General features: G+C 56.8%; 53 protein-coding genes (1 of these 53 only partly in view). 14 read left to right on the plus strand and 39 right to left on the minus strand.

The genetic code is table 11. The annotated features are described in order from the left end of the window. The 13 genes from J122_RS24935 to J122_RS04970 all read right to left on the minus strand — a co-directional run. A partial coding sequence (locus J122_RS24935) for an acyltransferase (RefSeq protein ID WP_082780520.1) occupies window positions 1–526 on the minus strand: 526 nt, incomplete at its 3' end. Further along, window positions 523–930, minus strand: coding sequence for a sugar 3,4-ketoisomerase (locus tag J122_RS24940; protein WP_061331449.1), 408 nt, complete (start codon window positions 928–930; stop codon window positions 523–525). The genes J122_RS24935 and J122_RS24940, both read right to left, overlap by 4 nt. After that, window positions 927–1,493, minus strand: coding sequence for a dTDP-4-dehydrorhamnose 3,5-epimerase (gene rfbC, locus J122_RS04920; protein ID WP_061331450.1), 567 nt, complete (start codon window positions 1,491–1,493; stop codon window positions 927–929). The genes J122_RS24940 and rfbC overlap by 4 nt, the downstream gene beginning before the upstream one ends. A gap of 9 nt (window positions 1,494–1,502) precedes the next feature. Continuing rightward, window positions 1,503–2,372, minus strand: a complete 870-nt coding sequence (gene rfbA / locus J122_RS04925) for a glucose-1-phosphate thymidylyltransferase RfbA (RefSeq protein ID WP_061331451.1) — start codon at window positions 2,370–2,372, stop codon at window positions 1,503–1,505. Window positions 2,373–2,450: 78 nt separating this feature from the next. Further along, on the minus strand, window positions 2,451–3,062 hold the full coding sequence (locus tag J122_RS04930; RefSeq protein ID WP_227510103.1) for a DUF4276 family protein: 612 nt from the start codon (window positions 3,060–3,062) through the stop codon (window positions 2,451–2,453). Beyond that, the gene (locus J122_RS04935; RefSeq protein WP_061331453.1) at window positions 3,056–4,228 is read right to left on the minus strand and encodes an AAA family ATPase; all 1,173 of its coding nucleotides are present in this window, start codon (window positions 4,226–4,228) and stop codon (window positions 3,056–3,058) included. The genes J122_RS04930 and J122_RS04935 overlap by 7 nt, the downstream gene beginning before the upstream one ends. 47 nt (window positions 4,229–4,275) lie before the next feature. Continuing rightward, window positions 4,276–5,124, minus strand: a complete 849-nt coding sequence (rfbD, locus tag J122_RS04940; protein ID WP_061331454.1) for a dTDP-4-dehydrorhamnose reductase — start codon at window positions 5,122–5,124, stop codon at window positions 4,276–4,278. A 72-nt stretch (window positions 5,125–5,196) separates the two neighbouring features. Next, window positions 5,197–6,270 (minus strand): dTDP-glucose 4,6-dehydratase, encoded by a 1,074-nt coding sequence (gene rfbB / locus J122_RS04945; protein ID WP_061331455.1) that lies wholly within the window; start codon window positions 6,268–6,270, stop codon window positions 5,197–5,199. Between the two features lie 96 nt (window positions 6,271–6,366). Then, on the minus strand, window positions 6,367–7,278 hold the full coding sequence (locus tag J122_RS04950) for a Wzz/FepE/Etk N-terminal domain-containing protein (protein ID WP_061331456.1): 912 nt from the start codon (window positions 7,276–7,278) through the stop codon (window positions 6,367–6,369). 239 nt (window positions 7,279–7,517) lie between these two features. Then, a complete protein-coding gene (locus J122_RS04955; RefSeq protein ID WP_061331457.1) occupies window positions 7,518–10,439 on the minus strand; it encodes an SLBB domain-containing protein in 2,922 nt (973 codons plus the stop codon). A 41-nt stretch (window positions 10,440–10,480) separates the two neighbouring features. Next, entirely contained in the window at window positions 10,481–11,962 is a 1,482-nt protein-coding gene (locus J122_RS04960) for a capsule assembly Wzi family protein (protein WP_061331458.1), read from the minus strand. A 412-nt stretch (window positions 11,963–12,374) separates the two neighbouring features. Continuing rightward, entirely contained in the window at window positions 12,375–12,875 is a 501-nt protein-coding gene (locus J122_RS04965) for a hypothetical protein (RefSeq protein ID WP_197463811.1), read from the minus strand. Then, complete coding sequence (locus J122_RS04970; RefSeq protein WP_061331459.1) at window positions 12,868–14,088, minus strand: AAA family ATPase; 1,221 nt, start codon at window positions 14,086–14,088, stop codon at window positions 12,868–12,870. The genes J122_RS04965 and J122_RS04970 overlap by 8 nt, the downstream gene beginning before the upstream one ends. Window positions 14,089–14,550: 462 nt before the next feature. On the opposite strand from J122_RS04970, the gene J122_RS04975 reads away from it, so the two are divergent. From J122_RS04975 to J122_RS04985, 3 genes are all read left to right on the plus strand, one after another. After that, complete coding sequence (locus J122_RS04975; RefSeq protein ID WP_061331460.1) at window positions 14,551–15,438, plus strand: EAL domain-containing protein; 888 nt, start codon at window positions 14,551–14,553, stop codon at window positions 15,436–15,438. A gap of 90 nt (window positions 15,439–15,528) precedes the next feature. Then, window positions 15,529–16,614 carry a hypothetical protein gene (locus J122_RS04980; protein ID WP_061331461.1) on the plus strand — a complete coding sequence of 362 codons (1,086 nt, stop codon included), beginning with the start codon at window positions 15,529–15,531 and terminating at the stop codon, window positions 16,612–16,614. Window positions 16,615–16,663: 49 nt separating this feature from the next. Beyond that, window positions 16,664–17,671 carry a putative solute-binding protein gene (locus J122_RS04985; protein WP_061331462.1) on the plus strand — a complete coding sequence of 336 codons (1,008 nt, stop codon included), beginning with the start codon at window positions 16,664–16,666 and terminating at the stop codon, window positions 17,669–17,671. Between the two features lie 67 nt (window positions 17,672–17,738). Here the strand turns inward: J122_RS04985 and J122_RS04990 are convergent, their stop codons facing one another. From J122_RS04990 to J122_RS05065, 16 genes are all read right to left on the minus strand, one after another. After that, complete coding sequence (locus tag J122_RS04990; protein WP_061331463.1) at window positions 17,739–18,023, minus strand: hypothetical protein; 285 nt, start codon at window positions 18,021–18,023, stop codon at window positions 17,739–17,741. A gap of 91 nt (window positions 18,024–18,114) precedes the next feature. Then, window positions 18,115–18,513, minus strand: a complete 399-nt coding sequence (locus J122_RS04995; RefSeq protein WP_058089942.1) for a hypothetical protein — start codon at window positions 18,511–18,513, stop codon at window positions 18,115–18,117. A gap of 14 nt (window positions 18,514–18,527) precedes the next feature. Beyond that, window positions 18,528–18,896, minus strand: coding sequence for an STAS domain-containing protein (locus J122_RS05000; RefSeq protein ID WP_058089941.1), 369 nt, complete (start codon window positions 18,894–18,896; stop codon window positions 18,528–18,530). Then, window positions 18,887–19,312: an ATP-binding protein gene (locus tag J122_RS05005; RefSeq protein WP_082780521.1), complete on the minus strand. Its 426-nt coding sequence runs from the start codon at window positions 19,310–19,312 to the stop codon at window positions 18,887–18,889. Before J122_RS05005 ends, J122_RS05000 begins: the two co-directional genes overlap by 10 nt. After that, on the minus strand, window positions 19,254–21,665 hold the full coding sequence (locus J122_RS05010; RefSeq protein WP_061331465.1) for a GAF domain-containing SpoIIE family protein phosphatase: 2,412 nt from the start codon (window positions 21,663–21,665) through the stop codon (window positions 19,254–19,256). Before J122_RS05010 ends, J122_RS05005 begins: the two co-directional genes overlap by 59 nt. 26 nt (window positions 21,666–21,691) lie before the next feature. Further along, the gene (locus J122_RS05015) at window positions 21,692–23,557 is read right to left on the minus strand and encodes a pilus assembly protein TadG-related protein (RefSeq protein WP_061331466.1); all 1,866 of its coding nucleotides are present in this window, start codon (window positions 23,555–23,557) and stop codon (window positions 21,692–21,694) included. After that, window positions 23,550–24,422 carry a tetratricopeptide repeat protein gene (locus J122_RS05020; RefSeq protein ID WP_061331467.1) on the minus strand — a complete coding sequence of 291 codons (873 nt, stop codon included), beginning with the start codon at window positions 24,420–24,422 and terminating at the stop codon, window positions 23,550–23,552. The genes J122_RS05015 and J122_RS05020 overlap by 8 nt, the downstream gene beginning before the upstream one ends. 71 nt (window positions 24,423–24,493) lie before the next feature. Next, a complete protein-coding gene (locus J122_RS05025; protein ID WP_061331468.1) occupies window positions 24,494–25,366 on the minus strand; it encodes a type II secretion system F family protein in 873 nt (290 codons plus the stop codon). Then, window positions 25,359–26,273 carry a type II secretion system F family protein gene (locus tag J122_RS05030; protein WP_061331469.1) on the minus strand — a complete coding sequence of 305 codons (915 nt, stop codon included), beginning with the start codon at window positions 26,271–26,273 and terminating at the stop codon, window positions 25,359–25,361. Before J122_RS05030 ends, J122_RS05025 begins: the two co-directional genes overlap by 8 nt. After that, window positions 26,270–27,469 (minus strand): CpaF family protein, encoded by a 1,200-nt coding sequence (locus tag J122_RS05035; RefSeq protein WP_061331470.1) that lies wholly within the window; start codon window positions 27,467–27,469, stop codon window positions 26,270–26,272. The genes J122_RS05030 and J122_RS05035 overlap by 4 nt, the downstream gene beginning before the upstream one ends. A gap of 11 nt (window positions 27,470–27,480) precedes the next feature. Further along, a complete protein-coding gene (locus J122_RS05040; protein WP_061331471.1) occupies window positions 27,481–28,656 on the minus strand; it encodes a hypothetical protein in 1,176 nt (391 codons plus the stop codon). A gap of 13 nt (window positions 28,657–28,669) precedes the next feature. Next, window positions 28,670–29,866 carry a type II and III secretion system protein family protein gene (locus tag J122_RS05045; RefSeq protein WP_082780523.1) on the minus strand — a complete coding sequence of 399 codons (1,197 nt, stop codon included), beginning with the start codon at window positions 29,864–29,866 and terminating at the stop codon, window positions 28,670–28,672. Further along, the gene (cpaB, locus tag J122_RS05050; RefSeq protein WP_061331472.1) at window positions 29,856–30,752 is read right to left on the minus strand and encodes a Flp pilus assembly protein CpaB; all 897 of its coding nucleotides are present in this window, start codon (window positions 30,750–30,752) and stop codon (window positions 29,856–29,858) included. Before cpaB ends, J122_RS05045 begins: the two co-directional genes overlap by 11 nt. Window positions 30,753–30,810: 58 nt before the next feature. Beyond that, window positions 30,811–31,251 carry a TadE/TadG family type IV pilus assembly protein gene (locus tag J122_RS05055; protein WP_061331473.1) on the minus strand — a complete coding sequence of 147 codons (441 nt, stop codon included), beginning with the start codon at window positions 31,249–31,251 and terminating at the stop codon, window positions 30,811–30,813. Between the two features lie 70 nt (window positions 31,252–31,321). Then, window positions 31,322–31,540, minus strand: coding sequence for a hypothetical protein (locus tag J122_RS05060; protein ID WP_061331474.1), 219 nt, complete (start codon window positions 31,538–31,540; stop codon window positions 31,322–31,324). A gap of 203 nt (window positions 31,541–31,743) precedes the next feature. Continuing rightward, entirely contained in the window at window positions 31,744–33,111 is a 1,368-nt protein-coding gene (locus tag J122_RS05065) for a hypothetical protein (RefSeq protein WP_061331475.1), read from the minus strand. 220 nt (window positions 33,112–33,331) lie between these two features. On the opposite strand from J122_RS05065, the gene J122_RS05070 reads away from it, so the two are divergent. The 4 genes from J122_RS05070 to J122_RS05085 all read left to right on the plus strand — a co-directional run bounded on the left by J122_RS05070 (window position 33,332) and on the right by J122_RS05085 (window position 38,973). Further along, complete coding sequence (locus J122_RS05070) at window positions 33,332–33,928, plus strand: hypothetical protein (RefSeq protein WP_061331476.1); 597 nt, start codon at window positions 33,332–33,334, stop codon at window positions 33,926–33,928. Between the two features lie 174 nt (window positions 33,929–34,102). After that, the gene (locus tag J122_RS05075; protein WP_061331477.1) at window positions 34,103–35,194 is read left to right on the plus strand and encodes an OmpA family protein; all 1,092 of its coding nucleotides are present in this window, start codon (window positions 34,103–34,105) and stop codon (window positions 35,192–35,194) included. Window positions 35,195–35,209: 15 nt separating this feature from the next. Further along, window positions 35,210–37,204, plus strand: a complete 1,995-nt coding sequence (locus J122_RS05080) for an Ig-like domain-containing protein (protein WP_061331478.1) — start codon at window positions 35,210–35,212, stop codon at window positions 37,202–37,204. 212 nt (window positions 37,205–37,416) lie between these two features. Continuing rightward, entirely contained in the window at window positions 37,417–38,973 is a 1,557-nt protein-coding gene (locus J122_RS05085; RefSeq protein ID WP_061331479.1) for a methyl-accepting chemotaxis protein, read from the plus strand. Window positions 38,974–39,035: 62 nt separating this feature from the next. On the opposite strand, the gene J122_RS05090 is transcribed toward J122_RS05085, so the two are convergent. The 7 genes from J122_RS05090 to cysQ form a co-directional block, all read right to left on the minus strand. Further along, complete coding sequence (locus tag J122_RS05090; protein WP_197463812.1) at window positions 39,036–41,507, minus strand: membrane dipeptidase; 2,472 nt, start codon at window positions 41,505–41,507, stop codon at window positions 39,036–39,038. 215 nt (window positions 41,508–41,722) lie between these two features. Beyond that, window positions 41,723–43,087, minus strand: a complete 1,365-nt coding sequence (locus J122_RS05095) for a DUF1329 domain-containing protein (protein WP_061331480.1) — start codon at window positions 43,085–43,087, stop codon at window positions 41,723–41,725. A 26-nt stretch (window positions 43,088–43,113) separates the two neighbouring features. Beyond that, on the minus strand, window positions 43,114–45,021 hold the full coding sequence (locus J122_RS05100; RefSeq protein ID WP_061331481.1) for a DUF1302 domain-containing protein: 1,908 nt from the start codon (window positions 45,019–45,021) through the stop codon (window positions 43,114–43,116). A gap of 101 nt (window positions 45,022–45,122) precedes the next feature. Beyond that, window positions 45,123–48,245 carry a hypothetical protein gene (locus J122_RS05105; RefSeq protein WP_061331482.1) on the minus strand — a complete coding sequence of 1,041 codons (3,123 nt, stop codon included), beginning with the start codon at window positions 48,243–48,245 and terminating at the stop codon, window positions 45,123–45,125. Window positions 48,246–48,479: 234 nt separating this feature from the next. After that, entirely contained in the window at window positions 48,480–49,751 is a 1,272-nt protein-coding gene (locus J122_RS05110) for a GGDEF domain-containing protein (protein WP_061331483.1), read from the minus strand. 180 nt (window positions 49,752–49,931) lie between these two features. Then, a complete protein-coding gene (rfaH, locus tag J122_RS05115; RefSeq protein WP_061331484.1) occupies window positions 49,932–50,411 on the minus strand; it encodes a transcription/translation regulatory transformer protein RfaH in 480 nt (159 codons plus the stop codon). 72 nt (window positions 50,412–50,483) lie between these two features. Continuing rightward, window positions 50,484–51,251: a 3'(2'),5'-bisphosphate nucleotidase CysQ gene (cysQ, locus tag J122_RS05120; RefSeq protein WP_061331485.1), complete on the minus strand. Its 768-nt coding sequence runs from the start codon at window positions 51,249–51,251 to the stop codon at window positions 50,484–50,486. Window positions 51,252–51,416: 165 nt separating this feature from the next. Here cysQ and J122_RS05125 point away from each other — a divergent pair, with 165 nt between their 5' ends. Further along, window positions 51,417–52,067, plus strand: coding sequence for a transposase (locus tag J122_RS05125; RefSeq protein ID WP_227510104.1), 651 nt, complete (start codon window positions 51,417–51,419; stop codon window positions 52,065–52,067). Window positions 52,068–52,127: 60 nt separating this feature from the next. Here the strand turns inward: J122_RS05125 and J122_RS05130 are convergent, their stop codons facing one another. Both J122_RS05130 and rlmE read right to left on the minus strand, forming a co-directional pair. Continuing rightward, on the minus strand, window positions 52,128–53,489 hold the full coding sequence (locus J122_RS05130; protein ID WP_061331487.1) for an MBL fold metallo-hydrolase RNA specificity domain-containing protein: 1,362 nt from the start codon (window positions 53,487–53,489) through the stop codon (window positions 52,128–52,130). Window positions 53,490–53,542: 53 nt separating this feature from the next. After that, window positions 53,543–54,172, minus strand: coding sequence for a 23S rRNA (uridine(2552)-2'-O)-methyltransferase RlmE (rlmE, locus tag J122_RS05135; protein ID WP_061331488.1), 630 nt, complete (start codon window positions 54,170–54,172; stop codon window positions 53,543–53,545). A gap of 247 nt (window positions 54,173–54,419) precedes the next feature. Here rlmE and J122_RS05140 point away from each other — a divergent pair, with 247 nt between their 5' ends. The 6 genes from J122_RS05140 (at window position 54,420) to J122_RS05165 (ending at window position 57,349) form a co-directional block, all read left to right on the plus strand. Continuing rightward, entirely contained in the window at window positions 54,420–55,190 is a 771-nt protein-coding gene (locus tag J122_RS05140) for a TrmH family RNA methyltransferase (protein ID WP_061331489.1), read from the plus strand. After that, window positions 55,187–55,537, plus strand: a complete 351-nt coding sequence (locus J122_RS05145; protein ID WP_061331490.1) for a hypothetical protein — start codon at window positions 55,187–55,189, stop codon at window positions 55,535–55,537. The genes J122_RS05140 and J122_RS05145 overlap by 4 nt, the downstream gene beginning before the upstream one ends. 102 nt (window positions 55,538–55,639) lie before the next feature. Next, complete coding sequence (locus J122_RS05150; RefSeq protein WP_061331491.1) at window positions 55,640–56,068, plus strand: nucleotidyltransferase substrate binding protein; 429 nt, start codon at window positions 55,640–55,642, stop codon at window positions 56,066–56,068. Continuing rightward, complete coding sequence (locus tag J122_RS05155) at window positions 56,055–56,381, plus strand: nucleotidyltransferase domain-containing protein (RefSeq protein ID WP_061331492.1); 327 nt, start codon at window positions 56,055–56,057, stop codon at window positions 56,379–56,381. Before J122_RS05150 ends, J122_RS05155 begins: the two co-directional genes overlap by 14 nt. 193 nt (window positions 56,382–56,574) lie before the next feature. Further along, window positions 56,575–57,051, plus strand: coding sequence for a glutaredoxin family protein (locus tag J122_RS05160; RefSeq protein WP_227510105.1), 477 nt, complete (start codon window positions 56,575–56,577; stop codon window positions 57,049–57,051). Window positions 57,052–57,067: 16 nt separating this feature from the next. Continuing rightward, window positions 57,068–57,349: a pyrimidine/purine nucleoside phosphorylase gene (locus J122_RS05165; RefSeq protein ID WP_058089907.1), complete on the plus strand. Its 282-nt coding sequence runs from the start codon at window positions 57,068–57,070 to the stop codon at window positions 57,347–57,349. Window positions 57,350–57,421: 72 nt separating this feature from the next. Here the strand turns inward: J122_RS05165 and J122_RS05170 are convergent, their stop codons facing one another. After that, window positions 57,422–57,671 carry the 3' portion of a pilin gene (locus J122_RS05170; RefSeq protein WP_061331494.1) on the minus strand. 194 nt of this gene lie beyond the right edge of the window, so 250 of the gene's 444 nt are visible here — the last part of the coding sequence; its start codon lies off the right edge, out of view; the stop codon is at window positions 57,422–57,424.

The raw sequence follows: 57,671 nt of genomic DNA on the forward strand, positions 1-57,671 counted from the left end.
TGTCGTGTCGTGTCGTGTCGTGTGAAGTGTTCGTCATTCTTTGAGCCTTTGTATCACCTGAATATGTCTCGACGTAACGCAGAATTTTTGCAGGATTACCCGCTACCACGGCACCTGCCGGCACGTTCTTCGTGACAACGGCTCCCGCACCAATCATTGACGATTTCCCAATCGTGATCCCTGGCAATAGCGTGGCGTTTGCACCGATACTTGCGTTGCGCTCTATAGTTACGCCGGAGAATTTTTCTGGATAAGCCTTGGATCGCGGGTACGGGTCATTGGTCAGCGTGACATTCGGGCCAATAAACACATCGTCTTCTATGCGTGTACCATCCCACAATTGAACGCCAGACTTTACAGTCACCCGGTCGCCAACAATCACATCCCCTTCAATCAGGGTTTGGGCGCATATGTTGCAGTCCCGGCCAATTTTTGCACCTTTGAGAATGACCACAAATTGCCAGACCTTTGTGCCCTCACCTATGGAGCATTCGGCAACGTCAGCAAGGGGATGTATGAAGCTCATTGGCTCACCTGCTTCAGGAAATCGTCATAATCCCGGATGTAGTCGGATTCATCATAATGCTCACTCGCGAGCACAAGCAGCACACAGTCTTTGCTGAAATCGTGCATTTCCCGCCAGACCAGATCCTCAATCACGAGGCCCTTGGTGGGGCAATCCAGCCAGACTTCTTCCCGGTTTGCGCCATCGTCCAGCACCATTCGGCATTTTCCGGCTACGCAGATGGCAACCTGTTTGAGATTCTTGTGGGCGTGGTAACCGCGGCTCACGCCCTGTTCGGTGTGGTAGATGTAGTACACGCGCTTGATATCGAAAGGGACGGCTTTGTCCATGCCGATTTCGACGGCCACCAGGCTACCGCGCTCGTCTCCAAGGCTCTGGAAGTCGATCCATTTCACCAAGCTCATGCGCTTTCACCTTGCTGCGGGTACTTTTCAGCCTGGTCAAAGGAAACGGCCTGCTTGTCTTTCTGGGATACAAGGGGTTCTGCACCGTTATCCAGTGGCCATTTTATCGCGAGTTCTTGGTCTGCCCAATGGATTGAGCGTTCATGCTCCGGTGCGTATAGGTCTGTGCACTTGTACTGAAAATCCGCCGTGTCGCTCGTCACCAGAAATCCATGGGCAAACCCCGGTGGCACCCACAATATTCGGTTGTTCTCTTCCGAGAGGTATTCCCCTACCCACTGGCCAAAGGTGGGTGAGTTGGTGCGCAGGTCTACGGCTACATCAAACACTTCACCACGGGTTACGCGCACCAGTTTGCCCTGGGGCTGTTTGATCTGGTAGTGCAGGCCGCGCAGGGTGTTTTTCACCGAGCGGCTGTGGTTGTCCTGTACGAAAGTGGCGTTGATGCCCGCTTCGCGGAAGGCTTTTTCGTTCCAGGTTTCCATGAAGAAGCCGCGTTCGTCTCCGAACACTTTGGGTTCGATGAGTTTTACGGCGGGAATCTTGGTTTCGGTGATTTTCATAGAGTTGGCTTACTTGGATTTGACCAGTTTTTTCAGGTAGACGCCGTAGCTGTTCTTTTTGAGGTTTTCGGCCTCGGCCAGCAGTTGCTCCTCGCCGATGAAGCCCATGCGGTAGGCGACTTCTTCCAGGCAGGCGATTTTCAGGCCCTGGCGTTTCTCCAGGGTTTCGATAAAGCCGCTGGCTTCGTGCAGGGAGTCAAAGGTGCCGGTGTCCAGCCAGGCGAAGCCGCGGCCCAGCAATTCGACGTTCAGATCGCCCCGTTCCAGGTAGGCCTGGTTGACGCTGGTGATTTCCAGTTCGCCCCGGTGGCTGGGTTCTACCTGTTTGGCGATGTTGACTACGTCGTTGTCGTAGAAGTAGAGGCCGGTTACGGCGTAATCGGATTTCGGGTTGGCCGGTTTTTCTTCGATGGAGATGGCGCGATGGTTGTCGTCAAACTCGACTACGCCGAAGCGTTCCGGGTCGGTTACCTGGTAGCCGAATACGGTGGCGCCCTTCTCTCGCTTGGCAGCGGCTTGCAGCATGTTACTGAGGCCCTGGCCGTAGTAGATGTTATCGCCCAGTACCAGGCATACGCTGTCATCGCCGATGAAGTCTTCGCCGATGATAAAGGCCTGGGCGAGGCCGTCCGGGCTGGGTTGTTCGGCGTAGTTGAGGTTGATGCCCCATTGGCTACCGTCGCCCAGCAGGCGCTGGAAGCCTTGTTGGTCTTCGGGGGTGGTGATGATAAGGATATCCCGGATGCCCGCCAGCATGAGTACGGAGAGCGGGTAGTAGATCATGGGTTTGTCGTACACCGGGAGGAGCTGTTTGGAGATGCCTCTGGTGATTGGGTAGAGGCGGGTGCCGGAGCCGCCGGCCAGGATTATTCCTTTCACTTTTGCTTCCTTTGATTTTGGTGCAGAGGGGTCTGTCAACGTAGGGACAGACCCCTAGTGTCCCTGGACACATAAAATTTACAGGTGCATTTCCACTTTCAGGCAATCTTTGAAGTGTTTTGCCCACTTGCTGGCTGCCGTGACTTTACTCGGGCCGATCTCTTCGAGTATGGAGAATGAGTGGTCGCCTTTGCTGTAGCTACCTTTGCGCGTACTTTTTGTGGCTTCTTTGAGGCCTTTGTAAACCTCGCTTTTGGCGACTTTTTCTATCCCTCTGTTGGTGCTGGGCAACTTGTTTTCTTTGAATCCTGAGCCGTAATAGCCCTTCAAAGCGGGAATATCGGCCAGAAACCAGTTTTCCATACATTCGACCATCAGGTGGCAGTCGGCAGCCGTTGCACTCGGGGGTGCTGTCCAACCATCGCCTTCACGCTGTTGTAAATGTGGCCATGGGTCAAACTCATGTTCCTTTTTAACCGGCGCTTCGCTGTCAACCAACAGCATGGCTTTCTTACCTTGTTTTACGGCGGTACAGAACTGTTCGTAGGCGTTTCTGCGGCTTCCGCACGCTACCAGCTTCGGCATTGAACCCTTGAAGCCCATCTTCTGTATGAATTTGTTAAACGCTTTACGGCAGCGAGCTTTCAGTTGCGGCTCATCTCCGCCACCTTCGATGTAAATGGTTACCAACGTGTGCCTCCCAGCTCGCCGCTTGTCCATAATTGCCCCAGGCGATAGTTCTCTAACCAGGGCTGCAATTCTTCCCTATTTAGCCGGTTAATTCTGGTGCCTTGCTCTATGTCTCGTTCACAGATCAGGATGCTTTCTGGCTGGTTTGTCATGGCATCTACCAGCACATCGGAGTGCGTAGTTACGATGAGCTGTGTTCGTTCAGAGGTTTCAATCAGCAGGTCTGCAATAACTGGCAATATATCGGGGTGCAGGCCCAGTTCCGGTTCTTCCAGGCAAATCAATGGCTGCGGTTGCGGATGGCACAGTATAGCCAGCAGGCACAAGTACCGCAGAGTGCCATCAGACAGGCGCGTGGCCGGGATCATGTTGCGGCCTTCCTGGAAGAAGACCTGCACGGTTCCGCCTTCAATTTGTACGTCGAAGTCGTCTATGCCTTCGTAGAGGTTGCCAAGGGCTTCGAGTAGCCTTTGCTTTGCTTCGGGCTCTCTCCTCAGTCGGTTTAAAACCAATCCGAGGTTGCTGGCATCGGGTAACAGATGCTCGTTTGGTAAGTCTGCCTTTTGTGGAATGCGGGGTTTGGTGAAACGCCCAAAACTCCACTCACGGTAGAGCCCTATTTTTCCCAGCGCTTTGCCTAAGTAGGTGATTTCCGGGTATTGGTCTGGGTCTTTTCGCTGGGCAAGAATTGAACGATTGAATTCTATGTCTTCCTGGCGCAACTCCCGGTTATCACCTTTTACGTTCAGAGTTGGCCTGCCACCGTTGAAGTGATAAAAGAAGTAGGGGTTCTCATGCCCATCTACGGGATTTTCGTTTTCTACCCGCTCATCCTCAATGGTGAAGCGTTGGTACTCTTCCCGAAACTCCAAACAGTATCGCAGCGGCTGCGGGCCGTTAGGGTTAGCCAGAACGGCATCCAGCAATGCCGTGCGGTACTTGTTTTGATGGCCGCCTTTCCACAACCAGTCACGTACACCGCCGCCATCGCTCAGGACGGTTCTGAAATCCGACGGTGCGGAACGAAGAAGATCAATGGCTTCAATAAAGTTGGATTTCCCCGAGCCATTGGGACCTATCAGTATGTTGAGGTTGCCAAGCGGCACGGTTTCTGTTGCCGAGCCAAAGCTGAGCAGCCCCTTCAGGCGAAGGGCTTTTAGGAACATGTGGTTGCTCTCATTTCTATTAGTCTGTACGGAGGATACCACTTTACTCAGTTCTCAAGATATTCGCCGAGAGTCAGCGCCAATTGGCTTTGCCAGTCTGGGAGCTGGATGTTCAGGGCTTGTTGCAGCTTGTTTACGTCCATCCTTGAGTTCAGCGGGCGTGTTGCCGGTGTTGGGTAGTCGCTGGTTGGGATGGGGTTTGCTTTTGTGTTTTTACCGGCCAGGCGGAAGATTTCTTTGGCGAAGCCTTGCCAGCTGGTTTCGCCGGTTGGGGCCAGGTGGTAGAGGCCTGCTTGCAGTTTACCGTTTATGGCCAGTGCGGTTACCTGGGCGATAAGCCTTGCCGGGGTGGGTGCGCCGATCTGGTCTGCCACTATGTTGAGTTCGGTTTTGCTTTCGGCCAGGCGCAGCATGGTTTTCATGAAGTTATTGCCGCGGGCACTGTAGACCCAACTGGTGCGAAAGATGAGGTGGTCTGCTCCGCTTTGCTGGATGGCTTCGTCGCCTTCAAGCTTGGTTTGGCCGTATACGCTCAGGGGGCCGGTTGGGCTGGCTTCCTGCCACGGGGTTGTGCCGGTGCCGGGGTAGACGTAATCACTACTGTAGTGAACCAGGCGTGCGTTGTTGGCCTTTGCGTATTCTGCAAGCTGTTTGGGTAAGCCGGCGTTGAGGCGTTGGGCTTCGGCTTGCTGGTTTTCGGCGGCGTCTACGGCTGTCCAGGCGGCGGCGTTTACGATCAGCTCTGGTCTGGTTTGGGCCAGGTAGTTATTTACGGCTTCTTCGTTGGTTAGGTCGAGCTCTTCTCTGCCCGGGGCGGTGATGGGGCCCAGGGGGGAGAGGGTTCGGTGGAGTTCGAAGCCGACTTGGCCGGTTTTTCCTAACAGGAGTATTTTCATGGTATTGGTGTTTGGGGTCAGTCCACGCTGGGACAGACCCTGTCGAGGCCTTGGTTCATTGGTCTGAAAATTTTAACTCGCTACGCCTAGCCGCTCGCGCTGATAGCTGCCGTCTTGTACTCGTTGGCACCAGTCGAGGTTGTCGAGATACCACTGGACGGTTTTGCGGATGCCAGTTTCGAAGGTTTCTTCGGGCGCCCAGCCGAGTTCTTTCTGGATTTTGCTGGCGTCTATGGCGTAGCGCATGTCGTGGCCGGGGCGGTCTTTTACGTTAGTGATCAGGTCCCGATAGCTGCGTTCCTGTGGGCGGAGTTCCTGGAGTATGTCGCAGATGGTGTGTACCACTTCAATGTTCTTTTTTTCGTTGTGGCCGCCGATGTTATAGGTTTCGCCGGGTTTGCCTTCGGTGACAACTTTATAGAGGGCGCGGGCATGGTCCTCAACAAATAGCCAGTCACGGATCTGGTCGCCTTTGCCGTACACCGGGAGCGATTTGCCTTCCAGGGCGTTGAGGATCATCAATGGGATGAGCTTTTCCGGGAAGTGGTAGGGGCCGTAGTTGTTGGAGCAGTTGGTGACCAGTACCGGCAGGCCGTAGGTGCGTTGCCAGGCGCGTACCAGGTGGTCGGAGCTGGCTTTGCTAGCTGAGTACGGGCTGCTTGGGGCGTAAGCCGTTTGTTCGGTGAACAGGTGTTCTTCCGCATCGGCCGCTTCGCTTGGGTGCGGGAGGTCGCCGTAGACTTCGTCTGTGCTGATGTGGTGGAAGCGGAAGCTGGCTTTCTTTTCCGCCTCTAGCGCCTGCCAGTATTGGCGGGTGGCTTCCAGCAGGGTGTAGGTGCCTACGATGTTGGTTTCGATGAACTCGGCCGGGCCGTCTATGGAGCGGTCTACGTGGCTTTCGGCAGCCAGGTGCATGATGGCGTCTGGCTGGTGTTGGGCCAGTACGCGGTCTACTTCGGCTCGGTTGCAGATGTCGACTTGTTCGAAAGCGTAGCGCTCGTTATCGCTGACCTCGGCCAGGCTTTCCAGGTTGCCGGCGTAGGTTAGTTTGTCCAGGTTGACCACTTCATCGTTGGTGTGGGTGATGATGTGGCGGATGACTGCGGAGCCTATGAAGCCGGCGCCGCCGGTGACTAGTAGTTTCATTTGGTGCTGTACTCTGAGCTTGGTGATTGTCGCTGGCAGAGGGGTGGGGTCTGACCCCGTTCGGGGTCAGACCCCTTTGTAGACTGCTTGGTTGAGTTATTCTTTTAGCTTGGGGGCGAAGAAGAACGATCTTAGCAGCACGATGAGTATGCCAAGCAGGCCGCCAGTCATGGTGGCTACCATGGCGATCAAGCGGCGCTTGGGTTGGCTTGGCACTTCCGGAACGACGGCCGGGTCTATGGTTTTGAAGACATATTCCGGGCTTGAGTGCGCCAGCATGACTTTTCGGGTTTCGGATTCAATGAGCTGGAAGAAGACTTGCTGCATGCCGGCGATGCTGGTTTCCTGGATTTTGTTTTCCAGGTAGCGAATGCTGTTTTCGGCTTCTTGTACGTCTAGCCTGCGCATGTGTTCGTTGATGTCTTGCACCAGGTTTTGCACGATTTCCTGGGCGAACTTGGGAGATTGGTGCTGGAAGGAGATGGACACCATTCCGGTGTTTTTGTTGGCACCAATGCCCATCAGGCTGCGAGTTCGGTTGACCAGGTTCCAGCTGGAAGGTTCTGCGCCTTGCCACTGGGTGGTTTCCGGGTTGTAACGCTCGGGATCGTATTCCAGCTCTCCGGTGGCGGCGTTCCAGCGTTTAACGGCGGTGAGTTGGGGGGCGTAGTTGTGGCGTTCTATAAAATCGCTGAGGAAGGCGCGGCTTCTGAGGATTTCCTGGGCGATGACTGATTGGTTAGAGCCTTCGCCGCCGAGATTGACGCCCGCCAGGCTTGCCAGGCCCTGGAGGCCGCCGCCGGTTTTGGCGCCGCTGCCGTCTTTCGGGGCCAGGGTGGCCTGGGCAATGTAGATATCAGGTTGCGATTTGGCATAGACGATGCCGGCTACGGCGCAGATGACGGTTAGGGCTATGATGAGCCATTTGCCTTGCCAGAGGTCTGCGAAGATGGCGCGTAGGTCTATTTCGTCGTCTGGGTAGTTCTGGGTTTGGTTCTGTTCGGCCACGGATCTTGTGCCTTTGTTTAGTTTGGGTGCCTGGTGGGTCAGACCCCGTTCGGGGTCAGACCCTGGCCCGTTTCGGCCACTGGTTTTTTGCCTTGGTTTAGCTTGGGTGCCTGGTGGGTCAGACCCCGTTTGGGGTCAGACCCTGGCCTGTTTCGGCCACGGATTATGTTCCTTGGTTTGGCTTGGGTGCCTGGTGGGTCAGACCCCGTTTGGGGTCAGACCCTGGCCAATCGAGCCTATCAGTCTCGGAAGCTTCTTACGGCGGCGGCGCCCAGGGCTACCTGGTAGATGATCTGGCTTACGTCTTTGGCCAGTTCTATGCTGCTGAGCTGCGACAGGTTGAGGGGCACTACGATGGTATCGCCGGGTTCAACGGGGTTGGTTCTGCCGAACCAGCGGCTTTGGTTGGGCACGGTGACGGAGCCGTCGGCTTTGATCACGTAGATGCGCTGTTCGTCTGCCTGGAAGGCCAGACCACCACTGCGGTTGATGTAGTCTCGGATGCTGAGGGTGGCATCGTGCAGGTGGCTGGTGGCGAATTGCACTTCACCCATTACGCTGACTGCCTGGGAGATCTCGGGGATAGTGAGAGTATCACCATCTTGCAGGCGTACATCGCGAGCGGTGTTGCCGGCAAGCAGCTCAGGCAGATCAATCACCAAGCGGCCTACGGCTTGGGCGTCTGCCACTTGATCCAGCACGCGAATGACGGTTTCGTCATCACCTTCTACGGTGTCGACTTCCCCGGGGGACTGCGGGCCGCTGATGGCGAGATCACGGCGGAGGCGGCGCTGGGCTTCGTTCAAGCGTTGCTGTTCCTGTTCACGCAGCCGCTCTCGTGTAAATACAGCCCCTTTGGCGTAGGCAAACTCGGTTAGCCCCCCTGCCCTTTCGATAACTTGGGCAAGTGTTTCACCGCGGCGGATGGTGTAGGTGCCCGGGAAGTTAACTTCGCCTTCCAGTGTAACGGTTTGTTGCAGGTTCAGGTCCGGTATTTGTTTGATGTGTATGCGATCTGTGGGTTGCAGGGTGAGGCTTTGGTGGTCCGGGTTTTGGAGTTCCAGTTTAACCAACTCACTCTCGGCTCTTTGAGCCGTAAGGCGCTGACGAATCAATTCCGCTTCCAGCTGGTAGGAGGCGTTGGTCAGGCCACCGGCATAGGCCAGCAAATCTCGTACTGTAGTGCCTGGAAGCAAGGGGTAACTGCCGGGGTGGCGAACCGCGCCTGTGATACTTACAACGGTGGGTTGCTGGCCGGGTAGCAGGTTTTGGCGAAGCTCTTCCAGCAGAGGCTCCAGAAGATTGCCACGGTTTTCGGTACGGCTGAACACCAGAATTCTGTCCATTTCCTGCACAGGGAGGTTGTCGCTGGAATTGGGGTTGTTCAGTGCGTTGCCGGGGTTGTAGCGAATGGCCTGTGGTACGCGGCCCAGTTCCCCTTGGCGGCGAATCAGCATGCCGAATTCCAGATCTGCACTGACCAGCGAATTGTTGCCGCGCGCCACCCCACCGGCAAAATGAATCATGTCGTTGATACTGTGATTTTCCAGCAGCGGATACGTACCCGGGTGGCGAACCGCACCGGCTACGGAAACCAGGGCGGGTAGTTCGTCAATATTTAACCCCTGCCTAAAAGCGCCGAGCACTGGCTCGAGCATGCCTTGGCGAGATTCGCCATCTTTGAACAGGAGAACGCTATCGCGCTCTTTCAGAATGGGATCAGCCTGGGTGCCGGACTGAGCAATGACGTCTCTCGGGGTAAACCGGCGCAGGCTGACATCGAAGTTTTCCCCTGTACGGCTGACGATAACACCGAAATCCAGATCGGCATCGTCGTTCAAATGATCATCGCGGTTGTTCAGGAGCCTGGATAAGCGCATACCACGTTGCCACTGGTAGGTTCCGCTGATGGGCGAAGCGCCGCGTACCTCGACGGACCCGCGCAGGCGATCGTGAATTTTGCCGATTCGCAGGGTATCGCCGTTAACCAGTTGTTGGTTTTTGCTGTTAGCAAAATTGAGGTCTAGCAAGGTGCGCTTGCTGTCGGGGCGCAGGCGGGAGATTTGTATTTTGCTTGGGTCTGCCTCTGCTCTGAGGCCTCCGGCCAGCTTGATGGCCTGCTCTAAGGTGTTTTTCTGGCCTAACTCGTACACGGCAGGGCGAACCACGGCGCCGCTTACCGATACTCGTTGGCTGGCCGCAGGTATGAAGATGACGTCACCGGATTCCAGCTGCAGATCCGCACCGCGATCGCCCGCGAGCATCAGATCGTATAGGTCAAAGTGACTGACGGTTTCGCCATTGCGGATGAGGCGTATGTTACGGAGGCTGCCGCTGATTTTTATACCGCCACTCACACTCAGAGCGTGGCTAAGAGTTGAGAAAGCGCTGACCGAGTATACCCCGGGATTTCTGGACTCACCGGTAAGGAACACGCTGATGCTGCGCAGTTCACCCAGTGACACAAAGCTTTCTACACCGATAAACCGCTCGCGAATCAGGCCCTGCAGGTAACTGCGGAGTTCTTCGAGCGTTTTGCCATGTACGTTTACGGGGCCAACCTGAGGTATTTCGATGGTACCGGAACGGCTAACGGTTAGGCTCAGATCTTGGTTTTCCCGGCCAGTTAGCAGTACTCGAATTTCATCACCCGGGCCTACACGGTAGCCAACAGGCACCGGAGCATCACTGGAAGCCACGAACGACGTAGGCTCGCCGGCAAACATTTCGTAGCCGAATGGCAACAAGTCGTCGCTACCCAAGCCGCTAGCGGCCCGCCACTTTCTATATTCTTCTTTGAGGATTTGTTCGGCGGTTTTTTCTTCTTTCTCTTCTTTGTCTTCACCCTGCTCAGATCTGCCTGGCTGTGACGCCCCCGAACCTGAAGTTTGCGGCGCCACCTGAACGCGGTCACCCAGAGGCACTACACCAGGTTGCTTGCCCTCTTGGGGAACTTGCTGCTGAGACTGGCCAGACGTTTCATTTGCTCCGCCCTGACTGCGCTTTGCCTGCTGATATTGCTGCATCAACTGCTGGCGCTGGCTTTCTGGCAGGGCGTCCAGCTGGCGCTGTTGCTCGGGGGTTAAGGTGAGAGCGCTGGCGTGCTGAGCGGCGATCAGTGCCAGGGTAACTAGCAAGGTTTTTAAGTAGGGGCGGATCACTTTGGTGCCTTTTGGGGTTTGCTTTATTTTGGTGCGCAGGGCTAGAACCGATATGTCCAGCTGGCTGAGGCGGCGAATTGGTCTTTTTTGCCGCTGATGTATTCGACTTTTTTGTCGGTGGCCTGGAGGTTCAGGTCTAGCCAGCCGTTGAGTACCTGGGTGCCGTAGCCGAGCTGCAGTATTGCTATATCCTGGCTGTTTGCCGGGGCGGTGTAGAACACTTTGTCGTTGGGGGCGACTACTCTGGTGCTGCCGTCTTTGTTGAGTTCGGCGTAGCTGGCTTTGGCGGTGATGTTGCTGCCGCCGGGCAGAAAGTGGTAGGCGCCCAAGGTGACGGCTACAGCGTCGCCTTCAAAGCTGGTGGCCATGTTACGGCCGTAGTGGCGGTAGCCGGTGCGGTAGCGGCTGTGCTCGAAGGCTACGTTGGGCACGGCGCTGCCCATGAAGTCGTCGGCCAGGGTGTTTGCGTATTCCAGAAACCATTGTTGATCGGCATTGAATAGCTGGCTGGTCCAGTCTGCACCCATTAACCAGGATTTCTTTCCGGGGAAGGCGCCTGCTTCGTCTTCGCCCATCATCTCCATGTAAAGGCCCATGCTTTGCTGGCCGATGCTGAAGCCGTAGCGGATATCGATACTGCCCAACTGATCGCCGGGGTCGTCTTCTTCCAACTGGCCATTGTCGCGGCCGATCAGTGCGTTCCAGATGGTGGAAGCGCCCTCTGGCCGCCCTTCCCCACCGAAGATAATGGCGCGGGACAAGCCTATGTCCAGACCGTTTACGGGGCGGAAGCTGAAGCGCATGCCGATGAGCTTGGCTTCGGGTACCGCGCGGTCTTTTTCAAACTGGCCGGTTAGCAGGGTGGCGTTCCAGGGGCCGAGCCAGCTTAGCCAGGGTGTTTCGAAGGCGCTTGGGTCGTTCCGGGTTATCCAAACCGAGGGCACCGGCCGGGCGTTGTTGGAGAGTATCAGGCTGGATTGCCAACCCGGCCCCCACCAACGGTCGATAGCGCCGGCGCCGAATACCCAGTTGCTTGCGGTGGCGGCCAGGTAACTGCCGTCCAGGCGGAATTCTTCGTCGTCGTCCGGATCATGAGCATAGGCGGGCTTGAGGCCTGCGGCCCAGGCGTTGCCTTGCCACTGCAGATTGAACGAGGCACCGGCTTTGGCCAGGGCGTTGTTCTGAAATCCGGTGAAAGCCGGGATGTCTGACTGGGCGTTTACGTTGAATTCTGCCCGGAACCCCGGCTGAGCTTGTTGTTCCTGCTCAAACCTCAAATAGGCGCTGGCCATGCCGACGGATGGCAGGTCGGCGTTGGTGCTGGTTTGGGTGCCGTTTTCCAGTGCTGCCCAGTTGATGGGCCAGGTGGTTACGGAGCGGTCCAGGTGGCCACGGTCTGCGAGTTTTTGTACGGCAAAACGGGCCCGGGGGTCGCCCGGTTCCAGCCAGGGAGCTGCTGCGATGGAAAAGCTGCTCAGGCACGCTACCGCCCCACCGACCAGGGCCCAGTGTTTTGAGGTCATAGAATTCTAATTATCTTGAGACAAGGATATAACGAAAAAGCGGGAGGAAAGTTCCTAACGCGGTCCTTGTCAGGTTGTTTATGGTGTATTTCAGAAGTGAGACGATTCTACGGAATGCTGGGTTACACGCAAGTGACAAAAAGGCTGACTGAGTACTTTGTGGACAGATTTAGGTGTTAAAGATTGTGAAATATTCTGGAATGCAAGTAACTTGATCACGTTTTGGGCAAGTGTTTGCCCTAGGGGTCTGTCCCCGAATGGGGACTGACCCTTTTTGGAGCCATGGGGTCTGTCCCCGAACGGGGACTGACCCTTTTTGGAGCCATGGGCTCTAGTTTGGGGGGCAAGGACGGGCAAATGGGGGTCAGTCCCCGTTCGGGGACAGACCCTTGGCAGACCCTTGGCAGACACCTTAGAACCAGTCGCGCAGGTCAGGAATTTTGTTGCTGGGTTCTGATTGCAATACTGCGCTTACTCTGATGCCGTGGGCGTTTTCGAGTTTTTCTATTTCCGGCTTTGGTAGCATTCCATTGGTTACAATAAATGCTTTCTCGAGGAGACGGCCTGGCGCGGATTGTTCCAAAGCTGCCTTCAACAACTGATATTCTGGTCGACGTTTTCGGGTATATGCGAGTTGCTCAAAAGCATGACGGATGTCGCCGGCACCTTTGAGCTCCACCAGCGCAGCGACTTTCTTTCCGCTGCCACTGAACAGGTACAGTACATCACATTTCATGTTGTTGTCGGTGAACACACACCCATCAAGCACGATGGCTTTGGCCTCTTCGCCGCGCCTAGGTGTTAGCGTCACTTTCTTGCCCTTTTCTTCAAGACTGAGCTCTGATTTGCAAACCGCAAACTGGTTGCCCATGCGCATGCATTCGCAATGCTGGTAGGGGCTGGTATCAATCATCCTTTTGATTCCACTCCAGGTCTCGCATTCTGTCATACAACCTATTTATCTGGTTGAAATGTGGCAACAGAGTGTTATCCACCAACCCTGTTTCGTCATCGATCAGCGGGTATTTCTCACTGTTTTCCATGCGGTAGGCACGCACATCGTTCAATGAGAGCGGAAGCAGGCCGTCAATGTCTTTATCGCCAGTGGATCCTGGCCCAAGTTTATGCCGCTTTAGATGGTTGTTCAGGGTTTCCACTACGAACGGGCTATGAGTAGTCATGATGAACTGAGTATTGGGAAAAGTTCTCAACAAGTCGGCCAAGACCCTTTGCTGCCAGGACGGATGAAGGTGAAGATCTACTTCATCAATCATCACGATGGCTTCCGCAGTTAGCGGGTTATCCAGATGCGGATTGGCCAGCCCCATTCGCATACTGAGATCAATCACCAGTCCCAGCAGGGTTTTGTAACCATCGCTGAGCTGCATCAGATCCAGCGTTTCACCGTTGATGGTCACTGCCAGCCGAAGCGGATTTACTTCGATGTGAGGGTGGCTAATGTCTGGAAAAACAGAGCCTATTGCGGTTCTGACCGCATCGAGTTCTTTGAGGGTTACATCAAAACTGCGCCTCTCCCGCTGCAACCGGTTTTCTTCGTTTTCTTTGTTGTAGAACCAGATGAAAGCTGACTTGAAGCTGCTTTGAGCTTCAAGCGCCTGTTTTAGCGCCTCTAAACGGGTATGAGACTTGGGGAAACCCTTGCGCCTGAGAGGTACCTGCAAGACGGCACGGCTAACACCGTAATAGGCCATCATAGTGAGCTGATATTGCTCACCTGAGTTCATTTTATCTATGACCGCCTCATCAAGATACGCCTCGAGACTCTTTAGTCCCAGAGGGGAAGGCGTCGCCTTTGCGGTCGCTTTGCTTTTATCTCGGCGTTTTATTCGGTCCCAGGCTAGCCCTTCGGCGGTTGTTAGTGCCACACGTACGTACGGGGCTGCCACGTTGTTGAATTGGCGTATGTCACCATTTTCCTTGAACGTGATTCCGGAAACGGAGGGCAAGTGCGTTAAGACCGCCCCCAAGCCGATGGCGATGCCGTCCAGCACCGAGGTTTTACCGCTTCCGTTGTTGCCCAACAATACGGTGAGGCGACTGCCTATCTCGAGATCGAGATGATCACAGGCACGGAAGTTTTCCAAGGTCAGGTGCTTGAGCTTCATACTGTTAGCAATGTCGGTTGTTGATTCGCAATCTTGAACTAAATGGGGGGTATTTCCAAGCGGTGCGGGGACAGACCCTTGGGACTGACCCTTTAAATAAAAAAGCCCGCGGCAGTGGCGGGCAAACAGAACAAGCGACTTCAGTCTCGGCCAGGTCGGCAACATGCTTTACGGAGTACAGCTTTGCAACGTTGCGAGACTGAGCGAACCAAAGCGTTCGGAGGAGGACTACGATTGGGGCCGGAAACCCCGCTTTGGTTCGCATTTATTATGCTATACGATGTTTTTGAGTTTTTCATCCCTTTCTGTGAATTTTTATGGAATAAGGGAATCGATTTCTATTTCAGCCGGGCGATTGGCCAAGAAGCCCGCTGGCGTTTGCCATTTACGCCATAACCTTGGCCTGTTTTGCACCTGTATAGTCAGAATACGCAACCTCATTCGATAACAAGAAGGTGTGTTATGCCGGAATGCGCGATTTCTGAGCTCGGTAAGATCGATCCTGCAACACGGATTCGGGATGTTATCCGCTCCGTAGGTTTTGACTTGGTGTTTCAGCCCAAGGTGGCTTTCAGCCATGGCAAGCTCGGCGGTATTGAGGTGCTGGTACGTTGGCCAGAGGTGGTCGCAGGCCGGCAGGCGCCGGATCAGTTTGTGCCCCTGGCGGAGCAGCACGGGCTGGCGCCGATGCTGGACCTCCACGTTCTGGAGCGTACGCTTCGAACCTGGCGTTCCTGGTCGGCACTTACCCGGCTTTGCTGGAGCCCTTTCCCCATTTCGGTGAATGTCTCTGCCATGAGCGTTCAGGATGAAGACTTCCTGCGCTCGGTTACCTGGCTGCTGGCCGAATCACCCCGGCCGAAGCTGATGTTTGAGCTGACCGAAACCGCGCCCTTCCATAACCCACTGGCAGCAGCGCAAACGCTGGAAGCGCTCTCAGGCCATGGGATTCAGGTGTCGCTGGATGATTTTTGCACCGGCTTCAACAACCATGAACGCCTGGACACGCTGCCGGTGGCAGAGCTTAAAATCGACCGTGAAGATACCGCCAAGTTGGATACCATCGCCGGCATTCGCCATGTGGGGCAGATGATTGAGCAGGCCAAGGCCGCAGGGCTGACGGTAACGGCGGAAGGCATCGAGTGCCGCGACCAGTGGAAAACGCTGCGCACCCTGGGTTGCGATTACGGCCAGGGCTATTGGCTGTGCCCGCCCCTGAGTGCTTCAGATGCGGTGGAGTTCGTGCAGGACTACACCCCCAGCCGGTTGCTGACGGCCACCAACGAGGAACACAGCGCCTTCGGGGCCGTTGATCTTGCCCCGGGACTTGTCCATAATTTGCCAAAATGAATTAAGCATGAATTGGTCCATTCGATTAATTTAATGTAAGAAAACCGATAACAGACCAACACATCCAACAATTACAACAAGAGGCAGCCCATGACAAAGGCCTTTATCCATCGCTTACGTGAACGCAGCGCCCAGGCGCTGGGTGCATTCTCTGCAGGCAAGCGGATTCTGCTTGCCGGTGCCACCATTACCCTGGCCGGCTGCTCGGCCAACCCCATTTACACCACGACGGGGATGGTGCTCTCCAATTACGCGGAGGGCGAAGCCACCCCCTACGTGCTGGAGATGAAAGACCCAGAGATGGCCTGTGCGCTGGGGCTGTCACTGGACCCACTGGTGTACTCTTTCTCCCGCGTAACTTCCCCGCCCGACACCACTGGCTCATTACTGATGCTTTTGGCAGCAAACTGCTCTGAATACAATGCCATGGAGGCCGAGATCACGTACCTTCGCGCCAACCACGAGGGCAACGTGAACGAAGCGCGGGATGCCCGGGAACAGGTTAAGCGCCTGAACGCGGAAATTGCCCACCGGCGACTTCTGGCGTTTGAGCGGGCCATGGCCGCCTATAAATTTGACCCGGGCGCCGAGCCGGTGGAATGCCCGTTCCTGCTTGATGATCAGGATGAACTGACCTTTCTGATGGGCCTGGTAACGGGCATGCAGGCGATTGTAAACGATGCCAATTCCGGGGCCATGGCGGGCATTCCGCGCAACATTGCCCCGCAAGCCGAGCGGGCTGTGCGCTGTGTTGAAAACGAAAAATGGGGCGGCGTACCCAATGCGGTTCGGGCCCTGGTATGGCTGTTGCTGCCGGACACCCGCCCGCCCATGTCCCCAGACCCATGGGATGTACTCGAACACAGCCGCGAACTGGGCTTTGATCGGGGTTTCCGGGTAGCCAGCGCTTTGGAAGTTGTGGCAGCGGAAACCTTTGGCCGGCCGGACGTACTGGAAGAAGCCATCCGGGCCGCCGCCGATGCGGAATCGGAGATGGAGGTGTCTTCCGCCTACCAACTGTTGGACAGCGTCGCGCACCGGGTATTGCTGCATTCCTCGGATAAACACTGGGCCGCCAACTATGGCTACCGCACACCGTCCAACTCGTTTGGCAGCCTGTCGCCGGTATCGTCCAACCGATCAACCCAAACAATGGATCTGGACGACCTTCTGTGAGGGTGTCCCTGACTGAAAACAAAGACAATGTATAACGGGAGTAGTAACCATGCGTAAGTTTATCGGAGCCCTGGCACTTACCTGTGCCGCGCCGCTGGCCTCAGCCAACAACGTGTCTGTGTGTGTGTTTGATGTGATCGGTGCCAACGGCGATGTGTTCAACGTGATGAAGGATTATGCCCTGGAGATGCGTTCTCTGGGCGTTAACCTGCAACTGAAGCCCTACACCGATGAAGGCGTGGCGGTGGGCGACTTCAACGCCGGCCAGTGTGATGCGGTGGCCGCCACCGACCTGCGCACCCGGCCGTTCAACAAGTTCACCGGCTCGATCAGTGCCGTGGGTGCCTTGCCCACCTACGACAACCTGGAAACCCTGCTGGCCACCCTGGCCCAGCCCCGAGCGGCAGACCTGATGAAGAGCGATGGCTATGAAGTGCTGGGCATCTTCCCGGTGGGCGCCGGTTACCTGTTCGTAAATGACCGCTCCATCAACACCGCCGGCGCCCTGGCAGGCAAAAGGATGGCCACCCTGGATTACCAGAAAGACGCCATCCACATGGTGAACTACGTGAAGGCCACGGTGGTGCCGTCTGACATCACCAACTTTGCCGGTAAGTTCAATAACGGCTCGGTAGACACCGCCTATGCGCCGGCCTTCGCCTATGAGGCACTGGAACTCTATAAAGGCATTGAGCCCAACGGCGGCGTGGTGGACTACCCCCTGGCCCAGCTGACGGTGCAACTCATTGCCCGTGAAGGCGCAGTGGATGGCGACACCGCCCAGAAAGCCCGGGAAGCGGCCTGGGACATGTACCCGCAGGTGATGAGCCTGATCGAAAGCCAGGAAGCGGCCATTCCGGATGAAAAATGGATCAAGATTCCCGATCAGGACATCGTCGGCTATCAGGAAATGTTCCGGGAGAACCGCCTGGAGATGCGGGATGGTGTAAACCGCGCCCCGTCTGTCTACGACCCGCGCATGCTCAAGCTGATGGCCAACATCCGCTGCGCAAGCAATCCGGGTGCTGCTGAATGCACGGCGGCTAATCGGGAATAAACGTTTGGGGTCAGACCCCAGGACATTTGCTGAGGTGAAATGTCCGGGGGTCTGACCCCAATTTGGTTTAGGAGGTGGTTTTGGCGCGCTGGGTGGTGGTGGCGGTTTTGGTTTCGCCCTGATCGCGTTTGATCAACTGCTCTGCGCTGATGTCTGACAAGGCCAGGGAGCCGTGGCATACCGCGGCTACCTGGCGGCTGAATTCCTGGGTCATGTAACGTTCAGACGTTTGCGCCTCGGCTTCACCAGAGCGTGCCCTGAGTTCACGACCACTGAGTAGCTGTACGGTCATTCCGCTCTCTGCCATGGCTCGGACGGCGTTTAGATAGGCGTTCTGGTATTCCTGGCGCATGATGTTCTCCACTGTCTCAAACTGACCATTTGAGTTGCGTTGATTCTTTCAATAAATACATACGTCCTTTCTGTATTATCAGCTTAGTATATTAGCCTACTTTGGCTAATTCGCTGACCATTGTCACATAATCCTCATAATACTTTACAGGAGTAATCCACTCCCGCCGTATCAGACCTTGGTCTGAGGCCACGTCGTCCCGCAGGCAGGAGATGAGGATGTAGCCGTAGGTTTTGTAGAAGGCTTTGATTTCATGGCCCTGATGCACATCCGAAGACGACTGCCAGTCGGCATAGACCACGTACTCTTCGCCATCCAGCTCGAACGAAACCATCTGCGGCGAGGCCTTGCCAAAGGATTCGTTCAGGAATACGGCATTATTGGGCGCACCGCCGGAAGCCGGCAGGCCATAGAGGAACCAGATCACGTTGGCGACGTCACCACTCTGGTCTCTCTGGATTGCGACTGTTCCGTCCAGAACAATAGCCATAGCGTCTCCTTGTATTACAACTCTTCGCGCCGTTGAATAGCTTCCAGGTACTCATCCATCTCAGCCTGATCACCAAACACGGTGAGGTCGGGCATGATTTTGACGATTTCGAACACTTTTTTCACCCCTTTGCTCATCTGGCTGACACTTACCTGCCCCTTTCGGGCTTTCATCAGTTTCAGGGTCTTGAAGATAACGCGCAAACCGGCGGAGCTGATAAAGCTGACTCCGGCCATGTTAAAGGCCACCAGCCGGGTGGTTGGGGTGATGGCCTCAGCCAGGCGTTCGTCCAGCTGCGGTGCGGTGTCGCTGTCCAGTGAGCCTTGAAGCTCAAAGCTCAACGCCTCATCCGAGGTGTACTGCTCGATAATGGTCAAAGGCATGGGTTGTCTTCCCTGGGCAATGTGGTGTCGAGTGCTACCGTGAGCTTGTTGGTGCCATTCTCGTAGCGATAGTTCATCTCGTCGCTCAGTTGCGACATGATGGCCAACCCCAAACCACCGATGGAGCGGGCCTCCACAGGCTGTTCGCCAGGAGGGCTCGATTGCGTTGGGTCGAACCCCGGGCCAGCGTATTCAAATTCCAGTTGTACCTTGCCATCATCACACACTACCTCAAGAAACCACTGACAGCTGTCAATTTTTGTAGCGACATGCTCTTTAATATTGGCATGAAATTCATCAATGATGGTGTAGCAGTCACTCACCCTGTCGTTATCCAGGCAATGCTCGCCGTAGTGATCACGAACTTTTTGCAGGATGCTTGCTATCGTCTCTGTGGACTGGATGGATAGTGTCATGGTGTTGTATTGTCAGTAAGGTTATGTCATCGGATTGTGGTGCACCACTGGCAAAGGATAGCAGCTGTTCGCGCATATAGCCGAGCAGCCCCTCGGGCTGGTTAAACGCCCGGTAGCCCAGGTTCAGTAACCGCTCTTCGCCGAACTCCTGCCCTTCCCTGTCAAACGCTTCGGTTACGCCATCGCTGTACAGGGTAATACTCTGGTCTGGCCGGATGCTGGCAATCTCTACGTCGTAGTCCACATCCTCATACACGCCGAAAGGCGCGGCAGGGTTCCCTTGCCACAGTTTCGGGCTGGTTTTGCCATCCACAAACATGGGCTCGTTGTGGCCGGCATTGAGCCATTGGATTTCACCTGAGCCAAGCTCCAGCACGCCCATGATCATGGTCACGAACATGCAGGCTTCGTTGGAGCGACACAGTTCGTTGTTCAGGGCCCGGGCGATGGCGGCCAGATCACCATCCAGCGAGCGGGCCAGGTAGTTGAGCAGGCTGACGGTTCTGGCCATGAACAACGCCGCCGGGGCGCCTTTGTCTGAGACATCACCCACGGCAATCAGCAGCTTGCCGCTGGGCAGGCGGATTAACTCGTACAAGTCTCCGCCCACCGCCCGGGCCGGTTGCAGCCAGGCTTCGATGGTCCAGTTGCGGTAGGTTTCCCGGAAGTGCCCGGCCCCGGGCACCATGGACATCTGGATGGAGCGAGCCACCGACAGCTCCACTTCCAGCTTCTTGCGCTCCCGCTGTTCGTTTTCCATGTCGCTGGCCAGGGAACGCACCAGGCGACGGTTCAACAATACCGTGCGCACCATGGAGCCAATCACCTGCAGGTGGTCGATGGTGGCCTGGGCGATGTACATGTAGCGGGACTGAACCGTGAGGAAGCCGATGAAGCTGTCTTCACCCTGCTCATCATTCAGCGCTGTGAGCAGTATGGGTTTGGGTTCTACGCCTAAGCGGGTGCGATCGTAAATAGCATCCTGGGGGGTGATGTACTCTGCTGCGGTGTCTGCCAGCATGTTGGCAACCACGTTTGCAGCGATGGGCTGAATGGTGGCGCTGGCGTTATCTGCACCGCTGGTGTCTGGGGTGTTGTGATGAATGGTGGCCAGGCAGGCGAAGCTATCGTCATCTCCGGAGCGCTCCCACAATGCCAGGGCACCGAGTTCGTAGTGGCTGACAATGCGGTGCATCAGGTAGCGAAGCTTTGGCTCAAACTCGTCGCCACTGGGCAGGTTGACCAGATCAACCCCCAGCTGCCGGATAAACCGCTCACTGGCGGCGGCCGCTTCCATCGCTTTTTGCCACTGTTTTCGTTCAATGGCCAGGCCGGTGAGCGAGACAATGGAGGCCAGGTCTTCCAGTTGCTGTTCATCCGGATTGCGGGGGTGATGGCTGAATACGGTGACAACGCCCAGTAATTCGTCTCGCTGGCTGACAATCGGCTCAGACCAGGAGGCCAGCAGGCCGAGATCTGCCACCACACGGGTGTAACCCTGCCAACGGTGGTCGTCCACAACCGATTCACACAGTGTTCTGTGGCGGGTGTAGGCGGCGGTACCGATGGAAGTGCTGCCGTAACGGGCGGGTATAACGGGTAACTGTTCCCGGAAGTCCTTGGCCAAGCCCCCCTTGCCCAGCGGTGTGAGCGAGTCCCGCTGTTGGTCGTACCGGGTGATCAGGCAGCGGGTGTCTTGCAGGCGAATCTCGGCCAGTTTGCACAGGCTGTCGGCCAGGTTTTCCATGGGCGCACTGCTGTTGATGCCGGTGAGAATGCCATTGCGGAGTTTGTCCGCTGCCTGGTTCATTTTGTAGGCGTGAATGTTGTTGGCGCTGAGAGTGCGCGCCGGGCGGCCTTCGAAGACGGTGTTGCTGATGTAGCAGTCCATCCAGATATTCTGACGGGCAGCGGTACTGAACAGCCATTCCCGGCGCAGAAAACCGGAGGCCTTGAGCTGGCTGATCCAGCTCTCAAAATCGAGCAGCGAGTAAGGGCTGGGCTGCCAGGCATCCGGGCGCATGAGTACGGTGTCTGAAAGCTCCTCGACGGAATCACAGCCAAACAATTCGAGGGCCTGGCGGTTGGCAAACAACAGGGTAAGTGTGATGCGATCAAACACCAGGATGGCGGCTGAGCCCTGGTCCAGCATGGCCCGGGTGTCAGACATCGACGACCGCAGGCGGCGCTGGGCATCATCGTTCGCCCGGGCCAGTGCCTGCTCCCGCTGCCTGCTTTGCTTTCGGGCGCGTTGGTGCCATAAGGCGATGGCACCGAGTGCAACGGCCAGTACAAAAACCAGCAATAGCTCTGGTTGCAGTAGTCGTTCCGGCAGCGCTGTCCCGTCAAACATCTTTACAGCTCTTTGATTGCACAGGTTTATTCGTCAAAGACTACATTCTCTACCAGTTGCGAACCAGTTTGTTCCGCCCCCAGTACCCGCAGTTGCATGCCGCCGAGGTCTGCGCCCAGGGCGGAGAGCAGTGGTGAGACCAGGCTGGTGACGATTTCCTCAAGCACCGCAGAGAGAAGGCTTGTGAGTGGGCTGACCAGGTCACCGATTAACATGTTGAGCACATCCTGCTCACTACTGGTAGTCGAGCCACTGCATTTAAGCAACGATACGTTGGTTACTTCGGCATCAATGCTATCAAGGCCACCAGTGGATTTAATCTCCCCGGTTTCACACACTCCACCGGGACAATGGAGATTGTAACTTTCCAGGGTTTCAAGCGTGGCACTGGAGCTGATATCTACCTCAGCGTCTGCGCTCAGACACACCTCCAAATCGACCAGAGTTATATTAACCAAACCTAAATCTAAACTCGCCTCCACGTCCATAATCGGCGCATAGATAGGCTCTGACACAATTTGCTGCGTTGCAGGGTTAAGAGTTCCGGTCTGTACACTCGCCGCATTTCCCTCCAGACGGAAATCGAAACTGGTGGTGTTGTTACTCCCTTTGGCACAGTCAGCACTCTCGAAGACGGCGTTACCACCTCCTACCAGAAGCGTGAGTGGCACTCGGACCGGGCCATCAAGCACTTCAATGGTCGGCAGCCCTAATAACCCTGCCAAGCCTTGCAATGCGTTGGTTGCGTCGCTAACAAGCCCCGAGCCAAGACTGAGCTCAAGAACGGCCTCGAGACTGACGTCAGAGGCACGCACCTTGGTCATGTACTGACCACTACTGTCTTGCCGCGCCGGCCCGATGACAATTTTCGGCGCTTCATCCACCCATAAACCCAGCGATACGTCCAGATCAGCCAGAAAGCTTTCGGAACCTACAAGACTGTTCAGCAACGCTGAATCGGAGGTATCCAGGTTTAGCGACAGCAAACCACTGCCAGCCTGATTTGAAGCGCGAACGCTGTTCATAACCAGGCTGATCACGAAATCGTAGACCGGAACGGTCGTCTGCCGCGGAGGTGGGGGATCTGCCAGAACTTCAAAGACAGCCGAAGCGTCCAGGCCGCCAAGGCCAACAGCAGACGTGAGATCATCAATCACCCGGCCAGCCGGAGTAACCGTTCCACCGGCAAGCGTTACCACGGCATCCAGCACATCCAGCAGCGGCTCGTCAACCAGATCGGTCAGATCATCCACACCAAGAGCGGCCAACAGATCCCCGAGGCCGATCAAGGTATTCTCAAGGCTGTTGAGGGCGGTGGCATCCAAGCTGTAACCGGGCATACCCAGCACGTTGCCAATCCATGCCCCCAGCAGACCATCCTCCACCGTGGCGGTTGAACCGGCAGCACTCAAGGTGGCGTAGACCTCTTTGCGGGCAACGGCATCGGCGGAAATGGTGATGGGCGGGAACAGTTTCTGTGGCAGCAGGAAAGAAACGGGCTCGGTGCGGGTATAACGCACCAGGGTGGCGTTGGTCTGGGCCATTTCCGTACCCGGGTTGCGGCTGGCGAACCGCATGGGACTGGTGGCGGTTTCACCGGGGCGCAGCACGCCGGGGAGGATTTCCAGATTGCTCGCCTCGCCGTCAAAGCCTGCTGCTTCCGCCGCCAGGAACGCGCGCTGTTCCATGGCATTCCAGCTTGCGTCTGTACCGCCACAGGCCTGGGCTTCATCAGCCGCTGCGGTGGCGGCGGAGTTCACAATAGACTGCATTTCAGACTGCAGCAGCAACAGTCGGGAGCCATCAATCAGCAGGGTCACGAAGATGAACACCAATGCCAGTAGCAACGGTGTTGCAAAAATCAGTACGCCCTGCTGCCGACTCTTATTCATCGCGGGTAGACTCACCTATGCGTTGCGGTATCGGTTGCTGGAAGGACTCTTTGAGTCTTTCCAGGGTCTGGATAACGACCGGTTCGCTCAGCTCACCGCCCCTGGCAGGCTGTTCAGATTGGGCTTCCAGAATCCGGGAAACCGTTGAGTCCGATTGTTGCTCAAAAGAGAGGCCAGCCAATTGGCTTGCCTGACGTTTGCCTGCGGCAATTTGTTCTTCGGTCAGGTTGATTTGCTGTTGCAACTGTTTAACCGCTGCATGGCCACCGTTCAGGTAATAGGCAGCAATCAGGTTCTGCCGGGTGGATGCCCTGCCCCGCGACAGCTCGTAGGCGGTGCGCAGTTCAAACGCGGCGCGGTCGTAGCGGCCAGCGCGCATCAGGGCGTAGCCCAGGTCGTTACGGATATCGGCATTGGCCGGTGCCTGGGATTTGGCCTTGGTCAGCAAATCGATCGCTTCAAGGGTGTTGTCTTTTTTTACCTGTACCACACCCAGGCCATGCAGTGCCTGGTAGGAATTGCATTCGTCCACGATGGCCCGGAACACTTCCTCGGAATAATCCAGCTGGTCTACCTGCCCCAGTAGCTGAGCCCAGCGCAGCCAATGGGCCTGGGTGTCGAACGACAGCCCTTCCAGCCGGGCCAGTGCGGCGTAGTACTGGCGGTCTTCCATGGCGGCGTCGATGGCGTCCAGCTCTACCCGGTGCTCTGGCTGCGTCACCTCGGAGCAGTTGATCAGGTAAACCCCGTTATCCAGCGCACCGCTCGTTTTGGCTGGCCCGGTGCTGCCTGTGCCCGTGGTGGCCATGGAGGAACAACCGGCCAGTGCCAGGCCTATGCCTATTGCGCCCAGCTTCGCTGCCATTCCTTGCCATTTGCCTGATGTGTTTACTACCCGCATGGTCAGAGTTCACCTTTTGTTGTCACGGTTATGCGCTATCGCTGGAATGCATCAAGTATCGACAGTACCGCCGGCCCGCCGATTAACATGAACAGAGACGGCAGCATGAAGATCATCATGATGATGGTCATTCGGGCGCCAATCTTGTTGGTTTCTTCTTTCAGTTTGCTGCGTTCTTCGTGCTGGGCTTCTTCCACTATCTGGTCCAGCCCGCCGGCTACCTTGGAGCCCAGGGTGCCGGACTGTTTCATCAGGGCCACGTAATGGCGCAACACGGTGAGGTTTCGGTTTCGGCCCAGTTCGTCCAGGGCGGCGGTGCGGTCTGCCCCGCTTTCCATAACGCGGTTGAACCGGTCAATGCGGTGAATGAGCCGTGGCATGAGATCCCGGGCCTGATGGGAGATCAGCTTCAGGGAGCGCTCTGGGCTCAGGCCGGCCTCCAGGAGCATTCGGGTCATGTGGCAGAGTTCGATGGCTTCGCGGTTCTGCAGTTTTTCGGCGTCTTCACCGGCACTGCGGGCAAAGCGCCGGGGCAGGTAGAAGGCTGCCAGCAACACCAGGGCGGCCATCACCAAATCCAGCCACCAGAAGGCGGCAAAGGCAACGCCCAGTGGCACCAGCCAACACCAGAACAGGTAATGCTGGCGAGACTGGAGCGGTGTTTTGCCGGTGGCGTCCAGGGCCGGTTCCAGCTCCCGGAAATCCGACGCGAAGAGTTTCCTGTCTACCAACCACATCAAAAATTCGCTGTAGGGAGATTCCGCCTGGCCCGCGTCCATGGCAATCTGCTGGCGGCGCAACCGAGCACTCACCCGGGCTTTGAGGGCCCAGCGCGGCGCCCCATACACCCCTGCAATCACCGCCAACACCGCCAACACGGCGGCCAGAATCAGAGCAAGATCAGCCACGGCCTACCCCCCTGATCAGGTTCCAGATCATCACGATGCCCAGAAGCTGGAGCCCCCCAGACACCATTAACAGAGTATGCCCCACCTCCGAGTGCAGCAGCTTCTCGGAGAACTGTTCATTCAGCACCACCATATACACCGCCAGGCCCGGAGGCATGATGGCGAAGACAATGGCTGTAAACCGGGTTTCCGCCGTGGCAGCCATGAACTCTCGGCGCAGCTCCTGCTGGGAGCGAATGGCCTTGGCCACTTCAAACAGCACCGGTTTAACCGAAGAACCAAAACGGGAGGAGGTTCTCAGGGCAATGGCGATCTGGGTAAAGGCAGGAATCTGGTAGAAACGCGCAAAGGCGTCCAGCACCAACGTGTAATCCCGGCCCTGGCTGACGGCGTTTTTAAGCCGGAACACCATGGGATCAAACACCGGGGAGGCATCGCTGAAGGCGTTGACGATACTTTGTTCCACAGAGCGGCCAACGGAAACGGAGCGCAGCATGCCATCGAGAATGCCGGGCAGTTCCTCGAAAATCTGCCGTCGCTGGCGCTCGAATTTGACCCGCCAGGTGGTCACCAGGGCAGTGATCACAAAAAACAGGGATACCAGCACTTCGACAAGCCCCTGCAAGATAAATACGGCCAACAGTGTTGCCAGTAGAATGATCGCCTGCAGCAGGATTCTGACACCGGATACCCGAAAACCCGCCCGTAGCAGCACGCTTTGCAGTGGCCCGAGATCGATCACCGATGGCTTTTGCTCCACTCTTACTTCCGGAGCCAGGCGCCGGGCCGTGCGTTTTTTGATGTCATCGGCGGCCAGCAGGCGGCTCAGGGTGAGCTGCAACATGATCACCAGCACCGCAGCCACACCGGCCATCAGGCACAACAGCCAGATCAGCTGGGTATTCACGGGGCAACCCCGGTATCTTCCGGCGCCAGCCAGTCCAGTTCGCTGGAGCGGTAGAGGGTTTCCATGCGGTAGGGGTCGTCTTTGGTGGGGCGCAGGGCAACCACTTCGCTCACCAGACGGCGGCCGTTGGGCAGGCGGGTGAGCTGAACCACCACATCCAGGGAGGAGCCAATCAACCGGGCGATGGCCCGTTCGCCGGCGTCGTAGCCGTTCACCGCCAGCAGGGTTTCGATACGAATCAACGCATCTTTGGCGGAGTTGGAGTGGATGGTACTCATGGAGCCTTCGTGGCCGGTGTTCATGGCCTGCAGCAGTTCGATGATTTCACCGGAACGAACCTCGCCCACAATCACCCGGTCTGGCCGCATACGCAGGGCGTTGACGATCAGGTCCCGGGCGGTCACCCGGCCGGTGCCTTCGGTGTTGGCCGGCCGGGTTTCCAGGCGCACGATGTGCGGGTGGTTCAGCTGCAGCTCGGCGGAATCTTCGATGGTGACGATGCGCTCGTCTTTGGGAATAAACTCACTGAGCAGGTTCAGAATGGTGGTTTTACCGGTACCGGTACCGCCACTGACCAGCAGGTTGCGGCGGGATTCCACAATACCCGCCAGCAGGTCCAGACATTCACGAGTCATGGAGCCCATATTGACCAGCTGGTTGGCGGTCAGATGTTTGCTGGAGAACTTCCGGATAGACATGGATGGCCCATCCAGGGCGATAGGCGGAATGATGGCATTTACCCGGGAGCCGTCCGGCAGGCGGGCATCCACCATGGGGCTGCTTTCGTCCAGCCGGCGCCCGAGGGGGGCCAGAATGCGGCGAATGATGCGCAGCACGTGGTCATCATCAATAAACCGAACCTGCACTTTTTGCAGCACGCCGGCAATTTCCACGAACACACTGCGGGCGCCGTTGATCAGGATGTCATTCACCTGGTCATCCGCTAGCAGCGGCTCCAGCGGACCAAAGCCCACGACTTCGTCCACCATTTCCCGCACCAGCATGGTGTGGTCGGCCATGGCCAGGGGGATGCGGTTGACGGACACGTACTGGTCTACCGTGGACTGGATGAACCGGTGAAGCTGCTGGGCGTCTATCCGTTCAACTTCGATACCCTCTTCGTCGAGGCGTTCCACCACATGGGTGTGAACGTTCTTTTTCAGGTTCTGGTAATCGTCGTCAATACGGGTCGCCATAATCCGCCCTCTTAAACCGCTGTGCGTTTAAAGGTGAATTTGCGGCGGGTTTCCCCGGCGGCACAGCAGGTGTGTATAAAACCGCCCAGGCTCCGGTGATAGGTGCTTTTATGGAGCAGGTTAGCGATGGGCAAGCCCGCGTTCATCGCGTCCAGGCGGTAGCGCCATTCCAGAGGCAGGGCCAGGTCACACTTGTGGTCGAGGGTTTTCTCGATATCAGACAACGATAGGCTGGCCCGTTTCTCATAGCCATCCACCACCACGTAGCGGGAGCACTCGGTAGCCACCCACTCGTTGATTTCCTGCAGCAACTTTTCTGTCGCCTGCACCTGGTCCACCACCGGATGAGTCACGGTGATGATGCGATTAACGTTGGCGCCGATGGCTCGGAGCCATTCCCCTGTGTGGGCGGGATCAACACGGATCACCATGTGGTCAAACAGGGTCGCCAGCTGGCTGATCGTAATATAGAGATCTGCGGCGGCATCGCCTTTCAACAGTTCGCTGCTGATATCTCCAGACAAAAGCCGCAGGCCATCCTGGTATTCTTCCAGGGCGGTTTCCACCAGTGATCGGTCGATGCTGTCGCCACGGCTGATGAGCTCGTCCAGGGTCAGGCGGCTGAGGTTGTCAAAGTAGAAGGTGCGGTTGGCCTCAGAGTTGGAATCCATGGCCAGTATGTTTTTGCCGGCCTGGTATTCGTTCAGTTCCGCCACGAAGTTCTGGCAGAAGAAACGTGTGTCCACAATGCTGGACGCAGACACCACCAGGGTGATGTCGCCCCGGCCGGCACTGGGTGCGGCCGTTGGCGCCTGGGCGGCGGAATCGGCTATGCGGCGAACGCGATCGCGGGCGGTATCGGCGTCCACGCCGGTCACCAGGCAATCCCGGGCACCGGCACGCATGATGCTGAGCAGCAGGTCCTGGGACAGCCGATGGGCAACCCCAATCAGCTGTGAGTTCGGGCAGGCTTTCTGAATGGCGGCAAACACCTTCAGGGCCCGGTTGGCGTCGTTCTCATCGATGGCCACCAGCACCACCGGTGCCCCGGTTGCCTGCACCAGACGGCTGACACGAGACAGATCCATGGAGCTGAGGCATTCCAGATTCCACTCGGATTCGAGCACTCGCTCAAGCCAGACGCGGGCACCTACATCATCGGCTACGCAGATTATGGATTCGCTCATGGGTACCCTTCCCTTACCAGCTCAGGCCGCTTTCGATCGGCTCGCCTGCACTGCGACTATTAATCACCATGTCCAGCCAGCCGGTGCTGCTGTACTCATACTCTTTACCGAAGTTGCGAACATCCGCCGGCAGCTTTCGCTGCGGGCTAACCAGCCTGGGGGTGACCACCATGATCAGCTCCTTGTCTTCGGAGGCGATGCGGTCTGACCGAAAGAACGCGCCCAGAATGGGGATGTTGCCCAGGCCCGGCAGTCGGTCGCTGGTATTGGTAGTGGAGCGGCTAACCAGGCCACTGATGATGAAGCTCTCGCCGGAGGCCATGGAGACCATAGTTTCGGTGCGGCGAATGCGTAACCCGGGCACAGCAACGCCGCCGGTGGCCACGCCTGATGAGAAATCGAGCTCACTGACTTCGGGGGCCACTTTCAGGATGATCTGGTCTTCACTGACCACGGTGGGTGTTAGCGCCAGGCTGACGCCAAATTCCTTGAACTCAATCTGGATATCGCCGTCCCGGGACGACACCGGAATAGGAAACTCACCACCGGAGAGAAAGGTGGCTGTCTGGCCACTGAGGCTGACCAGCGAGGGTTCCGCCAGGGTGTAGGCAAAACCGCCGGATTCCAGGGCGTTGATGATGCTGAGGGAGCTGGAACCAAAGCTGAACAGATTGAAGCCTTCGGCGCCCACGCCCGGCACACCGGCTGCGGAAGCGCCGGGGAAGCCCCGGGTGGCACCGCTGCCCGGCGGGGCGATGGTAACGCTGTTGTTACCGCCATTGAACAGTCGCGAGTAATAAACGCCCAGGGTATTGAGCTCGGAGCGGTTCACTTCCACCACGCGAATGTCGGTTTGCACCTGCATGGGCAGCGGGTTTTTTGACCCCAGAACATCGGACACCTGGAAGTTGGTCTGGCGCGGGCTGGTTTCGCCTTTCAGCCAGGCGCGGACAATGGCGGAACCCTGGGCTTCTGCTGTCACCAGCACTTCCTGTTTTCCGGTGGCGGTGACGGACACGACATCCGGATTGGACACTGAGAGCTTTTCCAGCGGTTTCATAAAGGTCAGCACGTGTTGTTCGCCTGGAGCCACGGATACCCTGTCGGCATCGGCCATCGCCGGAGTGGCAATCAAGAGCAACGAGGCAACCAAAGCGGTGGCGAACGCCCTGCCCGATGGCTTCAGGCGGGAACAGAGATCAACGTACATAGACACTCCTTGTGCCGGAACCTTCGTAAATCTTGACCTCTTGGCCGGGGTTTCTGGCAGGCGCCTGTCGGGGTTGCTGCGCAGGGGCAGGCTTGGCTCTGGCACTGGGACGGATGTCAGTAAGCAGGCTGATCTGCTGTTCTTCCGCCGCTTTGCCGGCGATGTCATCCAGCGCTTCTTCGCCAGTGGCTTTCAGCTCTGGTCTGGCGGCAACAAAGCTCAGTCGCGATTCCGAAGCAGCGAGGACAAGTCGGGCCACCTCTGCCTGAGGTACCGACAGCACCATGGTCTGGTTGCGGCGCTGGGTGTCGTCACTGGCGTCACTGCCAGGTTCCAGGGCACCGCGTACTGCCAGCACCTCGACATTGCGCATCAGGCGGGTGGTGCCGGTATCGGTTCCGCCAGAACCCTTGAAGGTCGCGTAAATATCCACCTGGTCGCCCGGCTGGATCAGCCCACCGACGCTGGACAGAGCGTTCAGTTCAAAAGCCATGGCGCGAGCGCCGTCGGCCAGGGACAATTGCAGCGGCGTGCCCGAATCAATGCTGGATTGCGACAGCAGCATGCCCGCTTTAAGCGGTCTGTTGAGGGTCGTTCCAAACGGGGCTTGATCTGGGGAGAGAGCGCTTTCCAGGGCCGCCGGCAGTTCAAACTCCTGGAACTGTTCCTGCGCGAGCACGGTGCCGGCTTCCAGGTCCTCAATGGCGACCAGATAGCGGAAAACCGGCGCTGCCTCTTTCTCCTCTACCGCCTGGGCCGGCGCCTGTTCCGCTGACGGGGTGGCTACGGGTATTTCAGGAGATTGCATCAGCCCGTAGAGGGCAAGGCCGATGGCGGCCAGTGCCAGTACCAGGGAAGGCGCTGCGTATACGAACTTTGACCTCATTCAGCCTGTCCTTATTGTTCGCAATGAGAGTTGCCGCGCAGGGGCAAGGTTTGTCACGTCAAAACGCAATGGCGGAGCGGGCGGTCAGCTGACTGGGCATGGGAGGAAACGCACCAATGCCCGCAAACCGCACCTGGGGCATGAAGGAAGAGTCACCCGCATCTGCCACCAGCACACATTCCAGCAACTGCACACCACCATGGTTGACTACACCACATTCGCGGGTAGCAAGATGGTCGGCAGCCGCTGCCGGTAACCGACCACTCAGCACTGTAAGCACTTCGCTGCTATAGGCTACGGCGTTGTCTGCAAAGGTATTGTGCTCCCGACGGTCGAGCGAGAATACGGCCGATGCGGCGCGGTCGACTGCTACCTGCATCTGGTACTTGTTATAGAAGAGTACCCCGTATCCCGCCGCCCCGTAGATGATTGCAAGAATCATGGGGAAGACCAGCAGAAACTCCAGAGCAATAACGCCTCGATTGCTTTTTATTTTCATAGATTCAAACCGAGCTTACGGATATTTGACATTCGCACTGACTAACGCCAAATGAGATTTCCGCGCATTACTATTCAGGCGCTGAATTGCCAGCCGTGCTGAAGAGTCCCTCGAAAGTATCGTAAATTAGCTGACCGATACCACCGCCACCTTCAGTTTGCGCTATTACAAACCCCAGAATAATGACAATGACCGCCCCAAGCATCAGATACTCCAGCGAGGAAGCACCCTTCTGACGAGAACCGGCGAACGGTTTAGAAAGCAGGTTCGAGATATTGTAATTTTTCATGACCAGGCCTCTTTATATAACAAAATAGCATTTATTTGTTTTCCGAATGAATCCAGCTTCTAGTTTATGCGTACAGAATAACTGGGCGCATTCGATCATGGTTCCGTGATCACAATTTCATCCTAACTGCATTATTCGGACTTGACACCTTTATAACTGAAAAGGTTTGTAAAGTTATTTGCCCGAAATGCCAAGTTTCAAGGCTATTTGTGCCAACGGCCATCCCGCCAGAACTGTCCGAGGTCCAGCCCACGGGCGATAACCTCCTCCTCTACACACTCACGCATGGCCCGGTAGATTGGTTCCCCTTTCTGCCTTTGCTGCCAGAAAACGGTGGCAAGGCGGCGGGCGAAGAATGGACAAGCGGCCTCTGGCTCCGCAAATTCATAGCTCATTACCCTGGATGCCCCGAACAAAGGGGCCAGCTGGCTCAGCTTGAAGTCCGGATCTTCCTGCTGGATGGCATCGAAAATGTCACGACCAGAGGCCGGCACCGGCATGAACAGATCGATATCGTCCGGGTAGCGGAACAGGTATCGCAGGAGAATAGAGGTAGGGGCATCGATACGCTGGTTCGCCCGCTGGCGGAATCGATAGAAGGCTTTTACCTGAATACCAAATACCCAGTATGCCTCGGCACTGGTGAGGCCGAAGCTTTCCCGGAACAGCGAGAAGGGGCTGTCACTGCGGCCCAGAATTGGACGCTGGGCGCGGCTGTAGGAGGCCAGTTTCGTATCAGACACCTCTTCGGTATTGGTCCATTTACCTTTCTCGATGGCCTGCTCCGGACTGGTATCCCGTGAGGCTGCCTCGTCTTTCAGAATGCCAAGGTAATGATCATTGAACCAAGCCTGAAAGCGGTGATTCACGTCGTTTTCGAAGTTCAGCAGCAGTTCGTCATTCATCCAGTCCGTTAGTGAATCCCGCTCGCGGAGCAGGGCCCAGCCGCTCAGATTCCTGGCGGTGGCAAGGACATCCGGGGGCACTTCAGGGGTTTTGCTGGCCAATGATGCGAGCGCCTCTGCAAATGCACGGGCATACTTTGCCACCACCAATCGCTGCAGGCGAATGATGGGCAGCCCAGCCCCCTGGGAGCCGTCAGCGCTCTCTGACAGCAGCTTGTAGGAGGAAATATACGAGCGGCCAAACAAGGGCGCAAAGCCTGCCTTGTTGGGTGTTCTGCCATCAGCCCCCGGCATAAACGGCTGCAGCAGGGAAAACACTTCCGGGTGGGAGGGGCGCAACGGAATGGGCACCCACTCCGGGTGTTTTAGCAGCAACCGCACCAAAATGGCCTGGCTTGGCCGCAATCCGGGAAGCTCGGCCACCGTATCGTCGTCATCAGCCAGGCCCAGAGTTTCATCGGGCGTTACGTCTCGCCCAACCGTTTCGATAGAGCTTTTCGCTCGCTTAAGCTGGCTCAACCTGTTCAACGGCACGTTCATCAGCATGGCCAGATCAAGGTCACGGATTTCGCCGCCCCCAAGGTAGCTCTCCAGCACCGCTTTGAGGCTCATCAGGGACTGGCCGTTGATCGGTTTTGACGGATGAGTGAGTTCGCTTCTTGCCATGCTTTGTATTTATCCTTTCATACACATTGATAATATCCACACTGAATCACAAACGGCATGCTTTCATTTTTGTATAATAATTTTCAATGTTACCATACGAAGCTGAACAGTCTGGCGCCACAACAGTGTATTGAGCGGCGGCTCCCGGTAGCGGTCATCTCCGCCCTCGCCACCAATAACCAGACTGCTATCAACCTGATTTCCGGAGTGTAAAACCACCGTGTCTGCCATTGGTACCAAAACGTTCTTCTTCTACGAGGGCGAACAGCAACCTGCAGAATACACGATCTGCCAACCTGACTATTTTCAGGGGCCGGATTTTCAGCTTCCCCGTAAAGGCATTACCCTCCTCTATGGCAACAAGGGCCCTGGCAGTCTGATCGGCGCTGCCGTTCGTGAAAGCGCATCGACAGGCTTGGGCGTCTGCTTTGCCGATATCAAAGTCGATATTGGCGATTGGGACAGCAATAAGCAGAAGCTGTCTACCTTCAACGCTTGCCGCTTCCTCAACTTGCCCCTGCGGGCCAACCGGGAAGTGCTGGACGACGTTAACCGGTTATGGAACCAGTGGCTGGACGCAGAATGCGCTCCCCGTGAGGATTTCCCCCGCAAGCCTTCCAACCGGATGGACCTGCTGGACAAACTGGTGGAGCTGGCCCCATATCGGGAGTTAACGGCCATTGCCTATGACGCCGTCACCCGCTTCGGTACCGCCAAGTTCGTCACCATCTATAACCTGGACGCCATTCTGGACGACCAGATTACCGTGATCCCACCGCAGACAACGCTTCGCTTCTCCCTGCCCGAAAACGCCTGACCCCTTCCCTGCTGCACCACTGCATAAAAGGCCATTAAGCCGCCCCCTACCCCTGCGCAAAGCAAGCCGCTCGGGCCAGAGTGTCAATTAACGTGAAATTGTGTAATCTTTTGTTTGCGTATCGCATAATACAACTTATACTGATTTTGCATTGAGATCACAAGGAGATAATCCATGCAACGACGCATTCTGGCTCTGGCTGCACTGTTCGGTGCCGCCCTTGCGACCGGCCTGGCCGCCGCTTCTGAAAACTTTCCGATCAGTTACACCACGTTGGGACTGGAGGGCAGCTATGTCGACTCCGGCAACTCCCGCAATAAATCCGCGGTGGAGGATAACCTGGCCAATTACTGGGAGGGTGGCCTCAACATTACCCACCAGTTCAACCCCAATTTCAGTTTGTTCGGCCAGGCCAGTTACGCCGAGCCGGAAACCCGCGTAAACAATGTCGATATTGAACTGTGGCGCTTTTCATTAGGTGGCCGCATTCACCCCGGCAAATTCCGCCTGGGTGGCTGGCGCCCGTTCGCCGGCGGCGGCTACAGCAACACCAACCTGGATATTGATGGTGGTGGCAGCAAGAACGAAGACAGCCTCTACCTGGAAGGTGGCCTGCAGCGCATGCTCGCGCCCCGCTTTATGTTTGAGGCCGGCGTGCGCGCCCGTACCGAGCTGGAAGACGGCTATGTGGACGGCCAGTACTTTGCCGGCATTCACTACCTTTTTAACCGCAAGTTCCCCGCGGCACCCAGTGCTGAGATTGCGCCCCGGCGCGAGCCGGTGATTGCACCGCCCAAAGACTCCGACGGCGACGGCGTGATTGACGAACTGGACAAGTGCCCGAACACCCCGCAAGGCGCCCTGGTGGATGCCGACGGCTGCCCGAAAGAGCTTACCCGGGAAATTCGCGAGACCCTTTACGTTGAGTTTGAGCTGGACAAAACCGAAGTACGCGAAGCCTTCTACCCGGACATCGAAAAGCTGGCCAAGGTGATGAAGCAATACCCCACCTCCACGATCTTGTTGGAAGGCCACACCGACAGCACCGGTTCCGCCAGCTACAACCAGCGGCTGTCCAAGAGCCGCGCCGATGCGGTGATGAAGGTGCTGATCAACGAATTCGGCATTATGCGCAACCGGATTACCACATCGGGTATGGGCGAATCCCAACCCGTTGCTTCGAACGACACACCGGAAGGTCGTGCACAGAACCGCCGAGTGGAGGCCGTTGTCTCCGGCGAGCACACCGAAATCATGAAGAAATAAGCAGAGGACGCGATCATGACGATTACAAAACGCACTTTGACAGCATTGGGTATTGCCTCTTCACTGGCCTTGGCAGGCTGCGGCGGCAGTGGTGAAGGCCCGGGTGATCCGAGAGTCTCCGTACCTCAGGACCCGACGCGGGACCAGACTGAGCAGGCGCAGTTCTGCGCATCCTCAAGCAGCACTTTTGCGGTGACGGAATTCGTACCGGCAGATGGCGCAAGCGATGTGGCGCTGAACAGCAACGTGCGAATCACCTTTAACGCCAATGTTGACCCAGCCAGCGTGGCGGCCCACGTTCGCTTGCTGAACGGCGTCAATCAGGTGGCGCTTGAAGAGGGCAGCCCCCGGGTGATGGGCAAGTCTGTGGTGTTGAACCCACAGGGCAATCTGAGCGCCAATACCGAGCACACCATTGAAGCTTTGTCTGGCCTGCAAGCCGATTGCCCGGATAACGACACCGCCAAAACCCTGGGCACCAAAAATGCCGCCAGCTTTACCACCGGCGACGTTACTCAAGAAGACACCACCAGCCCGACCGTGGCGGCTTCCAGCCCACAGAATGGCGAAACCATGGCGTCGCCTGATACTCGCATTTTCATGGAGTTCAGTGAGCCGGTTGACCCTACTACCGTTAATGAGGAGACCTTTGTTGTTCAGGAACTGGACGATAATGGCAATGTTGTAGGCGTGGTCTCCGGCGCCATTGGTGTGGTTGGCAACTCCATTGAGTTTACGCCTGATCAGAACCTGTCTGGACAAACCTACTATCGCGTCATCACCACCAACGGCATTACCGATCTTGCCGGCAATGGTGCGGAATCGACGGATTCGGTTGTGTTCCGAACCGGTGGGCTTGTGCTGGCCCTGAATGAAGGCGTGATCAACCAGATTCCGTTACTGGGAGCGGCCCTGAATGAACTGGGCGGAACCCTGCTGGACCCGCTGGCGTTCGGCGATTCGGAGGACGGCCTTAACAGCCTGGACAACGCGCTCATTCTGAAGCTGCCGCTGATTGAGGGCCTGTCTGAAATTCTGAACGGCGGCACTCAGCTTGGCGGAATGTCGACAACAAACGTAGATGGCGTTGATTTCCTGAACTTCATGACCGGCGTGGTCGCGGTTTGTGATCCGAAATCGGTAAACAACGGAGAGCCCGGCGTTAACTGCACCCTGGCACTGGATCTGGGCCTGGGCCAAAGCCAGATCACCGCTCTGGCGGACGCCTTCACTGGCGGTAACCCGGAACAGGTTCCGGACCTGCTGCTGGGGCTGTTTGAGGGTCTGGCATCTGGCGATCTAAGCACGGTTCCGCCGGAGCTGGCTGATCTGTTCGAAGAGAACGACCGTGGTTTGCTGCAGCTTCGCCTGGTGGATGACAACGGCCTGCCGTTGCCAGAACCTCTGGAAGACGGCCTGCTGACTGTTCTGGATGCCGTTGCACAAATCCCGGTGTTGGGCGAACTGACCAACCAACAGGATGCCAAGGCACTGGCCGATATTGGCCTGCTGCAGGGCTCCCTGGTGAGGGTTGACCTTGGCGGCCTGGCTTCCATCACCGTTCTGGACGGCTTCGAAACCTTCGTTGGCCCCAACGGCGTTCTTAACCTGGGTGGCGCCCTGTTTGACACCCTGCTGGCACTGGCACCGGAAGACGGCGGAAGCGGCGGCATGCCCAACCCTGAGGATCTTCCCCTGATTGGCGAACTGATTAGCCTGCTGGATGCCGGCGGCTTCCCAGACGGCGGAGAATTCGGACTGGCGGATGAGTTCATCGAAAGACTGCAAAATCTGTTCGAGATGGACACACCTTTTGAGCCGGAAGACCTGCCCCTGCTGGGTGACCTCCTCACCCTGCTGGACCCGGCAAACTTCGGCGAAGGTGACCTGCCGGTGATTGGCGACCTGATCGAGGAACTGATGGCTCTGGGCGACCTGTTCGACCCAAGCAACCTGACCGACCTGCCCGAAACCTTCGCCGGCCTGTTCGGCAACCTCTTCAACTTCTAATCCCACCTTTGGGGTCAGACCCCCGGACATTTGGCACCGTCAAATGTCTTGGGGTCTGACCCCGTTGTTTGTTTTTCGAGCAAAACTCCCAAATCCTTTCTATAACTGTACTTGAACACTTCCTTACAATTTGCACGTGGTGAAAACCGTTGCAACACCGATACTTTTAGGCGCAATTTACCTTAAACAATATTGCGCTTTACGGAGTGCCCATGAGAAAAAACCTGCCCGTCACCAACAATGAACGTACCTTTTCCCCCAACCAGAAGTTGATTTCTTCCACCGACCTGAAAGGCAAGATCCGGCACTGTAATAAAGCATTCGTGGAAATCAGTGGCTTCAACCGGGAAGAGCTGATTGGCCAGCCCCACAATATTGTTCGCCACCCGGATATGCCGCCGGAGGCCTATGCCGAGATGTGGGGGTGTCTGAAAGCCGGCAAGCCCTGGATGGGATTGGTGAAGAATCGATGCAAAAACGGCGATTTTTACTGGGTGAGCGCCTACGTCACACCAGTGACCGAAAACGGGGAGATCATCGGGTACGAGTCGGTTCGCTCCTGCCCTGCTCGGGAAGATGTGGCGCGGGCAGAGAAACTGTACGCCGGCATTCGGGCGGGTAAGCCAGCACTGAAACTTCGGGGTTATGCATCCGCTATTCCGCATATCCTTGTGGGCATTGTACTGGTCGCGGCAGGTCTCCTTTACGGTGCTGGGCAGGTTGCCGGGGCGGCGGGCTTGCTGGCATTCCTCTTTGTTGGGCGGCATGTCTGGGCAACGGTGTCACAATCGAATCTGATCACCTCCGTAATGGAACAAATGGGCAAGACCTTCACCAGCGATCTGGCGGCCCGGAGTTATACCGATGACGGGCTGAGTCTGGGCAGGCTAAAAGTCGCCGTGATGGCACAGAAGGCGCACCTGGACGCAGTGCTAACCAGGCTGGAGGATTCATCTGCGGCGATGAGGTCGCACACCACCCGAGACCTCGAAATAGCCTACGACACCCAGCAAACCATGCAGAAACAGCAGCAGGAAACCGAACAGGTGGCAGCGGCCATTCATGAGATGTCGGTGACCATCGGTGAGGTTTCACAGAATGTGCAACTAACCGCCGACAAGGCGGACAACGCCCGCCAGGCGTCTGACCAGGGCGTTGCTACCATCAACTCTACCCGGGCCGCCATCGAGGATTTGAAGCAGACCGTTCACAACATCGGCCAATCGGTTAACGATCTCGCCCAGCAAACGCACCGGATTGCCTCTGCCGCGAAAATGATTGAAGACATTGCCGAACAGACCAACCTGCTTGCCCTGAATGCCGCTATTGAAGCAGCCCGGGCGGGTGAACACGGCCGGGGCTTTGCGGTGGTGGCAGACGAAGTTCGCAATCTGGCGCGCAGAACTCGGGAATCGACCAAAGAGATTCATGGTGTGGTTTCCGAACTCATTGGCAAATCCGAGCAATCGGTGCAGGTCGCCGAAACTGGCGTGACCGCCGCTGATCATGGCCTGGAAAAGATGCTCGAAGCTCAGGCGAGCCTGTCAGACATTGCCGACTATGTTGTGACTATCGCTGAAATGGCCCTTCAAATGGCCACCGCCGTTGAGGAGCAAGCGCAGGTGTCTGATCAGATCAACGAACAGGTAGAGCGCATCTCAAATATGGCGGAACAGAACCTGGTCAAGGGCGAGGAATCCACCCAAAGCGTGCGGGAAATGGGCGACATCGCCAAAGACCTCCACGAGCTGGTCGTCCGCTTCAAATAAAAGTTGGGGTCAGACCCCAGGACATTTGATGGAGCGAAATGTCCGGGGGTCTGACCCCAATTTCATAGCGGGGCGTTTTCGATGCGTTCCCACATGCGCAGGTAGGCTTCGGCCGAGGTGAAGAGTTGGTTGACCGCGTCGTCGATCAGCTCTTGCGGGCGGTCGGAGTGGAGCATCATGTCGGCGACCTGGTCTGGGTAGAGGCCGTAGTGGGCCACGCCGCGGCCGTCGTAGAGGCCGAATTCACGGTCGCCGGTTTTCTGTTTGTGGAAGATCACGCGGCCATCCACGGAGGTGAACGGGTACAGCCTGGCCTCGTCTTCGGCGCTGCCGGGGTTGTTGGCCAGCTGGGCGATGCCGTTTACATCAGAGGCGAAGCCAGCGCCGCCGAAAGGCCCTACTTTCTGGTCGTCCGGGCGGGGGCGGTTGCCATCCCGTACCAGCTTGTCTACCCAGTTTTCACGAACGCCACCGAAGGAGGCGGTGATGCCGCCCTGAGCGGCGATGCGATCACGCAGGGCTTCGGTGCCACCCCAGCCGCCGTGGCTGTTGATCACCGGATAACCCAGCTTTTCGGTGATGTCGAGGATGCGAGCGGCGGCCTTGCGGCTGATGTGGTCGGTTTCGATCATCATCTTGCGGCGCACCAGTTCCTGGATCAGGAAGTCACCCAGGTCTGTGAGGCCACGGCGGTTACACAGGTGCCCGGTGCCCTGGCGTGGGTCCAGGGCTTTGAGTTCTTCCGGTGTTTCCGGGAAACGGTCGCCCAGGTAATCGATCTGGAACAGCAACTGGTCCAGAATGCCAAAGGCCTGCATGTCGGCATTCTGATCGGTTTCGTCACCGACGTATTCGGTACCTTCCGGGCATTCTTCAAACTCGACAAGGTGGCCGGTTTCCAGCAGGTTTCCGCCATAGAGTACGGCGCCAATGCCAACCCCAGAGGAAAGGTCCGGCAGATGGCCACCGAAGGCGTTGTCGAATTTGTGCACCGGGAACATGTTGCGAACCCCCAGCTGATAGAGCTGGTCCAGCCGTTCGACGATGTCTTGCGCGGTGCATTCGGGCACGCCCATAAACTCTCCGCAGCGCATGACTTTCGACATTTCGATGCCCAGCACCACGGCCATCTTGCCCTCGCCAATCACTTCCCTGGCCTGGGCCGGGCTGGTGACAATCTGGAACCAGCCTTCACCCGGGCCGCCGTGCTGAGCGTCTATGTAGTTCTGCATTTCATACATGCGCTGGATCTGCAGCAGGATGGCTTCCATGGGGTCGCAGTCGTTCTGCTTCTGGGGGTTGATGCCGCAGAGCACTTCGTTATGCACCAGGTGGTTGACCAGGATTTTCATGCCGGAGTAATGGGCACGCTCCAGCCAGCGGTAGTAACTCTGGTGGTGTTGCAGGGAGTTGTAACGGGGCCAGTCGTTGAAGGTGGGCCAGCCCTGGGTATCGTGGGGGCCGCTGCCACTGGTGACCAGCTCCACAAAGCCGGTGGTGCCCCAGGGGCCATGGGCCACCTCGCAGTTCTCCAGGGCGTGGGTAACGCCAAACTTGTGGAACGGCGCGCCGTAGTTAACCCGGCCGCCGATGAATTCATAAGCGGAAATATGCGAGTGAGTGTCCACGTACCCGAAGATATCGTCGTTATCGATGCCTTTGATGTTTTTGAAGCGGTCGACCTCTTTCAGGTACACCGCCGGGCCGCGCTTGTCGGCCACTTCCAGGCTGAGGTCGGCTTCCGGGTAATCTGCACACCCCTGGGCTGGCTCAAACGTGAAGGCATTGCCGGTATCACGCAACGACGGTGACGACAGGGTTAAACCGTCTTCCGAGGCGCCCAACATCAACCCGGTGACGGCAGAGGTGAGCGTATACTCACTGTCTTGCAGCTTGTTGAGCTTCCAGACCGCCAGATCGTTCGGGCTATCCACGGTGGCCAGCGCGGGGCGCACGTCTGTATTGGCCAGCTGGTCCCCGGCGTATTCCAGGCTTTCACCCAGCTCCCGCAGCAATCCGCCCAGCGGGGCAATCGGGTCTAACAATAAATTAGTGGTATCGCCCAACCCGGCCACCAGATAGCTCAGTTCGCCAATGAACATGCCGGTGGTATCCAGAAATTCGCCACCGGGATCACGGATGCCCAGCAGTTCAAATTGCCCCGCTTGGCCGGCTTCGCGCTGATAATCCGACATCAGCAGGTAGGCACCAAGCTCCGTCGGCCGCAGATAGAAACGGGCAGCCTGGCGGGCATCACTGGTCACTCCGTACGCCTGCCCCGAGCTCTCGGAAATAAACCGGCCATCGGCCTGCAAGTTGTAACAGCCGTTGGCAAAGGCAAAGCGGGTGTTTTCATAGGCGTAAGGTTTTGTGGTTTTTCCCGGCGGCGTGGCCGGGTTACCGGGGCTTGGTCGCTGTTCACTGTTTTGCGCGGCATCCGAAGAAGAGTCACCGCCACCACAAGCAGACAGCAGGAATAATGAACTTGCACAAACCGCAGAAACCAGCAGGCGCTGGCGCGCTGAAATGGCCACGTTATGTCTCCTTTACGGACTTCGAGTCCTTCTTGTTTTAGTATCGCACTACATATCTTATGCTTAATTATTAACCAGAAATAACAAAGCATCACGTATTACAAAGAGGCATTGCGGGCCAATCTTTTAGGCGCGGGAAAAGTTGATGAACAGGAAGGGGGAAGGAAGAGCCCGCCCCGACCGGGGCGGGCAGAAGGTATAAGACGGCGAGTCTGTTAACGAACACCAGCCCGGCGCAGAGCAGCCGGCGTAAAGTCATTGGAACGGGCCGTGACACCGTAAGTGTAGGGATCACTTTCCTCGTTGGTCAGTCCCATAACCAGGTAGCGGCCTGACATCAAGTCATAGAGGGTTTCGGCGGCGTAAGCCGGAACATCAATGTCATAAGCTTGAACGTGATGAGCCTCTGCGACACGCCACAGGTCACCACGGCCGTCATAGTGATCTACCACGGCAATCTGCCAGGAATCTTCATCCACGAAGAAGTCTCGACGAGCATAAATGTGCCGCTCTCCATCTTTCAGAGTTGCGCGCACGTGCCATACCCGATGCAGCTCGTAGCGAGTGACCGACGGGTTGATGTGGCCCGGCTGGATGATGTCGTTGTAACTCAGGTCGCGAGACGCCAGGCGGTAGGAGTTGTACGGGATGTACATTTCCTTTTTACCCACCAGCTCCCAGTTGTAGCGGTCTGGCGCGCCGTTAAACAGGTCCAGGTTATCAGAGGTACGCTGGCCGTCGGCTGCGGTACCCGGGCCGTCATAGGCCACCTGCGGTGCCCGGCGAACCCGGCGCTGGCCGGAGTTGTACAGCCAGGCCCGGCGCCCTTCTTTTACCTGGTCCAGGGTTTCGTGAACCAGCAATACGTTACCCGCCAGGCGAGACGGTGCGGTGATCACCTGTTTGAAGTAAAACAGGACGTTGTCGTCCATGCCCGGTTTGTAGTCGGCCAGCTCGACCCGATCAGTCAGGTGCTCGGTGAATTTCACCGGGCTGAAATCGCCGTTGGCCTGAGGCGTTACCTGGGCCACGTTACGGATGATGGAACCACCGCGATAGCGAGTAATGTGGTTGAAGATCACTTCCTGCCCCTTCTGGGGGATCGGGAAAGGCACGCCTTTCTCATAGTTCTGCAGGCCGTTTCCGTCTGGCGTCAGCGACACGGTGGTGGCATTCTCCTTGGCGAGATCCATCAACTCTTGTGGGTAGGTTGAGGTACGGCGAGTTTCATACACCGGAATCGAGAAGGTGCTGTAGGTTTTGATCATCGCCACCTGGCCGGGGGACAGGTTATCCGCATACTCGTCCACGTTGCTCTGATCGATAACGAACTTCACTTCGTCGTTGGGGAACGGGTCCGGGTAAATACCCTGCTGAGGCTGATTGACGCCGGGGTCGGTCAAACCGCCATCCCAGGCTGGGATGGCGCCGCCATTACCGGCCTTTTCAGCGCCAATTGGCGTCAGCTCGTTACCCAGCTTGGCCGCTTCGGATTCAGATACCGCAGCCATCGCTGTGGATGCTCCGAACAGGGACAGCGCAATGGCGCCGGCAATGAGGTGTCTCTTGTGGGTTTTCATGGTTGATACTCCTGTTATTTTAGCCATCAGAATGAGTAGGAGATGCTGGCCGCGATGAAGTCGCGATCCGAGATTTCGTTGTATTTGCCACCAAAGAAGTTGGTGTAGCTGATCGAGCCGGAGTAGCGGTTCTGGTAATCCGCATCCAGGCCGATACTCACAGACTTGTTGCCTTCCTTGAAGTTGCCGCCCGGGTCTGGCGCGTAGCCTTTCACGTCATGGGACAAAACCAGCTTCGGCAGCAGGTTGATGCCGGCAAAGGCGTTGGAGTAGTCCAGCGCAAACAGTGCCCGGTACCCCCAGGAGAAGGATGTGGTGAAGCCGTCGCCACCACAGTTGGTGGGGTTAATGTTCAGGCGAGTGGTTTCATCGCCCGGGCCCTGGCTACAGAAATCACCGGTAAAGGATTCGCCGTCGAGCGGGACGGGGCCTACCCCAAAAATACCGGAGCGGCCGTAGCGGGCTTCACTTTTGTCGGGCAGGTCATGCACGTAGGTGGCGCCAATCTCGGCAACCGTGATGAAACGACCTGCTCCAAGCACCCGGTCCACGAAGTGGATGAACGTAGCCTGAGCCTGTGAGACATCGTAACGATCAAAGCCATCGACCGGTTTACCGGCGTAGTTAAAATCCGGATCGCTGGCCTGAACACGCTGCTCCAGTTTGCTGACCACCTGACCATCGGGCCCTCTCTGCTGAACACCGCCGTAGATCAGCTCGAAGGTATTCCACTGAATCGGCATGTTCGGCCGGAAGCTGTATTCAGCCCCTAACGAGGTGCCGGTCGGCAGCGTGGTGTTGATACTCACGCCAAACAGATCGATGCCTTTGGGGTAGTCGATGTAGTAGCTCGGGAATCGGGAGAACGGCAAGTCCGGATCATTGATCTGGCCGGCCTCCGGTGACTCGGGGTTGTTCACGATACCGCTGATGTAGGGCAAACGGCTGTGATAACGGATGTAGTAGAAGCCGAGTTCGGAATCCAGCGCCGGCACGAACCAGCGCACGGCGACACCAAACTGGTCTTTATCGCCGGGTTCAACATCTCCCTCCCTTGGGGAGATAAACCCCTCTTCAAAGGCCTGTGCGTCTGGTACCTGACCGGCCAGCAGAACTGGTCCGCAGCCGTCCGCGGCCACGTCTGCAGAGGAGAAGAAGGTACCGCAATCGTCGATTTTGAACGGTTCCCACTCCAGTTGCAGATAGGCTTCAATGTTGATATCCGGTGTGATACCAACCGAGGTGTAGATCATGTTCACCGGCAGCAGAACGTCCTTCAGCTCGGCACCCGGGCTGCGGAAAGCTGGAACATCAATGGGGTTGGTAGCATTAATCCCGCCGAGAATGAAGGTACTTTCACCCCAGCTGATGACTTGCCGCCCCACCCGGGCAGACACCGGCACATTACCCGCGTACCAGTCCGTGAAAATATACGCATCCAGAAGATCGACACCAGACGCATTGTCTTTGGCTTCGGGGTTCAGCTCACGACGCTGACCCACCGGGTCAACCGCACGCTTGTTATCCTTCAGCTCGTAATCGTAGTAGTAGGAGCCGCGCACCAGCGCACCGACACGTGTCAGGTAATCGCTGTTTGGCCGGTAATCCAGAAACAGTTCAGAGCGACCACGAAGGATCTGGGAGTACGGGTCGCCCTTCTTGAAGTTCAGGTTGCCGTCATCGAAGTTGTTGGAGGACGCCCCTGTATTGCTGAAGGCAAACTCCGGGCCGAGGTTACCCTGGGAGATCAGGTCTGGATCCTGGTCTTCCAGACGGATACCGATACCGGCTGTCAGGGTAGTGCTGAATGTTGCATCTATGCCGTACAGGTTAAAGTCGATGGCCGATGCTGGCGAGGCCAGCATGGCGGCAATGGCGGCCGCCAGGCCCGAGTTTCTCTTCTTGAAACGGCTACTTTGTTTTGTTGTTGTCATGATACTGCTCCCGTGTTTGGGCTGCCCCGGCGCCGATCCGCCGGGGCTTTGAATCACTGTTGATACTGATTGTTTGATCTGGTGTTTTCGGCGATGGCACATCAGCCACCCAGGAGGCCACCAATGCCATCCAGCAGGCCGCCGCCCTCTTCGCCAACATCTTCGGATTCATCAGGCTCTGCACCACCGTCGGTCTGGCCGTCACACTCCGGGTCACCCGGCGCGTTGCCTACATCCTGGACAACGCAATCATTGGTTACGTTGACGGTAAAGCTCGCCTCTGCGTTGGTTTTGGAACGGAACAGAGCCACCAGCTGCGCTGCCATTTCATCGAACACCGCACTGGAACTGAATGGATCAGCGCCCTTCTGGCCGGCCGAGATCGGGTTGCCGTGGGAGCCTTCCAGGTAGCGAGTGATGATTGGCCGGGTGCCGTCATCATCCGCGCTGTCGATGCTCACCGCACCCATGAACCGGGCCATGGGGTCAGTACCAGCCAAAGGTGCTGGCAAGCTGTTAATCTGGAAACCAGAATCAGTGACCAGTTCCAGCGGCCCGAGATCGTAAAGCTCGGCATCTGCAGCATTTGGAATGGTGCCGTCGGATGGACGGTCCGCATCGCCATCAATGCCCACGATAGAGGTGACCAAGGTGGCGCTGTTACCTGAGGATTCAAACAACGGGGCGAAAGCCGTGGGGTCGGTAGAATCCAGCAACGCTTGGAAGACGTTGAAGTAGATATTCAACTCGGTGCGGCCTTGGGCAAGGAGGCCGCCAGACGCAGCATCCAGGCCCGGCAGCAGTACCGGCGCAATGGTATTACGGGAGTTTTCGGCAATCCGGGTGAACTGGCCGCCGGTGTTGAAGAACACTGACGCCAGAATCGGATTCAGGTCCGGGTTGTCCCTGGCGGCAAGGTTGTTGATGACCGGGTACGGCACGCCACCCATGCCGCTCAGGGAATGGCTGATGAAGTACACACGATCTGTGTTGATATTCACACCATTCGAGCAGTCACCCGCAGCGGCACAGGCATCGATGGCATCTTCAATCGCGGGCAGTAACGCGTTGACATGCAGCAGGTCAAGGGCGCCCTGGCGCATGTTGTCACGGGTATTGGCGTAGTTGGTAAAGTTCAGGAACAGGCTACCGGATTCCGGATCCGTTACCTGGTCTGCCGGCACGGCCTGCATCGCTTCGTTGGCCGTGAAGCCGAAGTGACGTTCGGTGGCATCCGGAGAGGCGTTTGGCTGCATGCCAATTTCGACCATACCTGGAGTTTGTTCCGGGTTGTCTTCATCTCTGGCACTGGTGGCAGCCTCACCAAACACACCGTTCAGCGGCATGTCGATGCCAACGGTCACGAAGCAATCCCCACTGTTGCTTGGCGCACCACCGCTGTCCGCCAGGCACAGCAAACCCGCTGCGGTTGCCATCGGAAGGATGGCTGAGCGATCCTGCGTGGCCGCGTGCTGATAGATAATCACCGGATAACCGGCTGCGGGACCAGCCCCAAAGGCAGGATCAGGCGTTCCTACAATGATCGGAATTTTGGTATCGGCCTGCTTCTGCGCAAACGGGAAGCGGTAGCTGACTCGGTTGGATTTAGCCTGGGGTAGCTCAGGGTTGTCAGTGAAATCTGCCGGCAGCCAGGAACCAGTCTGCAACGGTGAACCGTCAGCGCCGTCAGGGAGCTGCTGGTAGTACGGCAAGGTGATTTCACCTTCGTAAACCTGCAGGTTCACGTTGATTTCGGTAAGGAACAGGTCTGCAGCCGTTTGCTCAAGGGCCGGATTGACCTCACCACCGTCTTTTTGGCTGAAGAAACGAACCGGGGATGGTTCTTCCGCTCCTGGGGCCCTGGGAATGGGAGTGATAGCGGCAATCTGTTCTGCCAGTTCCGCAGCTCTTTGGGAGAAATCTACCGTTTCTTCAACTGCTTGGGTGGCAGCCGCCTGCAGGGTAAAAGCCAGTTGCCGGTCAACAGCTTCATCGGCGACCAGATCGGTGTATCGGAGCTGGATACCGTTTTCATTGGCAATGGTCAGGATCTCCGCCAGCTCTTCATCGTACAAACGGAAACTGGTATCCGTCAGCAAGCTGAACATGCGCTGGTTGATCTGCTGATCCTGTTCCTCCGCGCCCGCAAGCCCCTGACCAGAGAAATTAAAACCGCCCGCGAAGACCTGCCCGAGAACAGATTTCTTGCGTTCGGTCATTAAGCTCTGCCTCAACCAGGCAGCCGGTGCGGCATTGGCCAGAAGCACATCTTCAACCGCCGTTGTGGTGAAGCTGATCGCAAAAGTCACATCACTAAATGAGGAGGCCTCCGCTCCGCTGCCTCCAAACTCACGCTTGAAATTAAAGAATTCACTGCCCCAGGCCCTGGCGGGCAACATGGAATCCCGGAACGGCTGAAGCGCCGGATTACTGATGACAAATTCCGGATTGGATGCGGTCTCGAAGCGGTTCTCTCGGACCAGCGGATCGCCATCTTTATCCACAATCTTGTTACCCAGAACCACCGCGTACTTGGTTTTCGGCTTCAGCGGCTTGATAGGCAACAGGCGAATGGCATTGTTCTGGGAACCGCCAGCGGCACCAGCCGGTCCGTTCGCATCCACGGTAATGATTTCAACACGGAAGTTTTCTTCCAGCAGGCTCTGATAAATCTCATCTGCAGCGGCAGTGTCGCCCTCAGCTTCCAGGCGTTTGGCCAGGCGGTAGCGATCGGCGGCAACAATGCCGCCGACTTCGCGGGACTGCTGGAACACGCTGTCACCGGAGGGGAATTCAATTTCCAGCACGTAGATGTTCTGATCCGGGTTGGGCACCACCTCGCCATCGATCTCAACGAAGTTGCGGGCGTCCAGTGTCTGGTTCGGGTCCAGGCTGTCGCTGATCTTGATATCGAACGGCGCGAGGATGGAGTTGCCATCCACAAAACCCAAACCGGTGGTAACCGGATTGGCAGGGTCGGTGCCATTGAGCATGGTGCCGTCCAACTCCGGGTTCAGGAAGAACAGCGGATCGCTGGGCAGCGGAAATGCGGTTTCCAGCGGCCGGAAAATGGGCCGAGTTCCCTCAGAAATAGTGTTCGGGTTGCTGATGTTGTACGCGGGATTTGCGTTCTTGTCAGTTTTCCCGCCGCTGTCCAGGCACCCGGTGAGTGCAGTACTGGCGGCGAGGGCGGTGACGAGTGCTCTGTGTTTGAATCTAGCCATTGTGACCATCTCTCCTGCTTATTTTTGTATTTCTGGCAAGACAGACTCCTTTCTACCAAGCCTTTTCACTGAAAAGTCTATCGCATAATATAACGCATTCCAACCTTTTTAATTCAAATATACACCCACTATGGCGACATAACTACCTTATAATACAATTTATGCTTTATTCTCAGATGGTTAAGAAGAAGGAATGAACAAAGGTTCAATGCTTGGCGGATGGAGATTGTCTGGTCAGGCGACTTTAGACTGCGCCAACACCCGGTTTCGGCCCGCCTTCTTAGCTTTATACAAAGCTTCATCGGCGCGTTTAACCAGGCTTTGGGCGGTATCATGGGGGGTGAATTCGGCAACACCCAGACTGATGGTGACAGAACGGCACACCTCAAAATGGGCGGATTCCACCGCTTTTCGAACGTTTTCAGCAACCACCATGGCACTGTCGAGGGTGGTTTCTGACAGGATCACCAGAAACTCTTCTCCGCCCCAACGGCCTACTACATCGGTTGATCGTATCGCCCCGGCTGAGAGCCGGGAGACTTCCTGCAGTACCAGATCGCCCACGTCGTGGCCGTAGGTATCATTGAAAGACTTGAAATGGTCGATATCAAATAGCACGACAGACAAGGGGTTGCGGTAGCGCTGGGAACGCTCAATTTCCTTTACCAGGGACTCTTCGGCAAAGCCCCGATTGGTCAGGCCTGTGAGCTTATCGGTTCTGGCCTGGCTGAGAATACCGTTCAGGTAACTGTGTCGCTCCAGAATGATGGAGGTGACAAACAGGTAGTTTGCAATTCTGTTGCTGTCCGGCAGCGGGAATCCTTCGTTGAAGCTCAGGATATCGAAGGTGCCCAGTACACTACCGTCCACTTTTTTGATGGGAAAGGAATGCCAGGCCTGGACGGCTTCCGGTAATCGGGTAGCCGGGGGCTGATCCCGGTGTTTTTGTGCGGCGGGCTCCCGCCTGACCACCACGTGTTCGCCCAGCAAGGCCGATGTTGCGTGCGGGGCACTTCCATGTATCAGCCTTGCTTCGCTGAACTGCCGGGCAACCGCCTCCTTGATTCCCTGGTGCCAGGCAAGTTTGAGTGTTTTGGTGTTCTGGTCCAGCACGGAAATGCCGAAGGCCATCCAGAGAGTCGACTCCGGGCTCGGGTGAAGTAGTTCGAAGGCTTTTTCGAGGCCCTTTGGCAGATCGCCCTCGTTGAGGATCGATTTGATAATGCGGTTTTCCTGTTCGGCGGGGGTCACCGCAAGCGAGGAGTCTGGGGCGCTGGCGATAGAGGCCGAGTCGCAAAGGTCATCCAGTGCCGAAGCCACTTCACTGTGCTCATTGCTTAATTGCGCTACACGGGCATTCAACCGCTTCAATTGCTGGTTGGAAGTGGTTCTCAGTGTTCTGATATCGGCCCTGAGCTTTACCACGCTGGCAAGCAGTGCAACTGCAAGCACGAGAACAGACAGACCGATCAACATTGAAAACGGCTGATCCAGATATTCGGCCAAGCGTGATCACCATCCTTTGATTACGTCTTACCCCGAGTGCCATTAAAGCATCGCGGTTGCCGACAACACATCGACTAATCAACATGCTGCCTTTAGCCCACTGCCTGATTCAGTATGGTTTATGTAATGATAGAAAGAGAAATGTGAATTCGCGTAATAGCGCACACTTTCCTTTGGTCGCTAGCGACGGATAACGGAAACCGGCACCTTTACCTGCTGCTGTTTCTGCATGAAAGTGATCAGAACGATGGCCCGCTCCTCACCATCGTAGGCCTGAAAGATAGCGCTGATACCCTTGAACGGCCCTTCGTCCAGCTCAACCGGCTGGCCAGGCTTGATACCGCCCTGCTCAGCGACTTTATCCAGGCTGACTTTGATGTGCTCAATCACCTCATCGGCGATGGCGGCCGGCTTGTTGGCAAATCCCACGATACGAGCAACCCCCCGCGTGGAGCGAAGCTTCGACCACATCGGATCCGTCTGCTCCAGGTTCACAAACAGGTAACCGGGAAACAGCGGCTCCAGCTTTCTGGTCCGCTTGCCGGCCCGAATCTTCTCCACCTCAATCTTCGGGTAGAAACAGGCCACCTCCTGATTCTGCAAATGCTGCAGCGCCCGATCCCCCTGCGCTGGCTTGTGTTGTAAAGCATACCAAGTCATGAAAAATCCATCTTTGGGGTCAGACCCCAGAACATTTGATCAGGTGAAATGTCTTGGGGTCTGACCCCAACTTCAAAAATACCAGCTACCCGCCGCAATGAAATGCGGATTCAGCACATCTTCCTTGCCGTACTTCAGGGGTTCGCCCTGGGGTGTTTGCACGTTGCCGCCAGCGGCCAGGAGGATGGCGTGAGCGGCGGCGGTGTCCCATTCGCTGGTGGGCCCCATGCGGGGATAGATGTCGGCATGGCCTTCCGCTATGCGGCAGAACTTCAGGGAACTGCCCGCCTGCACGGTTTCGTGGTCACCAAGGCTGTCGATAAAGGTGCGGGTTTCCTCGTTCAAGTGGTTTTTACTAGCCACCACCCGCAAGGTTTCCCGGGGTTCCACTACGCGAATGCGGTGTATGCGGCCAGTGCGATCACGCATGCTGGCGCCCTCGCCTTTGATGCCCCAGAAGGCTTCTTTCAGTGCCGGCGCGGTAACCACGCCCATCACCGGTTCGCCGTCCTCGATCATGGCGATGTTGACAGTGAACTCACCGGTGCGCTGGGTGAAATCCTTGGTGCCGTCGATGGGATCAATCAACCAGAAACGACGCCAGTGTTTGCGCTCTTCCCAGGGAATCTCTGCGCCTTCTTCCGACAGGACCGGTATATCCCGTGTGAGGTTGCGCAGCCCCTTCACGATAATGTCGTGGCTGGCCGTGTCGGCCGCGGTGATGGGTGATTGATCTTCCTTGTAACTCACCTTGAAGTCAGACTGGTAGATATGCAGTACCTTCTCGCTGGCTTCATCAGCAATTCTGATCACTTCCGGAAGAATCGAGCTGTAATACATGTTTGCATCCTGCTGGCCGTATCTACCGCAATAATAGCAAATTTTGGGGTCAGACCCCCGGACATTTGATGGGGTAAAATGTCTTGGGGTCTGACCCCAACTTGAATTTTTGGGCGGGTTGCGGCAAATTGTTGCGGTTACAAATCAATTCACAAGGACTGTGAGATGCCCCGCCGACCACGGATTTGTCCGGCCGGGATGCCCCAGCATGTTATTCAGCGGGGGAATAACCGGCAGGAATGTTTTCAGGATCTGGCCGATCGCGCCACTTATGCGACCTATCTTTCCCGCTATCAACGCGAATTTCAGGTGGATATTCACGCCTGGGTGCTGATGAGCAACCATACCCATCTGTTAGTGACGCCCAACGCCGAGGGCGCTCTTTCGAGCCTTATGAAGGCGGTTGGTCAGCGCTATGCCCAGTATTACAACCACAAGTATGACCGCACCGGAACCTTGTGGGAGGGGCGGTTCAAGTCTTGCCTCGTTGATACCGACCAGTACTTTCTGCAATGCCAGCGGTATATCGAACTGAACCCGGTGAAGGCGGGCATGGTGGAGTATGCCGGCGACTATCAATGGTCCAGCTATAACTGCCATGCCTACGGGATGCGCTCGGGCATGCATACGCCACACGACTGCTACCTGAACTTCCAACCCGATGCCGAGCGGCGCTTCATCAGCTACCGCTCGTTCGTCGCCAGTCCCAGCCCTGACGGAATGGATGAGCAGATTCACTATGCGGCGATCTCCGGCAAGCCGCTCGGTTCTGAAGAATTTCGGGAGCGGATCAAGGCGACATTCGGAGAGTTCTAATTTGGGGTCAGACCCCAGGACATTTGAGGAGGTGAAATGTCCGGGGGTCTGACCCCAATTTTATATTTCGACTTCTTCGAAGAGTTCGGGCACCTCGGCGGGCCAGCCGAATTTCTCGGTGATGCGTTTGCGCATGGTATCGCTGGCGACGGGTTCGCCGTGGGTGACGTAGACTTTTTCCGGCTTCAGGGTGCCCTGCTCCAGCCAGGCCAGGATTTCGTTGTAGTCGCCGTGGGCGCTCATGGAATCGAGGTTGTGGATTTCGGCTTTCACCGGCCAGTATTCGCCGTGGATTTTGACGGATTCGGCACCGCTTACGAGTGCATCGCCGCGGGTGCCCGGCGCCTGGAAGCCGGCAAAAACCACGCTGTTGCGGGGGTTTGGCAACAGGGTTTTCAGGTGGTGCAGCACGCGGCCACCGGAGGCCATGCCACTGGCGGAAACAATCACGCAGGGGTAGCGCACGGCGTCGAGCTCGATCGATTCCTCAACGGTTCTGACGAATTCGGTTTTCTCATCCATCAGCTCACATTGGGCGCGGTTGAGTTTATGCTCTTTGTGGTGCTGGCAGAATATTTCTGTGGCTTTGATGGCCATCGGGCTGTTCAGGTACACCGGCAGTTTCGGGATCTTGCCCTGCCCCATGAGTTTGTGAATCACGTACAGGAGCATCTGGGCGCGGCCCACCGCAAACGCGGGCATTAATACGATACCTCCCCGGCCAGCGGTTTTGGTGATGATGTCAGCCAGGTCGCCTTCCGGGTCTGATTCCCCGTGAGTTCGGTCGCCGTAAGTGGATTCGCACACCAGAACGTCCGCATGTTGCAACGGCTCGGGTGGTCGCATAATAAGGTCGTTCTGGCGCCCCACATCACCGCTGAACACCACCGTGCGGGCGGCACCTTTGTGGTGAACGTGCACGCAGGATGAACCGAGAATGTGCCCCGCCGGAGTGAAGCTCACTTCAAAGCCTTTCACGGGTTCGAACTTCTCGTGGTAATGCAATGATTCGAAGTGTTTGAGGGCTTCCCGGGCGTCTTTTTCGGTGAACAGCGGCTCGGGTTTTTCGTGCTTGGAGAATTTCTTCCGGAACGCGTACTTGGCATCTTCTTCCTGCAGAAAGCCGGCATCTGGCAGCAGCACTTTGCACAGCTCATGAGTTGCCTTGGTGCAGTAGATCTTGCCCTTGAAGCCGTTTTTCACCAGTGCAGGCAGGTAGCCGGAGTGATCAATGTGGGCGTGGGTGAGCACCACGGCATTGATGGTTGACGGGTCTACCGGAAACGTCGCCCAGTTGCGCCGCCGCAAGGTTTTTACCCCCTGATACATGCCGCAATCCACCAGCAGGCGGTGGTTTTCATCAGAGAGCAGATAGCGAGAGCCGGTGACGGTGCCTGTGCCGCCGAGGAAGCGAAGTTTCATAAGCGTGTAAATCCTTGTCTGGTGGATACTATTTCCAGCTTAGCGCAAAAATACTAACGGGACAGACCCCTAAACCCCTTACCAACCAGATAAACCTCCCGCGAGCGGGCTCGTGAAGAGTCGGGTTTTCGGACGACGACCTTGGTGAAGACTTCACGCATGGCTTTAACATAGTCGTCATAGCCTTCGCCGTGGAAGACTTTGGCGACGAAGCTGCCTTTGGGCTTGAGTACCTGGCAGGCCATGTCGAGGGCGAGCTCTACCAGATACATGGAGGCAGCCTGGTCGGCGGCGTTGACGCCGCTGATGTTGGGGGCCATGTCTGAGATGACCACATCGGCCCTGGCGCCATCCAGTATCGCCATAATCTGGTCAAATACTTCCTGCTCGGTGAAGTCACCCTGGATGAATTCGACGCCGGCGATGGGGTCCATAGGCAAGATGTCGGAGGCCACGACCCGGCCTTTGTGGCCAACCAGTTTGGCCGCCACCTGAGACCAGCCGCCGGGTGCCGAGCCCAGATCCACCACCAGATTGGTGGGCTGGATTAGCCGGTCTTTATCATTGATTTCCAGCAGCTTGTAACTGGCACGGGAACGGTAACCGTCCTGTTGCGCTTGTTTCACAAAGGGGTCGTTAACGTGCTCTTCGAGCCAGCGGTTACTGCTTTTGGAACGGGCCATGGTTTGCTATCTGCGTTACTGCGGAAACAGGGCATTGTACGCTGCCACCGGCGTTGCCGCAAAAGCACAGGCGCCTGACAAGTACCCATCTCCAAAGTACAATGGCGGCCATTCTGACTTTTATTCCAACCCTAATCCGCCGGGCAGTCGCCGGGCGGCCTGGACACACCATGATTCGCGTTACCGAACCGGCTTTACCCCTTGACCACCCCGAGGCTGAGCTGGACACCGCCGGGAGCAATCCATCGTGAAGCTCGACGACATCAAGAAACTGCACCAGAAAAAATACCGCCAGGCCTTCGGGCATTTTCTGGTGGAGGGGGAGCATCTGGTACTGGAATTGGATAAAGCACGTGAGCAGGCCCCTTCCACCTGGGGGCAAGCGCAGCTCTATGTCACCAGCGCCTACGAACACTGGCGCAGCCCCTGGCCGAAACACCTGATCAGCGACCGGCAGATGGCCCTACTGGCCGACACCAAAACGCCTCAAGGTATTCTGGCGGTGGTACCAATGCCGCCGGCGTCAGCGGAAAGCACCGCCCCCGGCGAAAAAGCCGTTTACCTGCACGAAGTCCAGGACCCCGGCAACCTGGGCACCATCTTACGCACTCTGGCCTGGTTCGGTGGCATGCGCTGCCTGCTCAGCCCCGGCAGTGTCGACCCGTTCAACCCGAAAGTGGTCCGCGCCAGCATGGGGGCGATTTTTCATGTGCCGATTGAAACCGAGGTGTCAGTGGACACGCTCGCCAACCGCTATCCTCGCATCGCCTGCCTGGACATTGGCGGCGCCCCCATCGCCAATCCGGCTTTCGCAGAACACGACTGCTACCTGTTCGGCAATGAAGCCCGCGGTGTGCCCTCGGAAGCTTTGAATGAGCTGGCCGCCCAGCGCTTCACCATTCCCGGCGCCGCAAAGATCGAATCCCTGAATCTGGCCTCTGCGGTAAACATGGCGGTTTATGAGCTGAACCGGAGCACCATCGCCAACGTTGCATCCCCCTTCAAGGCAAACCAATGATTCGTAAATACGTGATCGGAACCCTTTCCCTCGGAGTATTTCTGGCCTTTATCCTGGCCATGGTGCTGATGGTGCAACTGCACCGCTACGGCATCGCCGTGGATGTCGCCCGCCTCGAAAACCTGCAAACCTGGGCCGGCGACGATGCCGAACGCCAGGCACAGATGCAGAGATACTTCGAGCAGTGCATCGACAACCACCGGGATGCGGAAGACAAGCGCAGCCCAGAGCACATCCGGTCGCTGTACCAGTGCGCCGAAGAAAATGGTTCTGCGGAGATTGCCCTGATGGTGCGGCAGGCGCCTGAAACGGTGGAAGCCCCCGCGCCCCTGCGCTGGTTCTGGTAATTCAAGTTGGGGTCAGACCCCAGAACATTTGATGGGGTGAAATGTCTTGGGGTCTGACCCCATGCTATTCTGACGGATACGCGAGATAAGGGAGAATTAAAGGTGACAGAGCAAGATGTCCGCTGGCTACAGCGATTCAGCAATTTCAAGAAAGCGTTCGGGCAACTTGATTCAGCTGTGCAACTTTGCCAGACACGAGATCTCTCTGACCTTGAAAAACAGGGCCTGATTCAAGCCTTTGAATACACGTATGAGCTCTCCTGGAACACGATTCGCGATTATTTCCGCTGGCAAGGTAACGCCAATATCGCAGGATCTCGCGATGCAATTCGAGAAGCGTTCGCCAACGGCCTTGTTGAGGATGGTGAGGGCTGGATGCGAATGCTGAAAGACCGGAACCGAACTTCGCATACCTACAATGAAGAAACAGCCCGGGAAATTATTGAAAATATTCTGACCCAATACCACACGCTTTTCGCCACCCTCAACAACAGGATGGACCAAGAGGCAGAAAAGCATGACCTTGCCTGAAACGTCTCCGCAAGCAGACCAATTCGGCTTACCCGCCCACGCTATTGGCTGCCTCAAAGCGCTCTTCGAAAAATACCCTGAAATAGAAAAAGTGACCCTTTATGGCTCCCGCGCCAAGGGCAATTATCGCCATAACTCGGATATCGATTTAATGCTCACCGCGCCAACGCTTTCCTGGCGGAGGTTCAATAACCTGGAACTGGAGATTGATGATCTGCTACTGCCTTGGAAAGTCGATCTGGCTTTGCAACATCAGGTAGAGAACCAAGACCTGCTTGAGCATGTTGAACGGGTGGGCGTGCGTGTTTTGTGAACCCTTCATTCCTTCATGATTCGCACCGCACGCTCATCCATGCAGCTTCGAACGAACGAGTTCATGGACCGTTGGTCACCCGATTCATAAAATTCCAACATGAGCTCGTTGAACTCCAGTTGTCGAGAGGCGGGAATATTAATAGCTGTGAAATTGGGGTCAGACCCCGGAACATTTGATGGGGTGAAATGTCTTGGGGTCTGACCCCAAATTATCAGCCGTGGTATCCTTACCGCCCTGTTTCCAGCACATCCGTTCATCTGCAATTAGTTTAGGTTTTCTTATGCGAATGATTATTCGAGCTTTTTTCCGCCTGCTGCGGCTGGTTCTAACACCGTTTATGTTGCTTTCGGAGAAGCTCAGTACACCGAAGGCCGTCAGCCGTTCGCCTGAGCAGCAAGCAGAGATTGATAAGGCCACCGAAAACCTGGCGCTTTACCAGTTCCGGGCCTGCCCCTTTTGCATCAAAGTTCGTAAAGAGATGGCTCGGCTGGGGCTGAATATCGAACTGCGTGACGCACAACATGACCCAGCGCATCGTGAGGAGCTTTTGAATGGCGGCGGCGCCGTTAAAGTGCCCTGCCTGCTGATCACCAATGACCAGGGTGAGAAGCAATGGATGTATGAATCTGGTGATATTAACGCCTGGCTCAATCGGCAGTTTGGATAAATAAGGGGTAATGACCATGTTAAACGTAAACGAATACTTCGGCGGCAAAGTAAAATCCATTGCCTTCCAAGGTGAGTCTCTGCCTGCAACCGTAGGTGTGATCAGTTCCGGTGAGTACGAGTTCGGGACCAGTAAAAAAGAAGTGATGACCGTTGTCAGCGGCGCATTAACCGTTCAGCTTCCGGGTAGCGATAGCTGGACGCGCTACGGGGCCGGCGATGCCTTTGAAGTAGCGGCCAACACCAGCTTCAAGGTTAAGGCTGACGTAGATACCGCCTATTTCTGCACCTACGAATAACAACATGGGGGTCAGACCCCAGAACATTTGGCGGGGTGAAATGTCTTGGGGTCTGACCCCAAATTCACAAGTTCAGAGCACGGTGCAATTTGCTGGTGTGTAGCTGGCTCGCCATTGGCTAGCGGCTGATTTATCGATAACACAGCGCCATTCGCCGGCCACAGTGCGCTCGAATCGAAGAATGACACCTACAAGGTTCGGGTGTGCATTGCCCCCCATGGTCACTTGCAGGTGACCAGATCCGTCAGCATTCAAGGTGCCTATTTCGGTAGCAATATCGCCTGTGGTCAGGTTTGACGGGCTATAACCAAGAGACTGGTTA

The organism is Marinobacter excellens LAMA 842, from assembly GCF_001574445.1.
Taxonomy (GTDB): domain Bacteria; phylum Pseudomonadota; class Gammaproteobacteria; order Pseudomonadales; family Oleiphilaceae; genus Marinobacter; species Marinobacter shengliensis.

Bases quoted from the DNA above. Each gene is read 5' to 3' on its own strand.
- J122_RS24940 (WP_061331449.1), bottom strand. From the start codon at position 930: ATGAGCTTGGTGAAATGGATCGACTTCCAGAGCCTTGGAGACGAGCGC.
- rfbC (WP_061331450.1), bottom strand. From the start codon at position 1,493: ATGAAAATCACCGAAACCAAGATTCCCGCCGTAAAACTCATCGAACCC.
- J122_RS04935 (WP_061331453.1), bottom strand. From the start codon at position 4,228: ATGTTCCTAAAAGCCCTTCGCCTGAAGGGGCTGCTCAGCTTTGGCTCG.
- rfbD (WP_061331454.1), bottom strand. From the start codon at position 5,124: ATGAAAATACTCCTGTTAGGAAAAACCGGCCAAGTCGGCTTCGAACTC.
- rfbB (WP_061331455.1), bottom strand. From the start codon at position 6,270: ATGAAACTACTAGTCACCGGCGGCGCCGGCTTCATAGGCTCCGCAGTC.
- J122_RS04960 (WP_061331458.1), bottom strand. From the start codon at position 11,962: ATGACCTCAAAACACTGGGCCCTGGTCGGTGGGGCGGTAGCGTGCCTG.
- J122_RS04965 (WP_197463811.1), bottom strand. From the start codon at position 12,875: ATGATTGATACCAGCCCCTACCAGCATTGCGAATGCATGCGCATGGGC.
- J122_RS04970 (WP_061331459.1), bottom strand. From the start codon at position 14,088: ATGAAGCTCAAGCACCTGACCTTGGAAAACTTCCGTGCCTGTGATCAT.
- J122_RS04975 (WP_061331460.1), top strand. From the start codon at position 14,551: ATGCCGGAATGCGCGATTTCTGAGCTCGGTAAGATCGATCCTGCAACA.
- J122_RS04980 (WP_061331461.1), top strand. From the start codon at position 15,529: ATGACAAAGGCCTTTATCCATCGCTTACGTGAACGCAGCGCCCAGGCG.
- J122_RS04985 (WP_061331462.1), top strand. From the start codon at position 16,664: ATGCGTAAGTTTATCGGAGCCCTGGCACTTACCTGTGCCGCGCCGCTG.
- J122_RS04990 (WP_061331463.1), bottom strand. From the start codon at position 18,023: ATGCGCCAGGAATACCAGAACGCCTATCTAAACGCCGTCCGAGCCATG.
- J122_RS04995 (WP_058089942.1), bottom strand. From the start codon at position 18,513: ATGGCTATTGTTCTGGACGGAACAGTCGCAATCCAGAGAGACCAGAGT.
- J122_RS05000 (WP_058089941.1), bottom strand. From the start codon at position 18,896: ATGCCTTTGACCATTATCGAGCAGTACACCTCGGATGAGGCGTTGAGC.
- J122_RS05005 (WP_082780521.1), bottom strand. From the start codon at position 19,312: ATGACACTATCCATCCAGTCCACAGAGACGATAGCAAGCATCCTGCAA.
- J122_RS05010 (WP_061331465.1), bottom strand. From the start codon at position 21,665: ATGTTTGACGGGACAGCGCTGCCGGAACGACTACTGCAACCAGAGCTA.
- J122_RS05015 (WP_061331466.1), bottom strand. From the start codon at position 23,557: ATGAATAAGAGTCGGCAGCAGGGCGTACTGATTTTTGCAACACCGTTG.
- J122_RS05020 (WP_061331467.1), bottom strand. From the start codon at position 24,422: ATGGCAGCGAAGCTGGGCGCAATAGGCATAGGCCTGGCACTGGCCGGT.
- J122_RS05035 (WP_061331470.1), bottom strand. From the start codon at position 27,469: ATGGCGACCCGTATTGACGACGATTACCAGAACCTGAAAAAGAACGTT.
- J122_RS05040 (WP_061331471.1), bottom strand. From the start codon at position 28,656: ATGAGCGAATCCATAATCTGCGTAGCCGATGATGTAGGTGCCCGCGTC.
- J122_RS05045 (WP_082780523.1), bottom strand. From the start codon at position 29,866: ATGTACGTTGATCTCTGTTCCCGCCTGAAGCCATCGGGCAGGGCGTTC.
- cpaB (WP_061331472.1), bottom strand. From the start codon at position 30,752: ATGAGGTCAAAGTTCGTATACGCAGCGCCTTCCCTGGTACTGGCACTG.
- J122_RS05055 (WP_061331473.1), bottom strand. From the start codon at position 31,251: ATGAAAATAAAAAGCAATCGAGGCGTTATTGCTCTGGAGTTTCTGCTG.
- J122_RS05060 (WP_061331474.1), bottom strand. From the start codon at position 31,540: ATGAAAAATTACAATATCTCGAACCTGCTTTCTAAACCGTTCGCCGGT.
- J122_RS05065 (WP_061331475.1), bottom strand. From the start codon at position 33,111: ATGGCAAGAAGCGAACTCACTCATCCGTCAAAACCGATCAACGGCCAG.
- J122_RS05075 (WP_061331477.1), top strand. From the start codon at position 34,103: ATGCAACGACGCATTCTGGCTCTGGCTGCACTGTTCGGTGCCGCCCTT.
- J122_RS05080 (WP_061331478.1), top strand. From the start codon at position 35,210: ATGACGATTACAAAACGCACTTTGACAGCATTGGGTATTGCCTCTTCA.
- J122_RS05085 (WP_061331479.1), top strand. From the start codon at position 37,417: ATGAGAAAAAACCTGCCCGTCACCAACAATGAACGTACCTTTTCCCCC.
- J122_RS05095 (WP_061331480.1), bottom strand. From the start codon at position 43,087: ATGAAAACCCACAAGAGACACCTCATTGCCGGCGCCATTGCGCTGTCC.
- J122_RS05100 (WP_061331481.1), bottom strand. From the start codon at position 45,021: ATGACAACAACAAAACAAAGTAGCCGTTTCAAGAAGAGAAACTCGGGC.
- J122_RS05105 (WP_061331482.1), bottom strand. From the start codon at position 48,245: ATGGCTAGATTCAAACACAGAGCACTCGTCACCGCCCTCGCCGCCAGT.
- rfaH (WP_061331484.1), bottom strand. From the start codon at position 50,411: ATGACTTGGTATGCTTTACAACACAAGCCAGCGCAGGGGGATCGGGCG.
- cysQ (WP_061331485.1), bottom strand. From the start codon at position 51,251: ATGTATTACAGCTCGATTCTTCCGGAAGTGATCAGAATTGCTGATGAA.
- J122_RS05125 (WP_227510104.1), top strand. From the start codon at position 51,417: ATGCCCCGCCGACCACGGATTTGTCCGGCCGGGATGCCCCAGCATGTT.
- J122_RS05130 (WP_061331487.1), bottom strand. From the start codon at position 53,489: ATGAAACTTCGCTTCCTCGGCGGCACAGGCACCGTCACCGGCTCTCGC.
- rlmE (WP_061331488.1), bottom strand. From the start codon at position 54,172: ATGGCCCGTTCCAAAAGCAGTAACCGCTGGCTCGAAGAGCACGTTAAC.
- J122_RS05145 (WP_061331490.1), top strand. From the start codon at position 55,187: ATGATTCGTAAATACGTGATCGGAACCCTTTCCCTCGGAGTATTTCTG.
- J122_RS05155 (WP_061331492.1), top strand. From the start codon at position 56,055: ATGACCTTGCCTGAAACGTCTCCGCAAGCAGACCAATTCGGCTTACCC.
- J122_RS05165 (WP_058089907.1), top strand. From the start codon at position 57,068: ATGTTAAACGTAAACGAATACTTCGGCGGCAAAGTAAAATCCATTGCC.